The organism is Caulobacter sp. GW821-FHT09A05 (genome assembly GCF_059418465.1).
The window spans coordinates 1-56,539 of record NZ_JBWKPX010000026.1 but is presented as its reverse complement, the minus strand read 5'-3'; the positions used below and the strand labels follow the sequence as shown (position 1 = coordinate 56,539).

Below are 56,539 nucleotides of genomic sequence, written 5' to 3'. Positions count from 1 at the left end.
GCAGCCGGACATGGTGCTGGTCGGCGAGGCGGGGGACGGCGCCGAGGCCGTGGCGCGTCATCGCGAGCTGCGCCCCGACGTGACGCTGATGGACCTGCAGATGCCCGGCATGACGGGGCTGGAGGCCATCGAGGCCATCCGCGCCGAGGTCCCCACGGCCCGGATCGTGGTGCTGACCACCTATGCCGGCGACGTCCAGGCCCTGCGCGCCCTGAAGGCCGGCGCCACCGGCTATCTGCTCAAGAGCACCCTGCGCCGCGAACTGCTCGACACGATCCGCAACGTCCACGCCGGCCGCCGCCAGCTGCAGCCCGAAGTCGCCCACGAGATCGCCATCCACGCCGTCGACGAGGCCCTCAGCGAGCGCGAGATCCACGTGCTGCGCCTGGTGGCCGCGGGGCGCGCCAACAAGCAGATCGCCTGGGACCTGTCGCTGTCGGAGGATACGGTGAAGGCCCACCTCAAGAGCATCTTCGCCAAGCTCGACGTCGCCGATCGCACCCATGCGGTCACCGTGGCGGCCCGGCGCGGGGTCATCGAGATCTGATTTGAACTTAGCGGCCCGGCTCGGTCATGGCCGGCGGGTCGCTGGCGGGAAAGCTGTCCTCCAGCGCCTCGTCCAGCCGGGCGTCCCGCTCGGCGCGCAATCGCTCGTTAAGCGCCACGCTGGCTTCCATGCGCGCCAGCTGCTCGGGCGTCGCGGCCCCCTGGTGGCGCGCCTTCCACTCGGACTGCGGCATGCCATAGACCGCCTCGCGGGCCTGGTCCCGGCTCAGCGCGCCCTCCGAGGCCTCGCTCACCCAGTCGCCCAGGCAGTTGCGGCAGAAGCCGGCCACGCCCATCAGGTCGACGTTCTGGGCGTCGGTGCGCAGGCGCAGGTGCTCGACCAGCCTATGGAAGGCGGCGGCGGCGAGACGGTCGTCGATCGGCGTGGTCATGGTGCTGGCCCGAAATGTCATCCGCTCTCATTTGGCGGTTCGCGTCCGGATCGGCAACTCGCATCGACACGGCCCGGCCCCCCTGCGCCGGGGCTCCATAGCCCCTCAGGCGAAGATCTTGACGATCACCGCCAGGATTTCTTCCTTGGAGCGGACGTCCATCTTGCTGTGGATGTGCTTAATGTGGGTCCGCACGGTCAGGATCGAGATGGCCTTGCTGTCGGCGATCCGCTCGGCGCTCGCGCCCTCGATAATCAGTTGCAGGATCCGCGCCTCCATGGCGCTGAGACCGAACAGCCGCTCGAGCCGCGGGATATGGACCGGGGCCTCGAAATCCTTGAGCGTGATCACGACGGCCCGCTCGCCGTCCTCGTCGACCGGCCGCATGCGCAGCAGGAAGCGCCGGTCCTGCTCGGCCTCGATGAACTGGCAGATTTCCTCGCCCGCGAAGGCCTCGTCCAGCCGCTCGGTCAGGAACTGTTGGGTGCGACGGTCGACCCCGCCCAGCTTTCCCGCCCGGTCGACCAGGGGGCAGTCCCCGTGGAGCATCAGCGCCGCCGCCCTGGAACGCCAGAGCAGCAACCCTTGCGGGTCGACCACGATCCGGGCGACCTCGTCTTCGTCAAGACAGAACCTTATCGCCTCAAGATCGCGTAACGCGGCTAGCGAATGCGTGCCGTCCATGCCCTGCCCCTTCTCCCTGTCCGCCGGTCTTTGGCGCCGGCATCTAGCTGAACCCTTGTTTTCGGGTTCGTGCATTCCTTATCTAAACGCATATCGGGCAAGAATTTCCACAACCTAGGATTAATGAATACATAATAGCGTCGGTTTGACGCACGCTAAATGCACATGCCTCTTAACGCCCATATCCCTTAGAACATTTGCATTATTAAAGTCGCCATAACAAATGGACCCAGATCTGAATTCCCCATTCAGGCGAAACTACTACACATACCCAAGCTGGGGGATTTCACACAACTAGTTCTCTGCAATCGTCATCCAAGCATTAAGAACTTGTTAATTAAACAAGGGCTGGGCGATGGCAGACAAACGCACAATGGTTCCCCGGGCCCTGCGCTCGGAACGCAAGCCTCGAACGCTGGATTGGCTGATCGGCGGCGGCCTAGTCGTGCTGTCGGTGTTCGCCGCTGGCGCTGACCTGGCCCATGCGCAGGTCACGGCCTATGCCGGCGGGTCGCCCTCCAATATCGTGCTGTCCATCCCGGTCACCGCCTCGGTCGGCGGCCGCTGCGGCTTCGCCCCGGGCATGGCCCCCAGCGGCTCGACCGACGTGGGCGAAGTCAACAACGCCTTCTCGGCCGACTTTCCGTTCACGCTGGAATGCACCGTGCCGTTCCGGGCGGCGGTGATCTCGCAAAACGGCGGCCTGCTGGCCTCCAGCGTCGCGCCGCCGGCCGGCTACACCAACCTCGCGCCCTATCTGGTCGACCTCAACCTGGTCGGCGACCCCGGGGTCACCCCGGCCAGCGCCACCTGCGACACCGGCGACCTGAAGACCAGCTCCGGCGCGACCTGCGCCTTCAAGGGACCGGCCACCGCCAGCCAGGGGCTGCGCCTGGACGGCTCGTCCTACGACGTCTCCGGCTCGTACCTGCGGGTCCGCCGCGCCGCCTACGCCGGCGCGCAGATCCTGGCTGCGGCCAACACCTATGCGGATTCACTGACGGTGACGGTCAGCGTCTCGCCGTGACGCCCTTCCGGACCCGCTCCCCCAGCGGATCCGGTCGTCTTCCCGGGGGATTGGGGCGTCGCCCCGCAGAACGAAGCCGGTCCGCCGGCGCAACATTTGGGAGTGAAACGACATGAACAAGACGATCCTCATCGGCGCCGCCCTGCTGGGCCTCGCCGCCGCCCCGGCCGCCCTGGCCCAGACGGTCACCGGCACGGTCAATGTCACCGGCAGCGTCGCGGCCCGATGCGTCGTGATCACCGGCGGCAGCGGCTCCAGCTTCAGCGGCTCGATCCCGCTGGGCGAACTGGCCGGCACGGACGGCACGCTGTCCTCCACCCTGGCCGGCTCGACCAACGCCAGCCCCGGCGGCTCGACCCAGTTCCGGATCAACTGCAACAGCGCCGCGCCCAAGGTGACCCTGAGCTCGACCCGGCTGGCCCTGGACCCGACCGCCACCGCCCCCGCCGGCTACGCCAACGTCATCGACTACACCGCCGCGCTGGACGCCGCCCTGGCCAACGGCTCGACCCAGACGGTCAGCTACGTCACCGCCGCCGCCCTGCCCGCGGCCACGGTCCAGTCGCTGTCCGACAGCCTGGCCAACAGCGCCAACAACCTGACGGTCAAGGCCTACGCCCTGAACACCGCGTCGGGCGCGCTGCTGATGGCCGGCAACTATTCGAGCGTCATCTCCATCACCATCGAACCCGTCTGACCCACCGGGCGACAGGAGCACGATCATGCGACATCCGATCATCCTGTCCGTCGCCGCGGCGAGCCTCGTGCTCGCCTGCGGCGCGGGCGCGGCCCTGGCCCAGACGGCGACGGGCACGGTGCAGGTCAACGGCACGGTGGCCAACCGCTGCCTGTTCGTGACCGGCGACGTGGTGCTGGACCTGGGCGAACTGTCCCTGCTGGCCGGCGACAGCGCCGCCATCGGCAGGCTGGACGGCGCCAAGCTGACCAGTCGGACCGCCAACCTGAACGGCTGGTGCAACGGGGTGTCGGCCAGCATGGCCGTCGAAGCCCTGCCGATCCTCAACACCAGCTTCACCGACGCCGCCCCCACCGGCTTCGACCGTCGCGTCGACTACACGGCCACGGCCACGGCCTCGCCGGCCAGCGGAGCGGTCTCGGCCAGCGACAGCACCCTGGCCGCCGGCGGCGGCGCGGGCAGCACGACGGGCGTCTTCAGCAGCGACATCGTCGTCAGCTTCGCCGACCCGAGCACCCCGACCGGCGGCCGGCTGGTGGCGGGATCCTACACCGGCTCGGTGATCGTCACGCTGTCCCCCGCCACCTGAACCCGCGCCGCCAAGGAGGTCGCCATGATCCAGCATCGAACCATCGGACTCCCGGCGACCGCCCTGGCCCTCGCCGTGTCCCTGGCCGCCACCTCGGCCAGGGCGCAGGACCCGGCCCGGGGCAACGTCGGACTGGACGCCCAGGTCAGCCAGATCTGCGTGCTGGGCGAGCCGAACCCGGCGGGCCTGGCGCTGGGCCAGATCTCCGAGGCCTCGGGCACCCGGGTCGGGCGGCTGGCGGCGATCGCCGCCCAGACGATCCAGCTGCCGGGGACCTTCTGCAACTACGGCGGCGCGGCCCTGGCCATCAGCGCCTCGCCGCTGGCGGTGACCAGCGGCGCCGCCCAGGCCGGCTTCACCGGCGCGGTCGACTACACCTGCTCGATCAGCGCCTGGGGCGCGACGGCCGCCACGGTCCGCACCAGCGCGACCAACGCCGCCGGCGACGGCGCTCGCTCGACCAGCGCGGCGCCGAAGGCGACCGACCTGACCCTGGTGGTCTCGGACTTCGCCACCGCCACCGACGACCTGCTGCAGCCGGGCGCCTACCTGGCCCTGGTCACCATCACCCTCGGGCCCGACGCGGGCCTGACCGCGTCGGGGAGCTGAGCCATGCACCGCGCCCTGTCCTTCTTCATCGCGCCGCCGGCCTTCCTGGTCCTGGCCGTCGCGGCCCACGCCCAGACCGTCGGCCCCTCGGACTCCGCCGGACCGATCCAGATCACCGCCACCGTGCCCAACAACGTCTGCACGCTGGGCTCGCTCAGCGACGGCGACAACCTGTTCGACGTGGGCGTGCTGATCGACACCGCCACGGGCCTGCTGCGCCCCGACCTGTCGGCGCCGCCCAAGGTGCTGACCGGAACCCAGTGCAGCTCGCGCAGCCAGCTGACCATCGCCGCCACCCCGATGACCGCCCAGGCCTTCGTGACCACGCCGCCGTCCGGCTTCTCGCGCGGGGTCGACTATACGGCCACGGCCTCGGGCTGGACCCCCATCGACGCCCGCTATTCGACCGGGGCGACCGCCAACGCCGCCGCCGCGCAGATCCGCGAAACGGCGGGCGCCGCCGACATCACGATCAGCCTGTCGGGCTTCGCCACCGCCGGCGGACCGGCCCTGCGCCCGGTCGCCGACGACACCTACCAGGGCGCGGTCGTCGTCACCCTGGCCGCGGCCAGCTGAAGGAGGACGATCATGCGCGACAACCGATCCCTCGCCGCCGCCACCCTGGTCATGGCCTCGGCCGTCACCGTGCTGCTGGTCGGACAGCTGGCCAAGGCCCAGACCAACGACAACGTCCGCGACATGGTGGTGCGCGGCCGGGTCCCCAAGGTCTGCACCCTCGCCACGCCCACCTTGAGCTCGGGCAGCCTGGTCAATTTCAGGACCCTGAACGGCTCCAGCCTCGAGGTCGACGCCCTGACCGATCCAGTCACGCTGTCGACCCGCGCGGCCTCCGCCCAGGTGACCTTCGCCGCCGTGTGCAACTACGCCCACCAGATCGTGCTGGAGAGCCAGAACAACGGCCTGTGGCGCTCCGAGCTGGGCCTGACCCCGGCCCCGACGGGCTTCAGCGACGCGGTGCCCTACACCGCCACCCTGACCTGGGGGCCGGTCAGCAACACCGTCCAGGCCGACGCCAGCGCCCGCCAGATCCGCGACAGCGCCCAGGCGGTCGACCAGCCGGTCGTCGGCGACATCGTCCTGCGGCTGGATATCCAGCCCGGGGCCACGAACCTGCAGACCAATGCGCCGCTGGTGTCGGGCGTCTATCGCGACACCCTCAGGCTGACGGTGGAACCCCAATGAAAACCGCCCTCGTCCTCGCCCCGCTCGTCCTTGGCGCCGTGCTCGGCACGGCCGTCCCGGTCCAGGCCCAGACCGCCTCGGCCGGGGACCGGGCCAGCAATTCGCTGGACCTGTTCGGCGTCGCGCCCAGCGCCTGCGTGCTGTCGCCGCCTTCGAGCGCCGCCGGAACCAACGCCAGCTTCAGCGCCGAGGGCGCCCAGGGCGTGGTGCGCTTCACCCAGTTCATCGACCCGCAGACCGCCCAGCCGCGCGACGCCGTGATCAGCCTCGGCTTCCCGGTGGTCTGCAACTCGGCGCACCGCCTGGTGGTGCGCACCGACGGCGCCGGCCTGGCGCGCACGGCGGGGCCGGCGCCGGCCACCGGCTTCCGCGACAGCCTGGGCTTCCAGCTGTCGGCCGACTGGGCGGGCCTGACCGCCACCGGGCCCAGCACCTCTCTCACCCCCATCAGCCTGCAGACCGCGAACGGCGCGGCCGGACTGATGAACCTCACTGTCAACATCACCGGCGGGGGCGCGCCGATGGTCGCCGGCGACTACGCGGGAACGCTGGTCGTCGAAATCGAAGCCTCGAACTGAAACCCAGGAGCGGACCCCTAATGTTGCGTTCGAACACCTATCGCAGGCGTTGGCTGGGAGCGGTCACCGCCGCCAGCCTCGCGCTGACCGGCGTGGCCGGAACGGGGACGCCCTTGCTGGGCGGCGCCGCCCTGGCCATGACCGTCCAGCCGGTCGTCATCGACCTCAAGCCCACCGGGCGCGGCATGTCGCAGATCGTGACCGTGCAGAACACCTTCGCCAACCCGTTGCCGGTGGAGCTGCGCGCCGAGGAGCTGACCTTCGACGAAAAGGGCGCTCATCCGGGCGACACCCAGACCAACGACCTGCTGATCTTTCCGCCCCAGGCGGTGATCCAGCCCGGCGAAACCCAGTCGTTCCGGATCCAGTGGGTCGGCGACCCGGCCCTGGCCCAGAGCAAGCACTATTACGTCACCGTCGCCCAGATGCCGGTGAAGCTGCCCGAAGGTCAGTCGGCCATCCAGATCCTGTACAATTTCCAGGTCCTGGCCAGCGTGGCCCCCACCGGCGGCAAGCCGAAGCTGACGCTGTCGAAGTCGGAGATCGGCGCGGACGCCAACGGCAAGCCGATCCCGATCGTCTACGTCGCCGGCTCGTCCAACACCCACGGCTACCTGTCCCGCGGACGGCTGAAGATCACCGAGAAGGACGCCGCGGGAAAGGTCGTCTTCCAGCGAACCCTTCCCGGTCCCGAGATCCAGCAGACGATCGGCTTCGGCCTGATCGCCCCCGGTCAAACACGGCGGATCGCCGTTCCCATCGAACTGCCGCTGACGGCGGCAGCAGGAGGCTCCCTTGAGGCTCAATTCTCGTCCGATGAAGGGCGCTAGGACGCGCGCCCGGCGGCGCTGGCTGCTCGCCGGCTGCCTGGTCGCCGCCGCGACCCCGGTCGCGGCCGTGGCCGAACCGATCCCCTACCTCGCGATCGCGCAGGAACCCACCGGCGCGCCGTCGAACAGCGCGGCCACCTCGGCCGACGTCCTGCGCCGGCTGAACCCCACGGGCCGCGACGTGAACCTGACGGTGCCGTTGAAGGACGGCGACTTCTATCTCGGCGACATGCCGCTGACGATCTCGGCCGACGGCCAGTTGTCGATGCCGTCCGAACGGCTGCTGGGCCTGCTGGCCCCGCTGCTGGACGCCGCGTCGGTGGCGGCCCTGCGCTCGGCCTTCAACGGCCGCGCCCTGGTCGGACCGGAGGCGGTCACCCACGCCCAGCTGCAGATGACCTACGACCCCAAGGCCCTGGAGCTGCGGATCAACATCCCGCCGGAGCTGAAGGTCGTGCGCAGCCTGCAGGTCACCCCCATGGACCATGCGACCATGGGCAGCTTCACCCCGCCGGCCGGCGTCAGCGGCTACCTGAACATCCGCGGCTCGGTCGACTATGTGGAGCAGGGGATCGACAACGGGCTGGGCGACCCGACCTTCCTGCTCGACAGCGCCATTCGCCTGAGCGGCCTGGTGCTGGAGAACGAGGCGGTCTGGCAGCCGGGCGGGCGCAACGACTACCAGCGCCTGGGCACCCGCGTGGTCTATGACGACCTCAAGCACACCGCCCGCTGGACCTTCGGCGACCTGCAGGCGACCAGCCGCGGCTTCCAGTCGGCGCCGGACATCGCGGGGATCTCGATCTTCCGCTCCTACAGCGTGCTGGCGCCCCAGACGATCGCCCGGCCCCGCGGCCGGGAGAGCTTCACCCTGGCGCGCCCCTCGGACGTCAGCGTGATCCTCAACAACCAGCTGACCCGTCGGCTGCACCTGGATCCGGGCCGCTACAACGTGCGCGACTTCCCGTTCGCCCAGGGCTCCAACGACGTGCGCCTGGTGGTCGAGGACGACACCGGACGGCGCGAGACCCTGCAGTTCAACGTCTTCTTCGACCGCGCCCAGCTGGATCCGGGCCTGTCGGAGTTCGGCGCCTACGCCGGCGTCAAGGCGCCGCTGCTGGCCGACGGTCCCGACTACACCCAGAACTGGACCTTCAGCGGTTTCTACCGGCGGGGCATCACCGACCGGGTGACCCTGGGCGTCAACGGCCAGGGCGACGAGGACACCGTCATGGCCGGGTTCGAGGGCCTGTTCGGCCTGCCGGTGGGCACGCTGGGCGTCGACTTCGCCCTGTCGCACATCGACGGCTTCGGCTCGGGCTATGCGACGACGGTCACCCTGCAGCGGCTGTTCCAGTTCGCCGGCGGCCGCGCCGACTCCCTGAACCTGTCGTTCGAGAGCCGCAGCCGCGACTTCGGGCCGGTGGGGACCTTCATCCCCGACAACCGCTACGCCTACGAACTGGGGATCGGCTATTCGCACGCCTTCAGCGACGCGATCTACGCCAGTTTCGACGGCCGCTATTCGCATGGCCGCGACCAGTTCCCCGATTCCAGCTCCTACCGGGCCGGCATGGGGTACCGCCTGACCTCGAACCTCGCCCTGACCGCCAACCTGATGTACGACGACGTGCCCGGACGGCGCGAAACCACCGCCTTCATCTCGCTGTCCTGGCAGTTCTCGGACAATTCCAGCTTCAGGGCCGAATATGACGGCCGCGACGATCGCGCGCGGCTCGTCTACCAGACCCTGCACGGCCAGGGGGTGGGCTCGTACAACGGCTATGGCGAGGTCTCGCGCTCGCCGACCGACGCGGCGTTCAACGGCAGCTTCAACTACATCGCCAACCGCGCCGAGCTGGGCCTGTCGCACTTCACGGCGTTCGACGGCCCCGACAACGGCCGCACCTCGCTGCGGGTCGGGACCTCCCTGGGCTTCGCCGACGGCGCGGCCTCGATCGGCCGCCCGATCTACGACAGCTTCGCGATCGTCCAGGGCCACAAAAGCCTGAAGGGCGCCGACATCACGGTGAACCCGACGCCGTTCGGCTACACCGCCAACACCGGCGCCCTGGGCACCGCGCTGGAGACCAATCTCAGCGCCTATGCCGAACGGACCATCACGGTCGACGCGCCCAACGCGCCGGCGGGCTACGATCTCGGCTCGGGCTCGTTCCGGATGTTCCCGCCCTACCGGTCGGGCTACCGGCTGGTGGTGGGGTCGGACTATTCGATCACCGCGGTCGGCCGGCTGCTGGACGGCGACGGCCAGCCCCTGGCCCTGATCTCGGGTTCCGCCACGGAAGTGGCCAAGCCCGGCCAGCCGGCGGTCGTGCTGTTCACCAATCGCATCGGCCGCTTCGGCGCCTCGGGCCTGCGTCCGGGCCGCTGGCGGATCGAGATGGGGACCACGCCCCCCACCGTCTATTTCCTCGACGTCCCCGCCAGCGCGGAGGGTTTCGTCAAGGCCGGCGACCTCAAGCCCAGCGTCTCGGGAGGCTGACATGAAACGCGGCATCAGCATGCTGATCCTGGGGCTCGCCACCGGCGCCGCCTCGCTGACGGCCCACGCCGTCCAGGCCCAGTGCGTGATCTTCGACCCCGTGGTGCTGTCGGGCACGTTCGACCCGTTCAATCCCAGCGGCACGACGGTCCAGACCGTGACCATCACGGCCCGGCGCCCGTCGGCCGTGGGCGGCAAGAAGACGCAGGAGGTCAACTTCATCTACCTGCGCCGCCCGGACACGCCCGCCAGCCTGGCCATTGTCCAGACCTCGACCGGCGGCCAGATCCTGGAGAACCCGCCCGGCCACGTGCTCGACCCCAACAACGTCAATCCCAACGAGGTCGAGCTGAACTTCGGCGGCGTCGGCCAGCCCGACGTGAAGACCTTCGTCGTGACGATCACCGTGCCCAGCGGCGCGGACCTGGCGGCGGGGACCACCGACCTGTTCGTCGACCAGAAATATTACTGCAAGCGCACCGGCGGGGCGGCCGACGAGTCCGGCGTGATCCCCAATTCGCTGGACATCCGGATCAACGTGCTCAGCGCCCTGCAGGCCAGCTTCGTCGGCCCCGCTCTCGACTTCGGCGAGATCGGCGGCTTGACCACGGCCGCCCTGCCCGCGACCCCCAACTCGGTCAAGCAGCGGACGGGCAATGTGCGGGTGGCCAGTTCGGGGCCCTATTCGGTGGCCCTGACCTCGGCCAACCAGTTCCAGATGACCTATCCCGGCGGCAGCCTGGCCACGGCCAACCAGCGCATTCCCTACCAGCTGGATTTCCTGGGCCAGACCAGGACCACCGCCTCGCCGACCTTCAGCACGGTGACGTGCCAGCGGGCCGGCCTGAGCGGCCAGTACCTGGCCGTCACGCCCACCCTTCTGGAAGGCGGCGCGGGCAAGGTCCCCGCGCCCAACTACCAGGACATCCTGACCGTCACGGTGACCCCTCTCGCCGTGCCGCCAGCGACGACGCCCGTGGCTTGCATGTAGTCGTTCCCGCGGCGGCGATCGCCAACTGAACCCCGCCGGACCCGGTCCGGCGGGGTTCTTTCTGTCTGGACGACGGCCCGGAGCGCGACGTCAGAGGGCGGTGATGCGCAGCGACAGGTCGCCGACCTGGCCCGCGTCGGCGCCGGGATCCAGGCGCAACACGTGCGACCGCGAGGCCGCGGTCGCGGAATGGCTGATCAGGGTCTGGCCCGAGGCCGACAGCTGGATCTTCTGCCCGTCGACATAGACCGCGGCGCCGCTCAGGCCCTGGGCGTGCGACAGCCAGACGTCGTAGCCGGCGGCGCTGTTGCAGAACTCGGTCATCCTGCCCAGGTCGGTGGCCTGGTCGGCCGAGGCGCTGCTGGCCTGCAGGTCCACCCGGCAGATGACCGGTACATGGCCCTCGAGACGAAGCTCGTAGCTATTGGGCGCGGCGACCGCGCTGGAGGCGAGACCGAGGAAGGCCACGGCTGCCATAATCTTCGTGCGCATTGCAAACCCCGAGAGAGAAGATGATGGGAGGATCATCCGACGCGGAGGGTTAAGCAGCGCACCCTAAAGCATGGTAAACAGATTTCCTAATAAGGACGATAGATTGTCGCAACTAAATACTAGATAAGTAAAATGAAATAGGTAAATCGCAATAATACATACTTACTATATCCATGTCAGGAAATATCCCGGCCTGGCGAGAGCCGGAATCGCGCGGCGGCTCGGGAGGCGCCGGCGTATGACCGGCGTCGGATCGAGGTGGTGGGGGTGCTGAACCTCGATCCGACGCTCGGCGGGCGGAGCGCGCCGCTGGAGTTCACCGATGACGTTGCGGACCACATCGATGAGCCGGTCATATCGCTGCAGACTATACCGGGAGGGTTTTCATCTGGCGACCTAGTAACATTACCATCTATTCAACACCCACCAATAATGCAGCTTAGTTAATTTCGGAAATAAATCACAAAAATTTATCGATCACTCCAATACGTCGGCCGAGGAAAGCACCGAGACCAGCTCAGCTTGACGGTGGACGCCGACTTTGACCATGGCCGAAGCCATCTGAACCCGCAGAGTATTGATGCTGACGCCCCGCTCCGCGGCGATCTCGGCCGGTTCGCGGCCCTGGGCGACCCGGGAGACGATCTCGGCCTCGGCGGGCGAGAAATTAAACATCATCCGGGCCCGTTCGACCGCGTGGGGGGAGGAACGCCCCACCTCGCGCACGGTGATCAGGGCGCAGCGGAAGTTGCTGTCGTCGGCGGCGAACGGCTCGATCAGCAGGACCAGCGGCTTCTGGCTGCGCGAGCGGTGGATCAGCATGGCGCCCGGCCGCCCCAGGCGGACGGCCGCGGCGATCCGGCTGCGAAGCCCTTCGGCCTCGAAGTCGTTCTCGGCGTTCAGCAGGCCGCCCTTCTCGCCCAGCCCGTCGCCGTGCTGGACATAGCTCCAGGCCAGGTCGTTGGCGGCGTAGACGCAGCCCTCGCTGTCGGCGACGATCACGCCGAAGTTCACCAGGTTGAGGATGGCGTTAGCCACGTGCGCCTCGAAGACGCCGCGCTCAACTTCTGAATCCACGACCTCGATCATCTTGATCAATCCCATCTGCGGCACCCACGCTGTTTTTACGCGTTCGCGGCTTGCCGGGTCACTTTAAGTACTTCCAGGTGCAAATCGATAGTTGTGTAATTAAATTTGCATCTTTTCGTATATAAGTGCCCGATATGCTCTGATCGCTTCCAATCAGCATTGGATATTATTTCTTCACTGCAATCGTACCCTGGATTGGGTAGTTAAATATTGTAATACAGATCGAAATCACTTCGGTTCACGGGAGAAGTTCGCCTACTACAGTACATATACGCAAAAGCCGTATGTTCAGTTCAGATGGCCCAGATCGATATGGACCAGGTGCTGGGTGATGGTGAACAGCCCCGCGTTCCAGCCCGCATAGATCGCGCCGGCGGCGATGGCCACGCCGTAGGGCACGCCGGGGCGCAGCCGCGGCCAGCCGGCGGCCGTCAGCGCCGTCGCATAGGGGCGCGCGGTCAGGGCCAGCAGGGCCAGGGCGCCGCCCGCCACGGCGGTCGACACCAGCAGCAGCAGCATGTGGTCCAGCCCCGTGAACAGGGCGGCGGCGGCCAGCAGCTTGACGTCCCCCGCGCCCACCAGCCGGGCCGCGAACATGGGAAACCCGATCGCCAGGGCCAGGGCCATGGCGCCCAGGGACGCGACCCAGGACGCGACCGGCCATCCGAACGGCAGGCCGGCCAGGAAGAGGCCGGCGATGGCCAGCACGGACCAGTTCGGGATCCTGCGGCGCCAGGCGTCGTTGCCGGCCGCTATGAGCAGCAGAGCCGCGTAGGCGCCCGCCCAGACCAGGCGTCCATAGTCAGTTTCCATGGCCGGCCTCCCCGCTCGCCGCCGGCGCATCGGGCGCCGGCCGGTCCGGACGCTGGTCCTGGGCCTTGAGGCTCAAGGCCAGGCGACGGTTCTCGCCGGCCTTGGGATAGTAGGTCCTGCGCGCCTTGCTGGCCTGGTCGAGCAAGCCGACGGAGGCGTCATAGTCGCCCCGCAGCAGGGCCGCGAAGCCGGCGTTGTTGAGCAGGGCGGCGGGATCGTCGCCGCCCGACCCGCGCGACGAGGCCCGGACGTAGTCCCCCCGCAGCGCCAGGACCAGGCGCAGGTTGTTCCTGGCGGCGGCCAGGTCGGGCTTCTTCTCCAGCGCGGCGACCAGATCGGCCGAGGCCTCCGCCAGCCGACCCTGCAGCAGTCGCGAATAGCCCCGGTTGTTGAGCGCCTGGGCGTCGCGGCCGGACGCGTCCAGGGCGTGGGCATAGGCGTCCTCGGCCGCCGCCCAGTCATGACGGCGGTCGGACTCGCGGCCCAGGCCGTTCCAGGCGCGCCAGAGGCGGGGATCCGCGACCACGGCGGCCCGCAGCGCCTGCAGCGCGGCGTCCGAGCGTCCCAGGGCCGACAGGGCCAGCCCCTCGCCCTGCCGGGCGCGCGGGCTCGAGGGATCGCCGGCCGGAACCTGGGCGAAGGTCGCCAGGGCGGCCTGGGCGTCGCCCCGCGCCAGGCTGGTCTCGCCCAGCAGGGTCAGCAGGCGCGGATCCCGGCCGCCGGCGACCAGGGCCTGGCCCAGGAGGCTGGAGGCGTCGACGAGGCGGCCCTCGGCCAGGGCGGCCTCGACCGCCGCCGCCGTCGCCTCGCGGGTCGCCGGATCGACGACCGGCGCGACGGCGGGCAAGGCGGCCGGCTTGGCGCGCCCCCAGCCGCCGGCCGCGGCGCCGGGCGTGGCGGCCAGCAGCAGGACGCAACCGGCGGCGGCGGCGAACAGGGTCCGGGCCATCAGGGTCTCCTTGCCGAGATCGCGCCGCCACCCGCGGCGCCAGGGCCGGCCGGGAGACCCCCGGCCAGGAGCGGTCCGGTCTCGGGGACCACGCGTCCGCTCAGCCGGGCCGAATAGGCCATGTTGTGCGCGACGATCGACGAGGTGGGATCGGCCGCCAGCGCGCGGGCGTAGTAGCGGGCGCTGAGATCGAACCGCCCCAACTTGTCGTAGATCACCCCCTGGGCGTTGAGCACGCGCGCATCCGCCGGCGCGCGGACCGCCGCGACCTGCAGCACCTCCAGCGCCAGGGCGTAGTCGCGGACCCGGATGGCCTCGGCGGCCCGGGCGTACAACCGATTGACCACCGCGGCGGGGTCGGGCGGGACCAGGCCAGGGGCGGGGGCGGCTCGGACCTCGGCGACCTGAGGTCCCGGCCGGACCAGGTTCGCCACCCCGCGCCAGACCACGCAGCCACACAGGCCGGGGAGCAGGGCGCAACAGACAGTCGTCAACAGCAGGCGGCGCATGGTCAATGCCTCTTGAGGGCGGGAAGCAGGTTGTGGGCGACGTCCAGGCCGGCCGGCAGCAGCAGGGCCGTGACGATCACGGGGAGGATGCAGGCCACCAGCGGCAGGGTCAGCAGCACGGGGATGCGCATGGCCTTCTCCTCGCCGCGCAGGAACCGCCGCTCGCGCATTTCGGCCGAATAGGTGCGCAGGGTCTGGCCGATGCTGGCGCCCAGGCTGTCGGTCTGGATCATCAGGGCGGAAAAGGCGCGCAGGGCGTCGACATTGACCCGCTCGCTCATCCGCCGCAGGGCGTCGGGGCGGGACCGCCCCGCGCGCAGTTCCTGCGAGACGCGGCCGAACTCGAAGGCGATATCGCGATGCGAAGTGGTGATTTCCTGCGACACCCGCACGAAGGCCGCGTCGAAGCCCAGGCCCGCCTCGATGCAGACCACCATCAGGTCCAGGGCGTCGGGGAACTGGTTCTCCAGCCGCTCGCGCCGGCCGGCGGCGCGCAGGTCCACGAAGATCGCCGGCCCGACCAGGCCGACGCCGCACGCCACCAGGGTGGCCACGACCATCTGCAGCCCGGTGATCGGCGCCGAGGACAGCTTCTGCGAAACGAGCAGCAGAAGCGGCAGGCCCAGGGCCAGGCTCACGCGGATCAGGGCGTACCAGGCCGGCGCGGACGGCGCGGGAAAGCCGGCCTCGGCCAGGGTGCGGGCCAGGCGCGAGGGCTGGTCCTTCTTGGCCGCCGGCAGGCGGGCCTGCACCCAGAACAACAGGGGATTGGCCGACCGGACGGCCTTGAGCAGCCGCTCGTCCGGCCCGCCCCGAACCGCTGCCGGTCCGTCCTTCACCCGGCGGCGGATCAAGGCGCCTTGATCCAGGCGCCAGAGCAGGGCCAGCGCGCCGCTGACGACCGCCAGGAAGACCCCGACCTGCAGTCCAATGCTCAGCACGGCGTCCATGGCGTCCTCAATATCTGAAGGTGACGATCCGGCGGATCATCAGCTGGCCGACGCCGTAGAGCAGCGCGATGCCGGCGACGATCGGCCAGAAGGCGGGATCGGAAAACTTGCTGGTGTAGAATTCGGGGTGGAACAGGCTGACCGCCGAGACGCAGACCAGCGGCAGCAGGGACAGGATCAGGGCCGACATCCGTCCCTCGCTGGACAGGGAGCGGATGCGCTTGTTCAGCGAAGCCCGGCCGCGGATCACGGTGGCGAGGCCGGCCAGGATCTCGGCCAGGTTGCCGCCGGTCTCGGTCTGGATGGCGATGCTGACGGCGAAGAACGCGATGTCGGACGAACCCGTCCGGCGGGCCAGGCTGCGCAAGGCGTCCCGGAACTCGCCGCCATAGGTGGTCTCGTCCATCACCAGGCCGAACTCGCTGCCGATCGGATCGGGCATCTCCTGGGTCACCAGATTGACCGCCGAGATCACCGGATGGCCGGCCCGCAGCGCGCGGATCATGACGTCCAGCGCCAGGGGCAGCTGCTCCTCCAGCTTGGCCAGGCGCGAGGCGCGGCGACGCGCGATCCATAACGCCATGACCGCGAAGCACAGGCCCGTCGCGCCGAGACCGGCCATCAGGACCTGCGGAAAGGGCGAGGCGACCGGCGCGCCGCGCAGGAAGATCATCGCCAGCAGCCAGAGCGTGGCCGCCGCGCCGGCGGCCACGCCCAGCACCTGGACGGGTCCCATCGACAGTCCGGCCTGGCGGCAATAGAGCGCGGCCCGCGCGTGCAGGGCCGCGTAGGGCGTACGGCCGATCCAGCTGTCGCGCGGCTTGCGCACCAGGGTCTGGTAGACCTGTTCCTGCGACAGCCCGCCCGCCATCAGGGTCAGGCGGCGATTGACCCGCTGGGTCTTTTCGCGCGCGCCGAGGAAGAGGCCGATCAGGGTCTGGCCGGCCATGGCCACGGCCACGAAGGCCAGCACCAGCGTCATGGGAAAGAAGAAGCTGTCCATCACGTCACGCCGAGACCCGGCCCAGGGCGAACAGGTCGCAGGACAGGCTGATCCCCCGGGCGGCGAGCGCCTCCATGAAGCGGGGCCGCACGCCGGTGGCCTCGTACTGACCCAGCACCCGTCCGTCGCCGCCGCGCCCCACGCGACGGAAGCGGAAGATCTCCTGCATGCAGATGACGTCCTCCTCCATGCCCGAGATCTCGGCCACGGAGACGATGCGGCGCGTCCCGTCCTCCATGCGCTCGGCCTGGACCACGACGTGGATCGCCGAGGCGATCTGGCCGCGGATCGAGCGGGCGGGGATGTCCAGCCCGGCCATGCCGACCATCTGCTCGACACGCGACAGGGCGTCGCGCGGGGTGTTGGCGTGGACGGTGGTCATCGAGCCGTCGTGGCCGGTGTTCATCGCCTGCAGCATATCGAAGGCCTCGCCGGAGCGGACCTCGCCGACGATGATGCGGTCGGGGCGCATGCGCAGGGCGTTGCGGACCAGCTCGCGCTGCTGCACCTCGCCCTGCCCTTCGATATTGGCCGAGCGGGTTTCCAGGCGGCCGACGTGCGACTGCTGCAGCTGCAGCTCGGCGGAATCCTCGATGGTGATGATCCGCTCGTGGTCGTCCACATAGGCCGACAGGGCGTTGAGCAGGGTGGTCTTGCCCGAACCGGTGCCGCCGGAGATCAGCACGTTGCGACGCGCCTGGACCACCGCCTCGAGCACCAGCGCCATCTCCCGCGAGATGCTGCCCAGCTCGACCAGGCGGTCCATGGCCAGGGGCGTGCGGGCGAACTTGCGGATCGAGACCAGGGGTCCGTCCACCGCCAGCGGCGGGATGATGGCGTTGACCCGCGAGCCGTCGGCCAGGCGGGCGTCGACCATCGGCTGGCTCTCGTCGACCCGGCGGCCCACGGCGGCGACGATCTTGTTGATGATCCGCACCAGGTGGCGGGTGTCCTGGAAGCGGACATTGGTCCGCTGCAGGCGGCCGGCCCGCTCGACATAGACCACCTCGTGGGTATTGATCAGGATGTCGGTGATGGTGTCATCCTTGAGCAACGGCTCCAGCGGGCCCAGGCCCAGCAGCTCGTCGAGGATCTCCTCCACCAGCTGGTCGGTCTGGCTGGGGGTCAGCAGGCGCTTTTCCTCCACCAGCAGGTCGATCACCGCGCCGCGGATGTCCAGGCGCAGGGCGTCGCGCGGCGTGCGGTCCAGCAGGCTGAGATTGAGCAGGTCGATCAGCCGCTGGTGCAGCCGGACCTTCAGCCCCAGGGCGTCGTCGATCGGCGCGCCCTGCGGATAGGCGGCGGCCACGGCCGTGGCCTCGATATGTCGTGTTTCGTCACCCCAGAGCATGGCCTATCTCTCCATTCCGACGGCCGCCGCGACACGCGCCGGGGCCACCATGTCCGCCAGGCGGTTGATCGCCGCCTCGATCTTGCTGCCGCGCCGCACAGCGGCCAGGGACACGCCCTGGTCGATGGCCTGGTGCATCAGCCGGCGGTCCTCGGGGATGACCAGGTCGAAGGGCCGACCGATCGCCTGCTGGGCCGCCTTCAGCGACAGGCCGCCGGCGCCGTCGGGCTCGACCTGGTTGCAGATCAGCGTGACCGGCACGTCGTCCAGCCGCTGGGCGGACAGCATGTGCAGCTGCCGGCGGACCAGATGCACGTGCGGCACCGACAGCCGGGTGACCAGCAGGATGCGCTGCGACTGGCGCAGCAGGCGGTTGGTCCAGGCGGTCCAGACGGTCGGCGGATCGACCAGGGTGATCTCGAAGTCGCGGCGCAGGGCCGCCGTCAGCCCGTCGACCAGCGCCGGGTTCAGGCTCTCGACCGGCATCAGATCGCCGGGCGCGGCCAGCACGCTGACCCCGCTGCGATGCGCGGTCAGGGCCGAGGCGAAGGACATCTCCTCGATCGCCCCGCCCGCCGCCAGCACCTGGGCCACGGTGACCGGGTCGGGAATGTCGAGATAGAGGGCCGCCGCGCCCATCTGCAGGTCCAGGTCCGCCACGCAGACCCCGGCGGAAGCGGGATTGGCGGCCAGCCGCACGGCGGTCTGCACCGCCAGCGAGGTGGCGCCGACGCCCCCGCCGGCCTTGAGCAGGGTGATGATCTCGCCGCTGCGACGCTGGGCGCGACCGGTGTCGAGGCGGCAGAAGATCCGCTCCAGGGCGATGGCCAGGGCCGTGTCGGTGACCGGCGCCGGCAGCACGTCGGCCGCGCCCTGGTGGATCAGGCGGCGGGTCAGCTCCACGTCGGCGTCGCGCATCACCACCAGCACCTCGACCCGGCCGACACAGGCCGACAGCCGGGTGGCCAGGCGATCGATCGCGGCCGGATCGGCCGCGTCCAGGCCGACGATCAGCAGGTCGAAGGTCTGGGCGGCCCGCTCCGGCCAGGACGTGTCCAGCCCGCGGAACGTCACGGCCGGGAACATGGCCGACAGCATCGCCACGGGCGGATCGACGCCCAGCCCCGGCAGGCACAGCCCCACCCGCCACGCACATGGCCGCTGCGGCGGAGCCGGCTCCACCGCGGGGAGCTTGACCCGATTGAAGGGAAGCAGGCTCATGACAGGCTTTCTCCGCTGAGGGTCGAGGCCATGTTCGGCAGGGCGAAGGGTGTGACCCCCACGACCTGGAGGGCGGCGCTCTGGAAGGTCATGCCGGTGAGGCTGACCGTCACCAGGGGCTCCATGTCCGGGGCGAAGGGGTTCCCGACCTTGCCCAGGCCGACATGGCGATAGGTGATCACGACGTTGGCGGCGGTGATGTCGGGATCGTAGGACTGCATCTTGGCCAGCACCGCCGCGAAGGTCGTGGCGTCGAAGCCGCTGCCCGGGATCGTCGTGCCGGAGGTCTGGGTGCAGGACGAACTCGCCCCCGAGCAACTGAAAACCACGGGGGGGGTCGAAGGAACCGAACCGCCGCCAGCGATACCCTGGCTCAAACCGTCATAGCCGGCCATGGCGCTGGAGATCATCGGGCTGACGACCGCCAGGCGCACGCCTTCCCGGGTGGCGGCCTTGGCGGCGTTGATGGTCCAGGCCAGGCGCCCCATGTCGATGACGGCCAGCAGCATCGAGACGAACACCAGGCAGACCAGGCCGAACTCGACCGCCGCCGCGCCGCGTTCCTCGCGGGCCAGTCGACGAAGATGGCGGATCCGGATCATCACTCGGTCCACGCCTGCTGGGCGCTGACCGTGAAGCTGGTCAGCGACACCCCGGTGAGGGGACCAAAGGAGTCGATGTAGGGCGGCGAGGCGGTGACCTGGACGATCGGCACGCCGGTCATGTCCTCGTAGCGACCGCTGTAGGCCCCGCCGGTATTGCTGACGCAGGACACCGTGACCACGACGCTGGCGTTGCTGGTCCAGTTAGCGATCAGGGGCGATCCCGTGCCGTCGCCGACCCCGGTCCGGGCCACGTTCTGGACCTTGGTCGCATCGCCGGCGTTGGTGAGGCCCCCGCAGGTCATCGGCAGGCGGGCGGCGTAGCGGGCCGCGTCGCGCACCGCCGAGACGGCGATGTGGTAGTTCCAGAACAGCCGTCCCGCGCCGACGAAGGCGAAGCACAGCAGCGTCATGAACGGCAGGATCAGCGCGAACTCCACCGCCGCCGAGCCGCCGCAGCCGGCCAGCAGCCGGCGGAACAGGGGGATCGGGCGCCTAGTCATAGAGCCGCACCGAATAGAGCTTGGTCTCGGCCCCGACCGCCGAGACGTCGGTGGTGGCCCCGATGACCTCGCCATAGATCTTGTTGCTGACGGCCGGGGCGGTCAGGAACAGGTCGACAAAGGCGATGATGTGCACGGTCGAGCTGCCATGGACGTTGTCGGCGCGGCAGTTGGCGATCACCGCCGAGATCGTGCGGCGATCGGGCGCGACCTGGGCGCCGGTCTTGTTGCACTGGGGCGCGGCGTAGTCGTGCGAACCGCTGCTGGCCGTCTGGCCGTCGGAGAAGGCGCCGGCCGGCTTGGCGATCGAGCTGTTCAGCATCGCCAGCTCCCACTTGTAGACCTGGTAGCGGGTCGGGCTGGTCCCGCCGGCGGCGGGCGCGGGGCCGTAGGCCGCCCAGCCGGTCCCGCTCGATCCGGCGGGGACCTGGGGCGTGTAGGTCGTCGGATTGATGCCCGAATGGTTGGTGGCGAAATACTGGGCCGCGTTCCACACGCCGCTGCCCAGCACGCCGGTCTGGCCGCAATCGAGCGGGAAGCCCGTGCCGCTGGCGAGGGCCGCGGCGCTGGCGCAGGAATTGCTCGGCGCGGAGACCGAGGGCGAGCAGGCGCTGTTTCCGGCCCCCGTCTTGGCGCCGATCATGGTGTTCATGGCCGGCAGGAACAGCGGGTCGTTCTTGTTGCCCCCCGCCGACGACTGGTAGATGTCGAAGCGCACATTGAACCAGTCGTCGGCCGAGGCGATGTTGCCGGGCTGGGTCTGGGCCGTCGCGCCGAAGCACTCGGTCAGCGGCGGGCTGCGGCCCATGGCGTTCTTGACGTCGGCCGCGCCGGATCCCACCGACAGGAAGCCGAAATTGCCGGGACCCCAGGCCCCGTTGCCGCCGGGCGGCGGGGTCAGCAGGACGCTCTTGCCGATATAGGCGTCGCCGTCGAAGGTCAGGCTGGTGGCCTCGTTGGGATTGCACAGCAGCAGCGGCGGCACCTTGCAGATCGCCGTGCCGTAGCCCGCCACCGCCCGGGCCGTGGCGTTGAAGCCGCCGACGCCGCTCATCGCCCCGAACACCAGGCCCAGGGACCGGGGCGTCAGGCTGATGCGGATGAAGCTGGCGTTGGCGTCGCTGGTCGCGGCGACGTCGGGGTCGTGGGCGCTGAGGAAGGCGATGTCGCCGGCGCTGATCGCGACATTGCTCTCGAAGGCGTCGGCCAGCGCCCCGCGGTTGCTGACCAGGCTGCCCATGGCCGCGGTCTGGGCGCGGCCCATGGCCCCGCTGCTTCCGTCCAGTTGGCTGGCGCCGGCCAGGGCGGCCGCGTCGACCGCGCTTTCCAGTTCGGCCCGCAGCGCGTAGGCGCGGCTGACGTCGTAGGCCAGGCCCCCGATCGTCACCAGGCCGATCAGGGCGACCCCCGTGAGGGCCGCCACCGCGCCGGACTGGTCGTCAAGGAAACGTCGTGCAAGGGAGCGTCGAGCAAGGGAAAGGGACATGTCAGTTGGCGGAGCCTGGGCCCTTCGCCCCTCCCTTGGACTCGATGCTGGACGTGGCCGCCTGGGCGGGCTGGACGACCTGGTTCTTGCCGTAGCGGCTGGCGGCCAGGGCGGCGCGAACGCCGTCGTCCCCCGGTTGCCGGACCCGGTCGTAGCGGGCCTCCGGATCGGCGATCTGGGCGGCCAGATTGGCCCGCACGGTCGCTCCGAAGCCGGGCGAGAGGTCGCGTCGCGCATCGGCGCAACCGGCCAGGGCGACGACGGCGGCCAGGGCCGCCAGGGGGATCACTCTAGTGCAGGACATGGCCATAAGGTCCATCGACCCCTCCCTTGCCGGCGGCGCCGGTCAGCAGCACGCGGTCCTCGGGCGACAGAGCGCCCTGGCTCGCCTGGCCGCGGCCCAGCAGGAAAAGTTCAGTGTCGGACGGCGGGGTGAAGCCGTCCGCCGGGGTCGCCGTCCGTCCGCGGGTCGGCTTGACCAGGTGCGGGGTGACGACGATCACCAGTTCGGTCTGGTTGCGCTGGTAGCTCGTCGAGCGGAACAGCGCGCCCAGGATCGGCAGGTCGCCCAGCATCGGGAACTGACGCACCTGGTTCTGGTAGTCGTCGCGGATCAGGCCCGCGATCGTGAACGACTCCGCGTCGCGCAGCTCGACCGTGGTCTTGGCGCGGCGGACCTTGATGCCCGGGATGCGCAGGCCGTTGCTGACGAACGAGCTGTTGGGGTCGATGCTGGAGACCTCGGGATTGACCACCAGGTTGATCATGCCGTCCTGCAGCACAGTCGGGGTGAAGGCCAGTCCGATGCCGAACTGCTTGAACTCGACGGTGATCGTCGTCAGCCCGCCGCTCTGGTTCTGGGCCACGGGAACCGGGAACTCGCCGCCGGCCAGGAAGCTGGCCGTGTCGCCCGACATCGCCGTCAGGTTCGGCTCGGCCAGGGTCTTGACCAGGCCCTTGGTCTCCAGGGCGTCGAACAGGACGTTCAGGTCCACGTCGCCGGCGCGTAGGGGGAACTTCAGCAGGCCGAAGCTGTCGAGCACGCTGCTGATCACGCCGGTGTCGCCCGTGCCGATCTGGAAGTTGTGGTAGCCGGGCGCGGTCGGGTCGGCGGTGGCGACGTTCAGGCGCAGGGCCTTGGCCGTGGACCGCTCCATCTCGACGATGCGCACCGACAGGGTGACCTGCTGGGAGCCCTGCACCGACATCATGTTGACCACCTGGCCGGGCGCGAAGCTTTCGGCCAGGGCGGCGGCGCGGCCGGCGGCGGCCCCGCTGCTGATGGGCCCCGACAGCACGACCGACTGGTTGCTGGCCCCGACCACCAGGCCGTCCTCGCCGGGCATGGTGTCGTGCAGCCTCTGGCGCAGGCTGTCGACGTCGGCCGAGATCACCACGTTGGCGGCGGCCACCAGCTGGCGGCCCGGGCCGTAGGCGGTGAGCGTGGCCGAGCCCAGCTTCTTGCCCACTATATAGACCGAGGTGCGGGTCAGCGGCAGGACGTCGGCGGTCTCCGGGTTGGAGATCATCAGGTCGACATAGGGGGTGGGCAGCTCCAGCACCTGGGCCTTGCCGACCGGCACCGTGACCTCGACCTTGCGCAGGGCCGACGCCGACAGGGCGGCGGGTTGGGCCTGGGCCGAAGGCGGGATCGCCAGGGTGGAGGTGACGGCGAGCAGGGCGACGGCGGCGGCGACCCCGCGCAGCAGCACGATCTTGCGGTTCATCGACGAAGGTCCGATGGGGCGCGGCAGGGGCCGGCGCGGACAAAAGGGAAAGGGCGGGAGCGTGAGCGGAACCAGGGTCATGACCCCACCTCGTAGCCGGTGGTGACGACCCCCCGCGTGACCCGGACCTCGGTGGTGCGAGGCGCAGTGGGCACGGCGGCGCGAACGACGGGAGCCCTGACCCGGATGCTGGCCCGGACAGGAGCGGCCGCGGCGGCTCGTGGCGCGCCGCCTCGCGACAGGTCGGCCAGGGTGGTGAACTGGCGCGCCAACGGCGCTTGGTCCGAGATCTGCCGCAGGACCAGCGAGACCGCGCCGACCGCCTGGGCCAGGGTGATGGCCTGGGCCTGGTCGGGGGTGACCTCCACCGTGATGGCCTTGACCACCACCGGCTTGTCGGCCGACTGGTTGTCGGACTGGTCGACGCCGACGACGCGGACGTTCTCGGCCAGCACCTGGGTCAGGCTGGTTTCGGGCTGGTTGTTGTCCTGGCTGCGGGTCAGCAGCACGTCGACCCGATCGCCCGGCAGCACGAAGCCGCCGACGCCGGCCACGTCGTTGGCGCGCAGCGACACCGCCCGCATGCCTTCGGTCAGGGAACCGGACAGATTGGCTCGCCCGCCCGGACCCGAGATCCGGTCGGCCAGGATCGGTTCGTTGGCGGCGATGTCCTTGAGCACGATGCGCGCGCCGCCCTGGGCGGCCGCGGCGGCGGCCACGGTGGCGAAGGCGCCCGGCGGCACGGAATCGGCCGGATAACGGACCACCTTCAGGACGGCCGGCTGCAGCTTGAAGCCGCGCGTCAGCGGCTGGGCGGCGACCACGACGGGCGCCGAGGCGCTTTCGCGCACGGTTGGTCCGGCCTCTCGCGCGGCGACCATATAGACCCGCGCGGCCAACACCGCGCCCAGGCCGAGCGCCACGGCGCCCGCCAGGGAGATAACGGTTTTCGTTTGCATTGGGGGCAACCCCTCCCCAGGACGGCGACAGGCTTTCGCAAGCCCGTCGTCCGGAACCGGCGGCGCGGCGCTAAGGCCGCGCCGCCGAAGATCGGCGACTGGCTGTCAGCAGGTGGCGGCCGACGGATTGGCCACGCAATTGGCCGCGTCGGTGATCGCCACACCGATGTTGGTGCCCAGCAGGACGGCGGCCACCGCGATGGCGCTGCCGATGATCGCCAGGATCAAGGCGTACTCGGCCGCGGCCGCGCCTTCTTCTTCCCGGATAAAGTCATGCAGAATATTCATTTGACCCATCTCTCCTCTAGACCTACCCCGCGCCGCTTTTGTCGACCGAGATTAAAAGAAAGGGAAAACCCCTCTCGCAGTCATTAAAGGTCTTAAAGGATCGTTAAGTAAATACATCGAGGTTAGTAACAAGAATTACGTATCAATATGCAGGGCGCCTAGATAGTTTATATAATGGATTTTGAAATCAATATTACTAAATCCCCTAAACGACGAACTTATCAACTCCGGCGCACCCGAAAACTACTTTTGATAGACAATAGAAATAGGCACGTCAGGATTGAGTTTCAGATCGCCCGCGACGACACGCGGCGATCGAGCGCCATTCGGCGGCCAGGGATGCGCGCCTGGGTTCGCCATTTCGCGTCCGGGCCCGCTGCGGACCCGAGCTGAAGCCTCCTGCCGGACGACGTCGCGCCGGGCCGGGCTGTCATCCTTTGTCACAAACGCGATGCAGAGCCGAAAGGCGGCCTCGCCACTCTCGGACCCTGGCAAGGCGGCTCCCCGATGGAGCGGCCCCTGTTCGGGAGAACAAGGATGAGCAAGACCCGTACGGCTCTGTTGACCCTGACCGCCGTCGCCGGCCTGGCCGTCGGCGGCGCGGCGAGCGCCGAGACGACGCCCCTGCCGGCCCGGCAGACCGCCCTCGGGGCCGACCACTTCCACGCCCGCGCCCAGGTCATCGACGACCCGCTGGACGTCGAGACCGTGATCAGTTCCGAGCGCGGCTTCCAGACCGGCAAGGGCCTGTTCCGCGCGCCGGCCAACGACAACCACCTGCGCGCCGTCATCGACAAGCGCTCGGGGGCCACGCGCTTCGAGGTCCGCCAGGTCCTCACCTACATGGGTCCGGTCCGGGGCTATGGCGAAGTGGCCTACGAGACCGGCCAATGGCCCGTCCGCGCGCCGGTGACCAGGATCAAGGACAACGCCGGCTACTGCTTCGTGTTCGAGGCGCCCGAGCTGTGCCGCGAGGAGGTCGCCTTCGAGATCACCGAAAGCGAACTGCGCCGCGCCGCCGCCGCGCCGGGCGCCTGGAGCTTCAAGTTCAAGTCCGACGGCGGCGACGAGCACCGCACCGCCATCACCCATGCCGAGATCGAGGGCTTGCTGAAAGCCGTCGACGCCTACCGCCGCGCCCTGCCCGCCATCCAGGCGAAGGCCGAGACCGCGGCGGGCGGCTGAACCGCCCCCTCCCCCTGTTTTCCGGAGTTTGTTCCCGTATGAAAGTTCTCGCGTCCCTCGGCCTCGCGGCCGCTTGCCTGATGGCGTCTCCGGCCCTCGCCGGTCCGGCCGGCACCGGCCTGACCTTCACCGAGGAGGTGGCCAAGAAGGCCCTCCAGAAGCGCGCCGCCGGCGTCCAGGCCCCATCCAACCACCTCGCCCCGAAGGCCGGCGAGCCGTCGAAACCAGAGGCCGCCGCCAAGCAGGACGGCGCGACCGCGGACGCCCGTCGCGCCAGCTAGACCCGTCTCTCGAACAGCCGTCGAACGCCTGAAAGGGCTCAGGCTCCCCCTCGCGCGCTCCCCTGCCCACAAAGCGCGCGAGGGCCGCCGCCTCGCCGGGCGCCTCCGCCGACACGTTGGGCTCTCGGCTCGATGTGGGACGGAAATCGTCGGTTCCGGCCTTGTCCGCGCGGTCGCCGCGCCTAAGTACCCCGAGCATATGGATTATTCAGGCCACGGAACGATCGCCTTGCCGCGCGAGATGGCGACAGCGCCGTTGGCGCCGACCATTCTGATCGTCGAGGACGACCCCGCCCTGCGCACGCTTCTGATGCGGCTGCTCCGCGAGGAGGGTTTCCAGCCGCTCAGCGCCGGCCACGGGGCCGAGATGGCGCGGGTTCTCGAGACCAACACCGTCGACCTCATCCTGCTGGACGTCATGCTGCCCGGCAGCAACGGCTTCGACCTGTGCCGGGCCATCCGGCGCGAGAGCGAAGTGCCGATCGTCATGCTCAGCGCCCGCGACGACGAGACCGATCGCCTGATCGGCCTGGAACTCGGCGCCGACGACTATATCGGCAAGCCCTTCAGCAAGAAGGAGCTGATCGCCCGCATCCGCGCCATCCTGCGCCGGGCCCAGGGCGTGTCGCAGTCCAGCCAGCCGCGCGGCCACCAGCAGATGACCTTCGCCGGCTGGAGCCTGGATCCCGGGCGCCGCGAGCTGCTGTCGCCCGACGGGGCCTTCGTCGACCTGTCGGGGGCCGAGTTCGACCTGCTGCTGGCCTTCGTCAGTTCGCCCCAGCGGGTGATCGGCCGCGAGCGCCTGCTGGAAATGTCGCGCGCCCGCTTCTCGGACGCCTCGGACCGCAGCATCGACGTGCTGGTCAGCCGGCTTCGCCGGAAACTGGCCGTCACCGGCCAGGCCGAGGCCTTGCTGCGGACGGTGCGCGGCGTCGGCTACCTGTTCACGGCGGCGGTGGAGCGCCGATGAAGCCGTTGCGGCTGTGGCCGCAGCGCCTGGGCGGCCAGGTCACCCTGGTCCTGATGCTGGCCGTCGCCCTGGAGTTCATCGGCAGCTCGATCCTGTTCGAGAACAGCCGCATCTATCCCAATCGCGACAACCAGGTCCGGCGCGCCGCCGAGCAGCTGGTCACCGCCGAGAACATCCTGGAAAACACGCCGGTCGCGGAACGCTCCAAGCGCGCGGCGGCCCTGTCCAACCGCGTCAGCCGGCTCGTCTGGTCGTCCCAGTCCAGCCTGGTCGATCGTGAGCGCTCGGCCGAGCACAAGCTCAAGGACCAGTTCCGCGACGCCGAGCCCAGCCTGCGCGGCCGGGACCTGCACCTGAACGCGGAGCTTGACCACGCCCTGCCCCGCGACACCCACCTGAAGGTGGCGCTCAGGCTGCGCGACGGCACCTGGCTGACCCTGAAGACCAAGATCCGCGCCGCGCCCTGGGCGGTGCTGCTGAGCAGCGTCGGCTCGGCCTTCATCCTGGGCCTGGGCGTCATCGCCGCCGCCGCCCTGGTGCTGCGCAACCTCAGCCGTCCGTTGCGGGCCCTGGCCGAGGCCGCCGACAAGGTGGGCCAGGACGCCCATGTGCGGATCGGCGAAAGCGGGGCCGGCGACCTGAAGCTGGTGGCCAAGGCCTTCAACGCCATGCAGGATCGCATCGCCGGCCTGCTGCGGGCCCGCACCGAGGCCCTGGCCGCCGTCGGCCACGACCTGCGCACGCCGCTGGCCCGCCTGCGCCTGCGGGCCGGCTTCGTGACCGATCCCGAGGCGCGCGAGGCGCTGGAGGCCGATGTCGACGAGATGACGGCCATGCTCGACTCGCTGCTGGCCTATCTGGGCGGCCAGGAGGACCCCGAGCCGCCGCGCCGCACCGACCTGGCCGCCATCGCCATGACGGTGGTCGACGACGCCGTCGATCTTGGACGCCCCGCCGCCTATGCCGGCCTCGACCATGTGCCGGTCCAGGCCCGGCCGGTGTCGCTGAAGCGCGCGGTCAGCAACATCGTCGAGAACGCCCTGCACTACGGCGGCGAGGCCAGCCTGACCCTGTCCCGCGAGGGCGCCACGGCGGTGCTGGCGGTCGAGGACGCCGGCCCAGGCATCCCCGAGGCCGACCTCGCCGAGGTGCTACAGCCCTTCCATCGCCTGGACATCGCGCGGGCCCGCAACACCGCGGGCCTGGGCCTGGGCCTGACCATCGTCCAGCAGATCCTGCAGCGCGAAGGCGGGACGCTGGTCCTGAGGAACCGGCCCGAAGGCGGTCTCCGCGTCGAGCTGCGCCTGCCCGCGCTGTAGCGCGAGACATCCTTTGTCACAAAGCCGCTGCATCGCAGCAAAACCCGAAAACCACCTTCGTTCGGCGTCAGGCGATCCTCGCCATGACGCCCGCCGCGGCGCTTGCATCCCCCTTTTACTCGCGTCGCGGCGGTCAATCGACGGAGGTCCCTTGGAACCGTTTCTCGAACGCGCCGCCCTGTTCCGCGGCCAGGTCTTTCCCGCCCAGAGCGCCCTTTACGAACGCCTGGCCAGCCACGGCCAGAGCCCCAAGGCCCTGATGATCTCGTGCGCCGACTCGCGCGTCGTGCCCGAACTGATCACCCAGGCCAGCCCCGGCGACCTGTTCGTCTGCCGCAACGCCGGCAACATCGTGCCGCCGTTCTCCCAGGCCAATGGCGGCGTGTCGTCAGCGGTGGAGTACGCCGTCGTCGCCCTGGGCGTACGTGACATCGTCGTCTGCGGCCATTCGGACTGCGGGGCCATGAAGGCCTTCTCGCACCCCGAGGCGCTGGAGAAGATGCCCAATGTCGCCGCCTGGCTGCGCCACGCCCATGCGGCCCACAGCGTGGTCTGCTCGTGCTATCAGAACCTCGACGAGCACGGCCGGACGCGGGCCCTCTCGCTCGAGAACGTCGTCGTCCAGATCAACCACCTGCGCACCCACCCCTCGGTGGCCTCGGCCATCGCCAAGGGCGAGCTGACCCTGCACGGCTGGTTCTTCGAGATCGAGACCGGCCAGATCCAGGCCTATAACGGCGACACCGGCCAGTTCGAGCAGGTCTATGAAGGCGCCCCGCTGCCGGTCGCCCAGCGCCCGTCCCGCCGCATGGTCGCCGCCGACCACCTGGGCATCGCCGCCGAATGACCCAGGCCGCCATCACCTCCCCCAAGGAATCGCCGGGCGGCAAGCTCGGACTCCCGGCGATCCTGTCACGTGACTTCACCGCCTCGATCGTCGTCTTCCTGGTGGCCATGCCGCTGTGCATGGGCATCGCCGTCGCCTCCGGGGTCCCGGCCGAGCGCGGCCTGGTCACCGGGATCATCGGCGGGATCATCGTCGGCGCCCTGGCCGGCTCGCCCCTCCAGGTCAGCGGTCCCGCCGCCGGCCTGGCCGTCATCGTCTTCGAGATCGTCTCCAAGCACGGCCTTTCGATGCTGGGTCCGCTCCTGCTGGTGGCCGGCCTGATCCAGCTGGTCGCCGGCGCCTTGAAGCTGGGCCAATGGTTCCGGGCCATCTCCCCGGCCGTCGTCCACGGGATGCTGGCCGGCATCGGGGTGCTGATCGTCGCGGGCCAGTTCCACGTGCTGTTCGCCGACAAGCCCAAGGCCCACGGGCTGGAGAACCTGGCCGCCATCCCCGCCGCCCTGGGCGGCGTCTCCTTCTCCAGCCTCGGCGCGGTCGAGGCGGCCCTGGTGGTCGGTCTCGTCACCATCGGCTCGATCGTGGCGTGGGAGAAGTTCCGCCCCGCCAAGTTGAAGCTGGTTCCCGGCGCCTTGCTCGGCGTCCTGGCCGGGACGCTGGTCGCCGTGGGCTTCGGGCTCGACGTGCAGAAGATCGCCGTGCCGGAATCGATCGCCGCGGCCATCGCCCTGCCCGGCGCGGGCGACTTCGCCCGGATGGCCGACCCGATGCTGCTGCTGACCGCCCTCGCCGTGGCGTTCATCGCCTCGGCCGAGACCCTGCTGTCGGCGGCCGCCGTCGACCGTATGCACGACGGTCCGCGCACCAAGTACGACAAGGAGCTGTTCGCCCAGGGGGTCGGCAACATGCTCTGCGGCGCGGTCGGCGCCTTGCCGATGACCGGCGTGATCGTGCGCAGCTCGGCCAACGTCCAGGCCGGGGCCGTCTCGCGGCTGTCGACCATGCTGCACGGGGCCTGGATCCTGGCCTTCGTCGCCCTGCTGCCCTGGCTGCTGCGCCAGGTGCCCAGCGCCGCCCTGGCCGGGGTGCTGGTCGTCACCGGCTGGAAGCTGGTCAGCCTGGACCACGTCCGCCACCTGTTCGCCCGCTACGGCCTGTTGCCGGCGATGATCTGGGCGGCGACCTTCGTGATGGTGGTGGCCACCGACCTCCTGACCGGCGTGCTGGTCGGCATGGCCCTGACGCTGCTGGAACTGGTCCCCAACCTGCGGAAGATGCGCCTCCGTGTCGCCCAGCATGCGCTGAGCGAGACCGAGAGCGAAATCCGCCTGGAAGGCGCGGCGACCTTCGTCCAGCTGCCCAAGATCGCCAAGGTCCTGGACGCCGCGCCGAATGGCGGCCTTGTCCGTCTCGACACCCGGGCCCTCACCTGCCTGGACCACACCTGCGCCGAAGCCCTTGGCGATTGGCTGAAGGGCAAGGCCAGGGCCGGGGTGAAGGTCGAACTGCCCAGCCCCTGCGCGTTCGGCGACCGGCTCCGCGCCGCCGTCGCGCACTGATCCACGCCGCGCTCGGCCCAGGGACGCTTTCCGTCCCTGGGCCGCCTTTTCAAGAGATCCCGATGACCAAGGCCCAGGAACGCGCCGCCGAGATCGCCGCCCAGGTCCTCTGCGCCTATCTCAGCCGCAACGCCGTCCCGCCCGACGACCTGCCAAGCCTCGCGGCCCGCACCTACACGGCCCTCGAGGCGGTGCTGGCCTCCGCGCGCGGCGGAGCGCCGGTCATGCCGCCGACCCCGGAGGAGATCGCCGCCAGCGTCACCCGCGACGCCATTGTCAGCTTCGAGAACGGTCGACGCTATCGCTCGCTGCGCCGCCATCTGAAGCAGCAAGGCCTGACCGACGACCAGTATCGCGCCAAATGGGGGCTGCCGGACGACTATCCGCTGGTGGCGCGGAGCTTCTCGGATCTTCGCTCGAACGCCGCCCGCAGCCGGCGGCTTGGCGGCATGGCGGTCGCCACCGAATAGCGGGCGGGAAACCCGCCGCGCGTCCCGGCCGATGATCCGGCCCTACAGCAACTGCCCGCCCGAAATGTCGAAGGTCGTGCCGTTCGCCCACCCCATCTCGTCGGACAGGATCGCGGCGACCGCGCCGCCGATGTCGTCCGGCAGGCTGACGCGGCCCGGTGCGATGCCTTGCGCCAACCAGGCGTTCACGGTCTCGTTGTCGCGCACCGCGCCACCGCCGAAGTCGGTCGCGATGGCCCCGGGCGCGATCGCGTTCACGCGGATACGGCGCGCGCCAAGCTCGACCGCCATGAACCGGGTCAGCGCCTCGACCGCGGCCTTCGTCGCCGCATAGAGGCTGTAGCCGGGCAGCGTGAAGCGGTCGGCTACGAGAGCGCCTCGCAATTCAGTCGCGAATATCTGCGGCAGTTCGGCGCGCCGCCAGCGCGGGATGTCCGTCAGATCAGGCGGGCGATCGGCGGTCCGGCCATGGGCTGAGGCGGCGGCGGGCGCTCCTAGGCGCTGCGAACCACGCGTCCGCGCGTTCTTTCGAGCTTGGCCAGCAACCGATTGTAGGTCGATTGCCGTATCGGCCTTCCATCACGCAGGGATCGCCAGGTCGTTTCGCTCACGCCCAGCACCTCCTGCAGCCAGACCTTGGTCACGGCCGGCAGCGCACTGCGAAGGACCAGGACCTTCTCCTGATCGACGAGCACCATGTTCATGCAAACAGCTCCAAGAAATGCGCCGGTAGGCGTGGCCGCGGCGATCGGCGCCGCCCGCGAGAACTCCGAGCTTCAGGGACGCGCGCGCCAAGCCCGAACGACCCGAGCGACCACCGACGCCACGAAGAGGCCTGACCAGTTGGCGCAGAATGTCGCGCGCGCGGCATGAGTCCCCTGGTTTCCCTTGGCCTCCACGATGAAGGCCTCGCTACTCGCCGCTTCCGTGACGACGACGGAGAGCTTTGTAACTCCGTACGAAAACGTTTTCTATAACAATCGAAATTGGTCAGGCCTCTTTTTTGCGAACCGATGCCTGGAGCTTGCGAAACGCGGGATTCAGCGAGGGGGCGGGGCGGCCGACTGACGGGAAACCAGGCGATAGTCGAGCTTGCGTTCGTGGATCCGCGCGCGGAACCTCTTGTCGCCAAAGCCGGCGATCAGCATGTCCACCGCCGCCTCGGCCATCTCCGCGATGGGCTGGTGAACCGTCGTCAGCGGCGGCCAGGAGGTTTGCGCCGCCAGTGAATTGTCGAAACCGACGACCGAGATACGCTCCGGCACGCCGACCCCGTGCTTGGCCAATGCGGCGAGCGCGCCGATCGCCATCTCGTCGTTGCCGGCGAAGATGGCCGTCGGCGGCGCGTCCAGGGCCAGAAGCGTTTCGACCGCGCGGAAGCCCGACATGCCGAAGAAGTCGCCGCGGACGATCCAGTCGTCGGGAACCACGACGCCGCATTCCCGCATGGCGGCGAGGTAGCCCTCGCGTCGGCGCACGGCGGCGCGGTGGCCCGCGGGGCCGCCGATGAAGGCGATGCGGCGATGACCCATGTCCCAGAGCCGCAGGGTCTGCTCCCGGGCGGCCTCCTGGTCGTCGATCCAGACATAGGGCGAACGTTCCAGATCGCTGTTGGGCGCCAGGCGGATGTAGGGGACGCCCGCATCCTCGACGGCGGCCAGGAGACGAGGATCGTCACAGAGCGGCGGGGTCAGGACCAGGCCGTCGAAAGCGGCGTCCCGCAGGATTTCCCCCAGGGCTTCGGGCGTGATGACGCCTTGCGGGGTCTCGATCTGCTCGACGACGAGATGGTAACCGGCGCGGCGACAGGCGTTCATGGCGCCGAGCTGGACCTCTCCGACATAGTGGTAGCCGCCCAGGCGCAGAAACATGACGCCGATCAGGTAGCTGCGCCGCCCCGACAGCGCGCGCGCGGAGACGTTGGGCCGGTAGCCCAGGCGATCCACGATTTCGAGGACCCGGGCGCGGACCTCGGGCCCCGCCCCCTCCCCCCGATTGAGGACACGGGAGACCGTCGCGATCGACACGCCCGCTTCGCGCGCGATGTCGATGATCGTGACGCCCTTGTCCTTGCTTTTCCCCATCGCCCGACGTCTAGCAGGAATTGCCGCCAGGACGAGTCCCGGCCTGGCCCGCCGCACGCCCGCGACGACAAAAAAGGCGACGCGCCGTTCAGGCGCGTCGCCGGTCGCCGAGGCGACGAGGAGCCCAGGACAAGGGGGGAGAAATCCTGGGCGGAGGCGGGCGGGATCGGCCGCGCGAAGACCGGGCTAGAAGCCCATCCGCGCGCGGATGCCGACATAGCGCTTGGAGTTTCGCGGCAGCAGCTGCGCGACCGCCCCGGCGTTGGACGAGCCGGTGTAGCCGAGCGAGCTGGCGTAGTGCTGGTCGAACAGGTTGTTGACGAACAGCGCCACGCGGTAGTTGGCCTCGTCGCGGCCCGCCACGCCGATGCTGGCGTTGACCACGCCATAGGCCTTCTGGCGCGAGATCGGCGTGCCCAGGAGGTCGAGCATGACCGCGCTCTGATGGGTGTACTCGGCGGTCACGAAACCGTCGAAGGGCAGGCTCGGCAGCGCGACGTCATAGACGCCCGCCAGCGAGTACTTGAACTTCGGCGAGTTGGCCAAGGACTTGCCGGACAGGTCCTGGAAGTTGCTGCCCCCGACCGGACGGCACCCTTGGGCCAGGGTCTGGTTGGTGTAGCACGGCGCGTTGGCGAACTCGCGGATCGTCGCGTCGGTATAGGCGGCCGAGGCGTCGATGCGCAGGGCGCGAACCGGCTTGGCCGAGACCTCGACCTCGACGCCCTTGCTCCGCAGCGAGCCGACGTTGCTCAGCTGCGGCACGATGGTGCCGTCCGGCTGGGTGACGCCGCCCTGGGCCTGGAAGTCGGTGAAGTCGGTCAGGAAGCCGGTGACGTTGAGCTGGACGCGACTTTCCAGGATCCGGCTCTTCAGGCCCAGTTCGTAGGCCTTGCTGGTCTCGGGACGCACCGGCTTGGCCGCGCGCCCCGGATTGAAGCCCGTGCTGATGTCGAAGCCCTGTCCCTTGTAGCCGGTCGACAACGAGGCGTAGGCCATGACGTTGTCCGCCAGGTCCCGGCGCAGCGCCACCTTGTAGGTGACGTGGTCGTCCTTGGCCTTGCCCGAGCAGACCGACAGGCATGAGGCGTTGTTGGCCGGCGGGGTGGCGGTCGGCGTGCGGTTCAGGAAGGTCGCCTCGATGACCTCGTGATTGAAGCGCAGGCCGCCGTCGACGTGGGTCTTCTCGCCGACGTGGTAGGTCATCTGGGTGAAGGCGGCCATGGTCCTGGTGCCCGCCGTCGCCGCCCAGCTGGTCGCGGCGTTGGGACCGCGCGAGAACGAGCGGTCGGAATCGCCGTCGGCGTAGAACAGGGCGAACAGGTAGTCGAGCTTGCGCGCGCCGCTGGAGACCAGCCGCAGTTCCTGGGTGAAGTTCGTCGAGTGGAACGGGCCGCCGGCCGTGGAGCCGTTGGGCAGGATGCTCGTCGGGTCGGCCGTGTTCAGCAGCGTCGGCGTGCCCAGCGTGTCCAGGTCCTCCAGGAAGCGGAAGCGCCAGTCCTGGTAGCTGGTGATCGACACCAGGTTGGCGCCGCCAAGGTCCAGGCTGGCGCGGCCGTTCAGCATGGTCTGCTTGCTGGTGTTCTTCGGCTCGGTGTCCAGCCGGATCCTGTAGTTGCCGTCGCCCGGCGTGAGCCCGACGGCGGACAGGGCCAGCGGCGCGCCGAAGGCGCTGGCGCCCGGATTGATGCTGCGGAAGGTGCGAACCTGGCCGTCGGTCCGGGTGTTGGTGTGCGAGGCCGTCAGGGCGATGTTGAGATTGTCGGTCGGATCCAGCTCAAGACGCCCGCGGACGCCGTAGGAGCGGTCGCCGTTCAGCTTGTGCCCGGTGTTGAGGTTGCGGACATAGCCGTCGCGATCGCCGTAGAAGGCGTTGAGGCGAAAGCCCGCCTTGTCCGAGATCGGGCCCGAGATCATCCCTTCGACGCGCTTTTCGCCGTCGCTGGTCAGGGTTCCACCGACCGAGCCCGTCAGGGTCTTGGTCGGCTTCTGGGTGACGATGTTGATGACGCCGGCGGCGGCGTTCTTGCCGAACAGCGTGCCCTGCGGACCGCGGAGAACTTCCAGGCGGGCGATGTCGTTGAGGCCGGAGAAGGCCTGGGCCTGCTGCAGCAGCGCGACGTCGTCGACCACGACCGCGACGCTGGGCTCGATGCCGATGCTGAACGAGAACGTGCCGATCCCGCGCAGGTTGATGCTGTTGCCGGTGGCGTTGGTGTTTTCCGTGACCGTCAGGCTGGGCGAGACGCGGACCACATCGGTGACCTGGACGACGTTGCGCGCTTCCAGTTGCTCGCTGCTGACGGCGCTGACGGCGGCCGGCACGTCCTGCAGGTTCTGTTCGCGCTTTTGCGCGGTGACGACGATCTCGTCGAGCGCCACGGCCTGATTGGCCGGCTCCGGCGCGGTCTGGGCCCAAGCCTGGCCGGAAGCCGCGATCATGGCGGCGCTCGCCATCCAAAGAAGACGCCTGTTCATTTCCCCTCCTGTATCTTTTTTCGCGAGCGGTCTGTCCGGTCACGCTTGATCTGCCTGACCAATTCTTGGGGCTGGGACTTTAGCGTCAACCTCTTTTTGCCTGACAACTCGCCCGATCCGGACCACAATCAGCTGACGGCCGTTCCAGCGACGGCCTTGGCGAGCGCACGCAACACTGACGATGACCGGGAGATACGGAATGACGGCTCGCGCAAAGGGGAGCGCCGAAAGGGCGAGCCCCGCGGACGACGGCGGCGCGAGCGGGGACCGCATCTACCAGAGATTGGCCCGCCACGTTTTCGACGACCTGATCGCGGGACGCTACGAGATCGGCAGCCGCCTGCCCGCCGAGCGCGAGCTCTGCGCCGAGTACGGCGCCAGCCGCCCCGCGGTGCGCGAGGCGCTGATCGCGCTCGAGGTCCAGGGCTACATCGATATTCGCGTGGGATCGGGCGCCTATGTTCGGCGCCTGCCCGGCCGCGAAGACCACCCGGGCTTCGCGATCACGGCCTTCGAACTGACCGAGACGCGCCTGGCGTTCGAAGGCGAGGCCGCCGCCCTGGCCGCCAATCACATCACCGACGACGAGATCGCCCGGCTGGAAAGGCTGCTGGAAGACATGACGGCCGAAAACCTCCGCGCCAAGGTGACGGAGGACGCCGACCGGGCGTTCCACATGACCATCGCCCAGGCCACCCGCAACGCCGGGATCGTGCTGACGATCGAAGAGCTGTGGCGCCTGCGCTCGACATCGCCGGCCTGCGCCCTGCTTCACAACAAGGCCCGCAGCGCCAAGATCCGCCCCGTCGTCGCCGAACACCGCCGGATCGTCGAAGCGCTCAAGGCCCGGGACCCGCAAGCGGCGAGAGCCGCCATGCGCGCCCACCTCGCCGCCGTGATGGATCACCTGCTCTTCACCACCGAGGAGCTGGCGCTGGAGGAAGCGCGCAAGACCGCGGCCGGCGTGCGCGCGCGCTTCTCCACCATCGCCGAATAATCTGACTGACCAATTTTTTGAAATTGATCTGGCAGATTTAACCTAAGGCGCTAAGCTCGCCCCAACGCCTCCATCAGGTGGCGACCAGGGAGGGCTTGCCGATGAGACGACTGCTACTGGCCACGGCGATGGCGATCCTCGTCGCGCCGGCGATCGTCCGGGCCGAGTCGCCGGCCGCCCCGGTGCGCGCGGAGACCGCCCTGGCCGAGAACTGGCGCTTTCGCCAGGACGACGCGCTGAGCGGCGTCGAAAGCCCGAGCTTCGACGACCACGACTGGCGACGCGTCGCCGTGCCCCACACCTGGAACCGGGTGGGCCTCTACCTGCCCGGTCCGGTCGAGCGCACGCACACCGCCGAGACCATCAACAAGGCCCAGGGCGTAGGCTGGTACCGGCTGACGTTTTCCGCACCGAGGCTGGAGGGCCGGCGCGCCTACCTGCAGTTCGACGCGGCCAGTCGCGCCGCCAAGGTCTGGCTGAACGGCGTCTATCTGGGCGAACACCAGGGCGGCTTCTCGCGCTTCCGCCTCGACGCCACGGACGCCCTGCGCGGCGAGGGCCAGAACCTGCTGGTCGTGCGCACCGACAACAGCAAGCCCGCGCCCGGCTCCTCTACGGCCGACAACCTGCCCCTGACCGGCGACTTCTTCGTGCATGGCGGCCTCTACCGCCCCGTCAGCCTGGTTCTCACCAACGCCGCCCATTTCGACATGCTCGATTTCGGCGGCGCGGGCGTCTATGCGACCACCACCGCGCTATCGCCGGGCAAGGCCAGGATCCAGGTTCGCGCCAAACTCCGAAACGACATGGCCGCGGCGTTAGCCGCCCGCGTGGTGACCAGGCTCCATGACGCCACGGGCCGCGTGGCCGCCCAGGCCAGCGCCCCCGCGGCCCTCCCCGCCAAGGGCGCCCGCGAGGCGACCCTCACCCTGTCGCTGGCCGATCCGCATCTCTGGAACGGCGTGGCCGATCCGTACCTCTACCGACTGGAGACCGATCTGGTCGCCGCGAACGGCAAGGTGCTCGACCGGGTGACGACGCCCTTCGGCGTGCGCCAGATGGCGTTCGACCCCGACCGGGGCTTTCTGCTGAACGGGAAGCCCTATCGTCTGCACGGCGTCGGCTATCACCAGGACCGCGAGGGCAAGGGCTGGGCGATCAGCCCCGCCGACGTCGAGGACGACATGGCGATCCTGCGCGAAATGGGCGCCAACACCATCCGCCTGACCCACTACCAGCACGGCCAGGTCATCCACGACCTGGCGGACAAGTATGGCTTCGTGCTCTGGGACGAAATCCCGCTGGTCTCGGCCTGGACGCTCGGCGGCGCGCTCGAGCCGACCCCGGCCCTGGTCGAGAACGCGCGGCAGCAGCTCAAGGAACTGATCCGGCAGAACTACAATCACGCCTCGGTCGCCACCTGGGGCGTCGCCAACGAGGTCGATTTCGGCAACTCGTTCCCCGCCTTCCTGACCGGCTACAAGGACGGCAAGGCGCCGGATCCGATGCCGCTGCTGAAGTCGCTGAACGCCCTGGCCCACCAGGAAGACCCCGGGCGCCCCACGGCGCTGGCGACGTGCTGCGAAGGCCGGGTCTTCGCCGCCGGCGTCGATGTGCCGACCACCGCCGAGGCCGCCGACCTGGGCGGCGCCAACCGCTATTTCGGCTGGTATTTCGGCGCGCCCGACGACCTGGGCCCGCACCTGGACGCCCTGCGCGCCAAGCGCCCGCGCCAGCCCCTGTCGGTGACGGAATACGGCGCTGGCGGCGCGGTGACCCTCCACACCGACGACGTCCTGGGCGGCCCGATCGACTCCCGGGGCCGCACCCAGCCCGAGGAGTACGAGAGCCATATTCACGAGACCGCCTGGGCGGCCCTGTCGCGGCGTCCCTACCTGTGGGGCACGTGGCTGTGGAACGCCTTCGACTTCGCCACCACGATCCGTCACGAGGGCGACGCCGACGACATCAACACCAAGGGCCTGGTCACCTATGACCGCAGGATCCGCAAGGACGCCTGGTACTTCTACAAGGCCAACTGGGCGACGACGCCGACGGTGCACATCAATGGCCGGCGCTATGTCGACCGCGCCTATCCGGTCACCGACGTGCGGGTGTATTCGAACGGCGCGACGACCGAACTGACGCTGAACGGCCGCTCGCTGGGATCGCGCGGCGACTGCCCGCAACGGATCTGCGTCTGGCCGGCCGTGCGCCTGGCGCCGGGCGAAAACGTCCTGGTCGCCCGCGCCCGGTTCGGCGATCGGCCCGTCGAGGACCGCATCACCTGGAAGCGCCCGGCCGACGCAGCCGCGCCGTTCCGCATCGACGCCGGCGCCATCGTCGGCGCGGGCAAGGCCACGACCTTCGGCTCCGACGCCTTCTTCAAGGGCGGCGAGGCCCAGTCGGCCAATACCCCGGCCGACTACGGACGTCCCGCCGTACGGGCCCAGATCAGCGGAACCGACGAGATCGACGTGGCCGCCAGCTATCGCCAGGGCCGCTTCGCCTACGCGATCCCGGCCGCGCCGGGCCGCTACCGCGTGAGCCTGACCTTCGTCGAGCCCAAGCTGGCCAGCGGCGAGCGGCGCTTCGACGTCGTCGCCAGCGGCGCGCGGACGCTGGCGGACCTCGATGTTTCGGCCCAGGCCGGCGGTCCGCTGAAGGCGCTGAGCAAGACGTTCGAGGCCAGCGCCAGCGACCAGGGCCTGACGCTGGAATTCGTCCCCACCAAGGGCGAGGCGATCGTCTCGGCGATCGAGGTCACTCCCCTCCCCGCCGCCGAGCCATAGGCAGCCAAGACGTGTTGGGGGCGGGCACCATGCCCCCCCGGATCCGGCGTCGCCGGCATATCCACCCCGCCAGGGCCGCCAGGCGCCATCACGGCCCTGGCGCCGGGCGACGGCGCCTCCAAGCCGTACCCGGCCGCGGCGTCCGCCAAGGGACCTCACGCTCGAAGTTCCCGCTGGGTCATCCCGGTTGTCCCGGGCGGCGCCTGAGGTATGACCTTTGGATCCTGGAGGCGGTGGCGCATCCCTCCCCGCGACAAGGCCGGCGAGCGATATCCCCCGACATTCAATGCGGCGCGACCGGTTGAGCGAGACGTCGCGGTCGCCAAATTGCCTGACAACTTGCCAAGCCTCACCGGGTTACACTTATAGATCGACCGCAACGCCGCTGGTGTGGTCGCCCGCGTAGACCTCGAAGCGGTTGGCGATCCCGTAGCGATCGCGGACCGGCAGGGTGCGATAGTGCGTGTCGATATAGGCGACCAGATCCCTGGCGATGCAGGTCTCGAAATCACCCGCCGCTCGGGAACTCGAATACATCGAGCCGTTAGGGACGGTCTTGCTGTCGGGCAGCACGACGAAGACGTCGCGGTCGGCGCTCTCGCCTTCCAGATTGCCCGCGATGGCGATCGAATGGACCTTGATCTTCTGGACCACGGCCGACTTCGCGCCGGCCACGGGCGGCGGCGCGGGGGTCGCCACCTGGGCGCGGGCGCCGACCGGCGCGGCGCCACGGCCTGGCTTGGGTCGGGACGCCCGGGAGCCCCTTCGAACGCCGCCGGGCCGACCGGTCGAGAAAAGAGGCGCCCGGGGGAAGGAGGGAGGGCGGTCTTAGACCCAGCGGTCGCAAGCAACCTTAGGAAAATCTGTACGACAGATTTCCGAGATTAACATGGCGAGGGTTACAAAAAGGACGGCCCGACGAAGGCAGCCAATTTCGAGGGCGATTTCCTACCCCCCCGCTCCACCGAAGCGAACGCGGCGCCCCTGCAGGACGTCGTATCGCTGTCGGCCTTGCTTAAGAAGATTGGCGAGGCTGGACATAGGCGCGATGGCATCGACGTGCTCAGCCATCCTTCTCAGGAAATCGCCGCTCTAGTCGCCGAATGGGTTGAGTTGGCGGCTGATCTTTTGGCCGAACCCCTCGCTCATCTTAGCTGCGTGATAGACCCCGAGGCGCTATTGATCGGGGGGCGCCTGCCCAATTGGATCATAGACGATCTGGTCGAGGCGCTCAGTCGCGGTCTGAGTCAAACCACCACACTGTCGGCTCCGACGCGCGTATTACGAGCCGCTACCGCGAACGACGGCCCCGCGATCGGGGCGGCCATCCTGCCGTTCATCGATCAGTTTCTGCCGTCCAGGGCCACGCTGATGACCACAGGTGAAAGTTGGAGCCGCTAGACGCAACGGCGCCTTTTCGGCTTCCGCCTGGGTGGCTCGATCCCGAGAGAGCCTGATTCTGTCGGTTCGTTGCGGTAGGTTTTGGAGAACGCCCGCTATGGGCCACGGCCGTTCAATGATGGGTCGCTTCTGCCAAGGAGCCCAGCCAATCACGAACGCCCCTTTCACGAAATTCCAGCATGCAGGGCGCCAAGCCTCACCCCGCCGCTGAGCGGCAGTTCTTGTCGATGAACTGCTGATGACCGGGGAGGCCATTCACTCGATCCTGGATGCTGGTGCGAACCTTGGCCAACCGCAGCTTCAGCTCGTCCTCCGACAGCAGGTCCGCCACCGGGTGGTGATCGATGGGCGTCAGGCCCTGGCCCACCAGCACCGCGAACCAGCTTTGTTCCTTGAACAGTTCATGGTGCACAACCATCGCCTCCCCGCGCGTGCGGAAAATCTCCAGCCGCGTCGCCAGGCTGTCGGGGATGCTCATCGATTTGCAGTAGCGCCAGAAGGGCGTGTCCTCGCGCTCGGTGATCTTGTAGTGGGCGATCAGGAAGTCACGGATATTGACGTAGTCGGCTTCCATCTCCGCGTTGTAGCGGTCGGTGATCAGCGGGTTGAAACCGCCCTTGGGAAACATCGCCAGCAGCTTGGAGATGCCCACCTGCACCAGGTGGATGCTGGTGCTTTCCAGGGGCTCCATGAAGCCGCTCGCCAGGCCCAGGGCGACGCAGTTGCCGATCCACGACTTGCGGCGGCGGCCCGTGACGAAACGCAGGATGCGCGGCTCGGCCAGGGGCGCGCCGTCCAGCCGGGTCATCAACAGCCGGGCGGCCTCGTCCTCGCTGATGAACCGATCGCAGAACACGTAGCCGTTGCCGGTGCGGTGCTGCAGCGGGATGCGCCACTGCCAGCCCGCTTCGCGGGCGGTGGCGCGGGTGTAGGGGACGGGGTCCTCGACCTTGGCGCAGGGCACGGCGGCGGCGCGATTGACCGGCAGCCAGTGGCTCCAGTCCTCGTAGCCGGCCTTCAGCGTCTCCTCGATCAGCAAGCCCCGAAAGCCCGAGCAGTCGATGAACAGGTCGCCGCGGATCGTCTGGCCATCCTTCAGGAGCAGGCTCTCGATCAGGCCGCTCTGGCCGTTCCGCTCGACCTTGACGACCTGCCCTTCGGTCCGGCGGGCTCCGCGCTTCTCGGCGTAGCGGCGCAGATAGGCGGCATAGAGGCTGGCGTCGAACTGGAAGGCGTAGTTGATGTTGGGCAGGCCAGGGGAGCGGCCGTCGCCGGTGCGCCCGAACTTTCCCTGGCGGGCGGCCTCGGTCTCGGCGTTGAAGCGGCCATGGTCGGTTCCACCGCCCGCCTGCATCCAGCGCAGCCAGTAGTGGTTGAAGTTGATCCCGTCCATGTCCACGCCGAACTGGCCGAACGGGTGGAAGTAGCTGTGACCCTCGCGGCGCCAGCCGGCGAACTCGATGCCCAGCTTGAACGTGGCGTTGGTCTCGCGGACAAATTCGTTTTCGTCGATGCCGAGCACGCTGTTGAACATCGTGATCATCGGGATCGTGGCCTCGCCGACCCCCACCGTCCCGATCAGTTCGGATTCGACCAGGGTGATCGTATAGGCCTGGGTTCCCATCACCTTGGACAGGGCGGCCGCGGCCATCCAGCCCGCCGTGCCGCCGCCGACGATGACGATGTCTCGAATACGTACGGGCGGCGTCGGGAGGCTAGACATCGGGCGACCTTCAGAACGAGGCGGATGAGGGCGGGGGCGCGAACAGTTCCAACTGGGCCTCGATGGACGGCATCTCGCGCACCTCCGCGGCGATGAAGCCCAGCATGCGCTGGAAGCTCTGGATCTGCTCCTCCCTCGGCATGGCGTCGGCCTGGGGGTCGTGGCCTCGGGGGATCAGGCCGTGGCCGATCAGGATCGAGATCCAGTTCTCCTCCTGGAACGTCTCGTCCTCGTAGAGCGCCACCGCGCCCCGGGCGGAGAACAGGTCCAGCTTGTAGGCCAGGCCCGGCGGCGGCTCGGCGGCCCGCGCCCCGTCCCAGAACGATTCGTCGAGGCGCTCGTTGAGCCGGTAGTGGGCGATCTGGAAGTCGCGCAGGTTCCGGGCGTGGGACAGCACGGCCTCGTTGTAGGGATGGGCCTCGAGCAGGTTGTCGGCGTCCACCGGGAAAAGGGTGATCAGGTGCGAGATCCCCAGGTGGATCATGTGCAACGGCGCGGCGTCCAGCGGCTCCAGGCAAGCGGCGGCCTCTCCGATGGCGACGCAGTTGCCGGTCCAGGGCGCGGCCCGGCAGCCGGCGGCGAACGGGCTGACCACCGCGTCGCCCAACGCCATGCCGGCCAGCACCGAGGCGGTCCGCGCCATCTCCTCGTCGGAGATGCGCCGCGAGTCGTAGGCCGCGACAACCGGCGTGCGGTCCTGCAGCGGGAACATCCCCATCCAGCCGGCGCCGAAGGCCGAGATCCGGCTCATCGCCGGCAGCGGCTTCAGGCGCGGGCCCGAGGCGGCCAGGACCCGGTCGCAGGGAAACCAGGACGACCAGGATTCGAATGGGACCTCCAGCGCCTGGCCGGCCAGCACCGCGTCGGGGCCCGAGGCGTCGACGAACAGGTCCGCGGCGACGCTCGCCCCGCCGTTCAGGGTGACCGAGGCGACGCCGGCGGGGGAGCGCGCCACGCGATCCAGCGTTCCGGCCACGCGCTGCGCCCCGGCCGCCATCGCCTTGTGGCGCAGCAGCCGGACGTAGGACTGCGCGTCCAGGTGATAGCCGTTGCGCGCCTTGGAGAAGCTGTCGGTGGCGTCGTTGTGGACGATGAACCTGCCGTGCTTGGCGGCCGCGGCGCCCAGCGAGAAGTCCTCCAGCGCCACGTTCAACCCTTCGGCGCGGGCTTTCAGCCAGTAGTGAAGGAAAGGGACCTGGCGCAGGGCCGCGCCCTGACTGTCATAGGCGTGGACGAACGGCGGGCGCGAACGCGACCAGTTGGCGAATTGCTGACCCAGGGCGTAGACGCCTGAACAGGCGGCCAGCACCTCGGACTCGTCGAGACCCAGCAGCCGGTGGAGCCCCTCCAGGGCCGGCAGGGCGATCACCGCGTCGACGGCCCGCAGGGCGGAGGGCAGTTCGACGACCGTGACGCTGACGCCTTGGCGGCCGAAAGCGCGCTGCAGGGCCAGGGCGGTCAACCAGGCGGAGACGTCGCGGCCGACCACGGCGACGCTGCGGATCGGCCGGCTCACGACGCGACGCCTTCCCGCAGGCGGACCGCGGCGGGCGAGGCGCAATAGTCGTCCACGAAGGCGGCATGATCGCTCATGCTCCGGGCGGCCAGCGCGACGCTGTCGCGCAGCGCGTCCATCTCGGCGACGATCCGCTCATAGGGCAGGTTGTCGACCAGCGGGTCGTAGTGGACCGGGCGCAAGCCCTGGCCGACAAACACCGACAGCCAGCTGGGCGGGGCGAACAGCCCCTGGCCGTACTTGTGGATGTGGCCCCGGTGCTGGAACAACCTCATCCGCCGACGCAGCGACTCCGGTACGTCCATCTCGCGGCAATAGGTCCAGAGGGGCGCGTCGTCACGGGTATTGGCGTGGTAGTGCAGGATCAGGAAATCGCGCACCCGCTCGTACTCCACGTCGACCAGCCGGTTGAACTCCTCGACCAGCGCCGGGTCTATGGTCCTGGCGGGCATCAGCTTGAGCAGGTTGGTGATGGCGACCTGGATCAGGTAGATGCTGGTGCTCTCCAGCGGCTCCAGGAAGCCGCTGGCCAGGCCCACGGCGACGCAGTTGCGATGCCAGGACTTCTCCCGCCGGCCGGCCTGGAAGCGCAGCGGCCGTGGATCGTCCAGCGCCGCCCCGTCCAGGTTGGCGAGCAAGGTCGCCGCCGCCTCGTCGTCGCTGATGAAGCGGCTGGAATAGACGTAGCCGTTGCCGGTGCGATGCTGCAGCGGGATGCGCCATTGCCAGCCGGCCTCGCGGGCGGTGGAGCGGGTGTAGGGCGTCAGCGGGCCGGTGCGCTCGCAAGGCACGGCCAGGGCCCGGTCGCAGGGCAGCCACGGCGTCCAGTCCTCGTAGCCCACCTCCAGCGCCTTGCCCATCAGCAGCGACCGGAAGCCCGAACAGTCGATGAACAGGTCGCCCTCGATCACCTCGCCCGAGTTCAGGGTGATCGCGGCGATATGACCGTCCTGGGCGCGCAAGGTGACGTCCACGACCCTGCCCTCGGTGCGACGCAGGCCCCGGGCTTCCGAGAACTCCCGCAGGAAGCCCGCATAGAGGTTGGCGTCGAAATGATAGGCGTAGGCGAAGGTCGAGTTGATCCCGCCTTCGTCGGTGGTGGGGAAGTCGAAGCGGTTGAGGCGGCTTGCGACGATCGGCAGGCAGAAGTCCTCGATATCGTCGGTGCGGCCGCCTTGGCGGGCCTTGGTCCAGTACTGATAGAACGGCACGCCGCCCATCGGCTTGCCGTGCACGCCGAAGGGATGGATGTAGGACGAGCCCTTGAAGCCCCAGTCCACGAACTCGATGCCGAGTTTGAACGTGGCGTTGGTCTTGCGCATGAAGTCGGCTTCGATGACGCCGATATATTCGTTGAATTCCTTGATCTGCGGCAGGGTGGCTTCGCCCACGCCGACGATGCCGATCTCGTCGGACTCCACCAGCCGGACCTCGCAGACGCCAGGGCGGACCGCGCCGACCAGGGCCGCCGCGCACATCCAGCCGGCCGTCCCGCCACCGACGATCACCACCCTCAGAGGTGCTGGCATCAAGAAAACTCCGATCCTCGCCGCCGCCGCTCGGACGCCGGAGGATTTCCGATTCGAGAGCCCACCGACCGACGCGGGCGGATGATCGAGCGCGCGATCGGCATTGTCAAAAAAATCGGGGCGCCGGTTCCGACGCCCCGAGGGGAGGGAATGCGCCGCGATCGCTCGCGGCGCACCCAGTGCCAAGGCTAGTATTTCAGGCGCACGCCCATCTGGATGCGACGGTCGTTCTTGAACCAGGCGTTGGGCGTGAGCTTCCCGCCCTTGTCGTAGTCGGTGACCTGCTGACGAAGCACCGTCTCCGTGGCCAGCAGGTTGCTGCCCTGGAGGCTGATCTCGGCGTTGTCGTTCACCTTGTAGCGGATCGAGGCGTCCAGGAAGCCGGCCGCGTCCTGCCAGACCGGGAAGGCCACGCAGCAGTCCACCGCCGTCACCAGGTACTCGGAGCGCCAGTTGTAGGCGGCGCGCGCCGCCCACGGACCCTTCTCGTACATCAGGACCACGTTGTAGGCGTGCTCCGACAGGCCTTCCAGCGAATCGACCTTGATGCTGTCGGCGACCGCCTGCAGCCCCCCGCCGCCGGTGCCGCCGCCGCCGTCGCCGGAGACGGGGGTGATGTTGGTGTTCACGATGCCCTTGTTCTTCACATAGGTGTAGTTGGCCTGGATCCCCAGACCGTTGAACGGCGCGGGCAGGAAGTCGAAATAGCGCTGGTAGGCCAGTTCGACGCCCTGGATCTTGGCGCCCTTGCCGTTGACCGGTTCATTCACCTCGACGGTGCGGGTCACGCCGTTGCTGGTGAAGGTCTCGTTGAACGTCCCGAATTGAATGTAGTCATGGAACTGTTTGTGGAAGACGGCGACCGACAACGAGCCGACGTCGGCGAAGTAATGCTCCAGCGACAGATCATACTGATCGGCCGTGATCGGCTTCAGGCGCGGATTCTGCGAGCTGGCCGTGTAGCGCGGCGCGACCCCGGTGATGACTCCGGCCGAATTGCGCTGCCAGCGCGGATCGCCGGGATTGTCGACGCTGGGCAGGTTGATGCTGATCGACCGGTAGTTCTTCAGGTTGCCCATGTCGGGGCGGGCCATCGAACGTGAGGCGGCGAAGCGCAGCAGCCATTTGTCGTTGATGTCGAACTTGAAGTTGAAGCTCGGCAACCAGTTTTCGTGCTTGGTCGAGATCGTGCTCGGGGTCGTGGCTCCCGAGTTGAACGCCCGATCCTCGGCCGAAATATAGCAGCCGATGGTCTGGGTGATCTCGGGGGTCGGCTGTCCGGGCTGGGGCGCGCCCCGCGGTTCGCAGACCAGCTGGCTGGCGTTCAGGGTCACGGGGAAGGCCGTCGATCCCTTGCTTTCCACCGTCGTCTCGACATAGCGGACGCCGAGGTTGCCCGAATAGGTGTGGCCAAACAGCGTGCCGCCGCGGCCGCCGAACTTCAGCATGGCGTAGGCGGCCTTGCTCTCCTCGGAGACGTTGAGGATTTCGGACGGCAGGAAGCAGTTGGTCTCCGCCGCGCGGCGTCCCTTGCCCGAGCACAGCGCGTTCCAGTCGCCCACGCCGGTCGAGGCCGAACCCAGCGCCTGCTGCATGCCGGCGTGGTCCTTCAGCTTGTCCATGTTGAAGAACACGAACTCCTGGGGCGTCAGCAGGCCGCCGCCGAAGAAGTCGTTGCTGAACCGGCGGGTGTCGCTGAGGCCGCGCTGATAGCCGGTGAAGGTGCCGCCCGCGCCGTTCGGCGCCGGAGCATAGCTGTCGATGTTGTACCAGGCGGCGTTGTTGCTCCAGGTGTTGGCGATGTTGCCCCAGTTGTAGCTGCCCCAGCGCACGGTCTGGTCGCGGTCGGCGTAGCGCACGCCCACCTTGATCGAATCCAGCCAGTCCGACTCGAACAGGTACTGGACGTCGAGCCGCGTCGCGAACTCGTCGCCCTCGGACTTCTCGATATGGTCCTGGACGTAGTTGTAGCGATAAGCGTTCGGGTTCAGCAGCCCGCCGGGCGCCAGGTTGATGTTGGTGCCGGGCAGCAGGGTCAGCTTGGGGTGGTCGCCGGTGGCGTCCAGGCCGATATTGGCGAACGATTGCTGGCCCACGCCGATGTCGTAGTTGTCGACGGTGGCTTCGACCTTCTGGACGTCGAAGTTGAAGCGCCACTTTTCAGTGGGGTTCCATTTCAGGTTGAAGCCGAGATCCTCGGTGATGTTGGTGCCGACATTGTATCGGGTGTCGGTCGTGAAGTCGCCGCCGCGCCGGGCCGGCGTACAACCGTTCCAGCCGTAGCAGGCCTCGACCATCTGCTGACCCGAACTGTTCCGGGCGACCTGCGCCGATCCGGCGTTGTCCGCGCCCCACCAGCCGATATCCGAGGTCATCACCCCGCTCTGGAAGTTGCCCTGGTCGTCGAAGGTGAAGTCCGGGGTGCCGGGGGCGGGCTGCGGAATCAGCAGGCTGCCCGGGGTCACGTGGAACGAGGTGGGCAAGGCGAACAGGCTGAACGGGCTGGCCCCGATCACATATTCTTCCCACTCGTTCTTGTACTTGGATCGGTTGTACTGGAGCGTGGCCAGGAACTTGTGGTCATGGTCCTGCCACTGGGCCGCGAAGGCCGCGCCGTTGCGGGTGCGGTCATAGGTATTGTCGCGATAGGCGACGCTGGAGGGAATGTATTTCAGGCCCTTACCCGAATAGATTCCCTCGTCGAAGATGGCGGTCCGACCGTACTGGATGCCTTCGGAATTGGTGATCACCTGGGAATAGGCGTAGTTGGCCATCAGGCCGAACTCGCCGATCTTGGTGTCCCAGCGGTCGCTCCAGATGCCCGAGACGCTCGGCGTGACGCGGTCGGCCAGGTCGCCGTAGGTGGCGTCGACCGACAGGGCGAACAGCCGCCCCTTGGAGTCGAACGGCGTGCGAGTGCGCAGATTGATCGTACCGGCGATGCCGCCCTCGATCAGTTCGGCGGTCTGGTTCTTGTAGGCGTCGACGCCCGCCATCAGCTCGGGCGAGATGTCGCCCCAGCCCAGACCGCGCGACGAGTTGGCCGTGAAGCTGTCGCGGCCGTTGAACTCCGACCGCACCTGCGGCAGGCCGCGGACGATGACGCCCGAGGGTTCGGCAGAGAAGTGGGCGGTGTCGGCGGTGGCGGCGAAGCGGTTGACGGTGATGCCGGCCACGCGCTGCAGGGCCTCGGCCACCGACTTGTCGGGGAAGGCGCCGATGTCGCTGGCGGTGATCGAGTCGACGACGGTATCGGCGTCGCGCTTGAGCTGTTGCGCCGATTTCAGCGCCTGGCGGACGCCGGTGACGACCACTTCGGTGACCGTGGTGTCATCCGCGACCGTGGCCTGGGCTTCCTGGCCCGGCGCGGCGGCCTGGGCGAAGGCGACGGTCGGCGCCAGGCCGAACGTGACCGCTCCCAGCGCCAGGGCGGAGGCGCCGTAGCGCATCGCCTGTCGCGCGGACGCGCGCTTGAACCTTGTTTTCTTCATTCCCTCTCTCCTCCCACAGAGACCATTTTTCAACGCCAGGGCGCGGTCATTCTTCATCGCGACCTATGATGGTCGCTTTTTCAATCTGAAAGGGCTGGCGTCGCGATGGCCGACGAAGTCGGATCGATCCGTTGTTCCCGCCCCAGGATCACGCGTTTGCCCGCGCGATTTTCGATAACCCCTCAAGCCCCGCCGTTCGGACAGCGCTGTCTCAACACGCTTACCTACGTACGCTGTCCCGACAGCTACGTTACGACATCGTAATGGAAGCGCAATGGGAATTAAATAAAACAAATTGCAGAAAGCGTTGTCAGGCCCTGAAAGGCCAGGCCCGCCGGATGGTCTGCGTCCTTTGGCCGCGCTATCGTCGGCGCGATCAACCCAGAGACCGAAGTCCTGATGACCATCCCCACACAGATCCCCGAATTGGACAACGTCACGCCGGAGCGCTTCCGGGACGAGGTCGTGCCGGCCGCGCGGCCGGTGGTCATGCGCGGCCTGGTGGGCGACTGGCCGGTGGTGGCCGCCGGGCGGACCTCGCCCGCGGCCATCTGCGACTACCTGCGCCGGTTCGACCAGGGCCAACAGATCAAGACCGTCTCGGGGCCGCCGCGGATCAATGGCCGGTTCTTCTATAATGACGACCTGAGCGGCTTCAATTTTCAGCAGCAGCCGGCGCGGGTATCGACCGTGCTGGACTTCCTGCTGGACCATCTGGACGACGAACGTCCGCCGGCTCTCGCCGCCCAGTCGATCACCTCGCGCGACAACCTGCCTGGGTTCTCGGCCGAGAACCGTCTGGGGCTCGTGGCCGACACGGTCGATCCGCGACTGTGGATCGGCAACGCCGTCACCGTTGCGACCCACTACGATCCAGCCGAGAACATCGCGTGCGTGGTGGCGGGCCGGCGGGAGTTCACGCTGTTCCCGCCGGAGCAGATCAGCAACCTCTATGTCGGCCCCATGGAGATGACGCCCGCCGGGGCGACCATCAGCCTGGTGGCGCTGGACGAGACCGACCCCGAACTCCACCCGCGGTTCGCCGCCGCCCGCGCCGCGTCCATGACCGCCGAGCTCGAGCCCGGCGACGCGATCTACATCCCCTATCTCTGGTGGCACCACGTCCGTTCGCTGGAGCCGATCAATGTACTGGTCAACTACTGGTGGACGCCGCCCTCGGCGGTCTATGGCGCGCCGCGCGACGCGATGATGCACGCGATCCTGGCGATCAAGGCGCTTCCGCCCGCCCATCGCCAGGCGTGGCAGGCGGTATTCTCTCATTATGTCTTCCAGGCCCAGGGCGACCCCGGCGAGCATCTGCCGCCCAAGAGCCGAGGGGTGCTTGGTCCGATCGGTCCGGAGCAGGCGCGCAGTCTCCGCGCAAGCCTCGCTCGAGCGCTCTCGCGTCCCTGAAAGGGCCGCCAAACAGGGCCGATGTCGACGCCGTCATTGCCGCCGACCCCGGTAGCGAGATCAAGCCTGGGCTACGCCCAGATTCCGTGGACTTCCTATCGCTTGCGGCCGACCTCATGCTCGCCGCGCGGCTTCCCTTGGACACAAGAGGCGAAGGATGGCCGACCAACCGTCCGCGTGATCAGCGCCGAAGAGAGTTTGCAAGACCCGCCGACTGGCCTTCGGACAAACCCCAAGGCCTCTCCATGGACGAGGCCGCCCCCGTCTGCGCGCCGTTCGTCGCCGCCTGGTCGGCAATCGTCACGGTCGGCCGGCTCGCGGCCGCGGAGACCCTGCTGGTGACCGGCGTCCTGAACGCGGTCGGCCAGGCGGCGACCAGTCTGCGATTCTGGAAGTTCGCGATTCTAAACCGAAATGGCGCGCCCGGAACGATTCGAACGTCCGACCCTCAGATTCGTAGCCCTGCTACAAGCATAGCGATATCAGAGACTTGTTTGGCGACACCTGTAACCAAACAACATAGGGCCAGCACCCGCCCCCACGAGTTACGGTCCGCTTTCAGTAGCCGTATATTGTGAGAGCGCCTTCTTGCCGGACCTGGTCATGGATCCATTCGGCCAACCTCAGCAGAAACGGCACGACAGCTTTCTTGCCTTCAAATCCGTTCAGCTGATCGAGAAACATGCCAGCGTCCGTTTCGACGCCACTATCCAAATCTACGGAATGGACCCACGCGATATCTGAACCGGCCAATTTGCCGCCGGCCTCGAGTCTCTCCGCCATAAGCGTGAGCTCGCCGATCACCTCACGCCAAATGTCCGCGCTGAATTCGGCGATGCCCCATCGAGTGTCGGGGTGATAGCCGGGTGCAGCGCGCACCAAGATTGGCTCTACTAACGAATAGGCCTCATCGGTGAGATAGACGCTTGGGGCCATGGCTCCCCTTGAAGCTGGACCAGCCCCGATCTGGATAGTCATCCCGCCGCGAGAGCCGGCCCCGAAGTCCAGATCAAACGCTTCCAAACGATCACCCCGACAATGCGACGCCAGTGGACAGCCTAGGGCAAGCATCACATCGCCTCTACCGGAAGATGCTGCGCAAAATGAGCCTCAGACTACATCAAACTGGCTATGCGATTGATTGTGCAGCGAAATCTTATGCCCAGCGACTGACATTCGGCGGATCAACGAAGCTGGTTACAGCTGTTACAGCCGCCAGCGAAGCGCGCGGCGTAACCGACCCCTCGCGAACCATTTGAAATGATTAGGAGAAATGGCGCGCCCGGAACGATTCGAACGTCCGACCCTCAGATTCGTAGTCTGATGCTCTATCCAGCTGAGCTACGGGCGCGCACTGCCTTTCGGCGAGGCGGGGGAGATAGCCCGGACGCCCCGGGGACGCAAGCGCCTTTTGATGCAGATCGCGCGAAGTTTGTGGAGGACGGCCTCCAGGCCTTGACCCGCAAGGCTCCGCTCCCTTCTTGGGAGGAACGACCTTGGTCGCGCGGGATCGCAACGGCGCGCTCCTCGTTTCCGTGACCGGGGTCTTCGAGAAAGTTCGTCATGCGTCTGATCGCCCCTCTGCTCGCCATCCTGATCGCCGGCTGCGCGCCCCTTTCGACGGAGGCCGCGCCGCCCGTCCAGGCCCCGGCGGCGGCGGCCGCCTACACGCCCCGCGGCATGGTGGCGGCGGCCAACCCGCTGGCGGTGGAGGCCGGCCTGCGGGTGCTGCGCGACGGCGGCACGGCGGTGGACGCGGCGGTGGCGGTGCAGGCGGTGCTGGGCCTGGTCGAGCCGCAGAGCTCGGGCCTGGGCGGCGGCGCGTTCATGGTGTTCTACGACGCCAGGACCGGCAAGGTGACCGCCTATGACGGTCGCGAGAAGGCGCCCCAGGCGGCGACGCCGCAGCTGTTCATGGGTCCGGACGGCAAGCCGCTGAACTTCGTGACCGCCGTGCTGTCGGGCCGCTCGACCGGCGTGCCCGGCGCGGTGGGCATGCTGGCCCAGGCCCAGAAGGAGCATGGCAGGGCCGCCTGGAGCACGCTGTTCAAGGACGCCGAGCGCCTGGCCGACGGCGGCTTCACGGTCAGCCCGCGCCTGGCCGGCATGATCAACAGCCCGCGCGTGCCGCAGAACGCCGCGCCGGACGTGATCGCCTATTTCACCAAGCCGGACGGCCGGCGCTACCAGGCCGGCGACACCCTGAAGAACCCGGCCTACGCCGCCACCCTGCGCGACCTGGCCAGCAAGGGTCCTGGCGCCCTCTACGAGGGCCCGCTGGCCCAGAAGATCGTCGACCGGCTGCGCCAGGGCGACCTGGCCTCCAGCATGACCCTGGCGGACCTCAAGGCCTACAGGCCGCGCTCGGCCGACGCCCTGTGCCGGCCGTGGAAGGTCTACACCGTCTGCGTGCCCAACCCGTCGTCGAGCGGCGTGTCGGTGATCCAGGCGCTGCAGATGCTGGAGCACACCGACATCGCCAAACGCGGGCCGACCGACCCCGTGGCCTGGACCCTGCTGGCCCAGGCCGAGCGGGTGATGTACGCCGACCGCGACCGCTATGTCGGCGATCCGTCGTTCGTGAAGGTGCCGGTCGAGGGCCTGCTGGACCCGGCCTACGTGGCCGAGCGCGCCAAACTGATCGGCGACACCGCCGGCCCGGCCCCCAGCTTCGGCCTGCCCAAGGGCGCGCCGGCCGTCGGCCCCGACAAGACCCAGGAGCCGGCCGGGACGACCCACATGGTCATCGTCGACCCAATGGGCAACGTGGTGTCGATGACCACCACGGTCGAGAGCGTGTTCGGCTCGGGCCGCATGGTCGGCGGGTTCTTCCTCAACAACCAGCTGACCGACTTCAACTTCGACCCGCACGACGGCGACGGCGCGCCGGGCGCCAACGCCGTGGCCGGGGGCAAGCGGCCGCGCTCGTCGATGGTCCCGATCGTGGTGCTGGACAAGGACGGCAAGTTCCTGGCCGCCGTGGGCTCGCCCGGCGGCTCGGCGATCCTGTCCTACAATCTCAAGGCCATGGTCGGGGTGTTCGACTGGGGCCTGACCATGCAGCAGGCGATCAGCCTGCCCAACCTGGTGGCGCGCGGCGACAGCTTCTCGGCCGACGTCGAGAAGTTCGGGCCGGAGATGACCGCGGCCCTGCAGGCGCGGGGCGTGGCGATCCGGACCGGCCAGAACGAGACCTCGGGCCTGCACGGCGTGATCGTGCGCCCGGGCGGCGTGCTGGAAGGCGGAGCCGATCCCCGGCGCGAGGGCGTGGCCAAGGGGCTGTAGCGAGGCGGCGGCGGCGCGGGCGCCAGGGTCCGGTTTCAGACGTGGAGCTGATTCCCGGCCCCGACCTAATCGAGCGTGAGGCCGGGCCAGCTCACAGCGGCGTACCAGCCACGGCTCCAGCGTGCTCCTGGACTCCGTCCTCTCAAACCAGCATCGACTGCTGGGCGAAGATGCCCGCCATCGCGCCGTGCGATGACGCCAGGGTGACCGATGGCGGCGTGATGGGGTTGGCGAGGTCGCCGGCGGCGTAGACGCCGGGCATGCTGGTTTCGCGGCGCTCGTCGACCTTGAGGATGACGCCGAGGGGCGTATCGACCGTGGCGAGGCCCAACGCTTCATGCAGGCTCGCGGACGGCTTGTTGCGCGGATGGGCGAACAGGATGTCGACCGCGACATTGGCGCCGGTGTCGAGATTGATGGTGGCGTTATGGTCCCCGTGACGGGCGATCTCGATGATCCGGCCATCGACGACAGGCGTGTTGCGGCGCGCCAGATCGGCGCGGACATCGGGCGGAATGTCGTGACCATCGGCGAAGACCGTCAACCTGTCGGTCCAATCGTGGAACAGCCTGACCTGATTCATCGACTGTGGCCCGGACCAGACGAGGCCCCAATGCTGGCCGGCGACTTCAAAGCCGTCGCAATAGGGACAGGGCACGATGGATTTGCCCCAGCTTTCGGCGAACCCCGGAATGTCGGGCATCTGATCGACAACGCCATAGCTCAGGATCAGGCGGCGCGCCCCAAGGCTTTCGCCATCGCCTGTGAGGACGGAGAAATCGTCGATGGCGCCGGAGACGCCGTCGGCGCGGGCATTGACCAGCTTGACCGTGGGATAGCGCGCCAGCTGCCGCCGCGCCTCGGCCAGGATGTCCAGCGGCGGCTTGTGATCGTGACCGAGCAGGCCATGCGAGTGGCCGGCGAAGCGGTTGCGCTGCAGGCCGGTGTCGAGAACCGTGACCTTGCGGCGGGCGCGGCCCAGCTGCAGGGCGGCGGCGAGACCGGCGAAGCTGCCGCCGATGATGATGACGTCATCCATGGTGATGAACCTATCCATTGGCTTGCACATTTGCGATACTGCGTGGTACCGTAATGCAGGAATTAGGATACCGTCAAGTACTGGAATGCTCGTGACCGAAAACAGCCAGGCCCGGCGCGGCCGGCCCGCCAACGAGGCCCTTGGCCAAACGATCGTCGACGCCGCGTACGACCTCCTTGTGGAATTGGGTTTTCAGGCGACGACCTTGGACAAGGTCGCCCAGCGGGCGAAGATATCCAAGCTCAGCATCTATCGGCGCTTCGAGAACAAGGAGGCGCTGTTCGGCGCGGCCATCGCGGCCCACTGCCGTCAGTTTGCCCCACTGGCTCTTGTTGAAGGTGTCGATGGCTCGGCCGAGGATCAGCTCATGGCGGTGGGATCATCCCTGCTTCGCACGCTGCTGAGCCCGGACGTCCGCGGTGTCGAAGCCATGATCATGGCCGACAAGACCAATCAAAAGTCGTTGGGCAAGCTCCACTACGAGGCCGGCCCCGCCTATGTCATCGCCCAGATCGAGGCCCTGTTGCGTCGGTTGCACGCGAAGGCGGTTCTGAACGTGCCCGATCCGCTCCAGTCCGCCCGCCTGTTCGCCGCGCTCTTCAAGGGATCCGATCTGCTGATGATCGCACGCTTCGATGAAGCCAGAGCAGGGGACGACGACGAAATCGAATCCTATTGCCGGTCGGCCGTCGCCCTGTTCATCGCCGCGCACGGCGGCGACAACCACGCGGGCGGATAGCCCCCAAGCTGACGTTTCGCACGCCCGCCTTCGGCGGAGCCGAAGGTCCTAATCGCAAACTGCCGGACCCGACCCCAGTCGGACTCTTCGAGCGCGGTGCGTCCTTCGAGGCCCGCCAGAAGGCCCTCCATCCTCGGCGGATAGAGAACGAAGTCCGGCAATTTCAACGCCCTGAACTTTTTCGACCTGAACTTGTCAGCACCCCCTCGAACCGCCCTTATCCTGGTTGCACCTGAAAGCATGGGAAGGGCGTCCGGCCGGCGACCAGACGGCTTTTGGGGGTGGTCGAGCGGGAAGCGCTCGCCGGTGGTCTTTAAGTGACGCCTTCGCGGCGGTCTGGTCGGGTTCCTTGCGACACAGGACGAAGCCCAGGCGGCGAAGGATCGGCGGACGCGGCAGGCGCGGGCTGAAATCGCCCGCGCGGTCCAGGGAACGCCAAGTCCCTGCCCGTCGGGGGCCTCCATCGGAGCGGGTTAAGAATCCGCGACCCGAAGGCTTCCGGATAACGGCCGCGCGGAGCGCCTGCACTTCGTCGAAACGGTATTCAAAACTGCAAATCCTCCGGGCGAAGCCCGGGCGCTTCGCACCCTTCCCCATCCGCTCAGCGGGCGTCCGCGTGAGGCGGCGAAACCGTGCGTCCCCTGAAGTGGGGCGGTCGAATAGGGATTGTCATCCCGGACGAGCGCGTAGCGCGAAGATCCGGGACCGGGGCGTGAACTCAGCGCTTGCGGCGGTCCCGGGTCTCCGCTTCGCTACTGTTCAGTTCGGGGACATGGCGGACACCTGTTCGGGGACATGACTGACAGGTTTGGGGTCGGTCAAGTCGATGGTGG

At 68.7% G+C, this 56,539-nt stretch carries 52 protein-coding genes, 1 tRNA gene and 1 pseudogene (1 of these 54 cut by a window edge); 24 read left to right on the top strand and 30 right to left on the bottom strand.

All coding sequences use genetic code 11. From position 1 onward, the window contains the following. Positions 1–547, top strand: partial view of a response regulator transcription factor gene (locus AC07NX_RS20380; protein WP_035071842.1) — the 3' portion only. It extends 92 nt beyond the left edge of the window; 547 of the gene's 639 nt are visible here — the last part of the coding sequence; its start codon lies beyond the left edge, outside the window; its stop codon occupies positions 545–547. Between the two features lie 85 nt (positions 548–632). Here the strand turns inward: AC07NX_RS20380 and AC07NX_RS20375 are convergent. Both AC07NX_RS20375 and AC07NX_RS20370 read right to left on the bottom strand, forming a co-directional pair. Next, positions 633–938 (bottom strand): annotated as a pseudogene (locus AC07NX_RS20375) (DUF1244 domain-containing protein); the annotation flags it as partial. A gap of 105 nt (positions 939–1,043) precedes the next feature. Continuing rightward, positions 1,044–1,622 (bottom strand): helix-turn-helix transcriptional regulator, encoded by a 579-nt coding sequence (locus AC07NX_RS20370; RefSeq protein WP_494644291.1) that lies wholly within the window; start codon positions 1,620–1,622, stop codon positions 1,044–1,046. Positions 1,623–1,977: 355 nt separating this feature from the next. On the opposite strand from AC07NX_RS20370, the gene AC07NX_RS20365 reads away from it, so the two are divergent. From AC07NX_RS20365 to AC07NX_RS20320, 10 genes are all read left to right on the top strand, one after another. Beyond that, positions 1,978–2,649, top strand: a complete 672-nt coding sequence (locus AC07NX_RS20365; protein ID WP_494644290.1) for a hypothetical protein — start codon at positions 1,978–1,980, stop codon at positions 2,647–2,649. A gap of 112 nt (positions 2,650–2,761) precedes the next feature. Continuing rightward, positions 2,762–3,346, top strand: a complete 585-nt coding sequence (locus tag AC07NX_RS20360) for a hypothetical protein (protein ID WP_494644289.1) — start codon at positions 2,762–2,764, stop codon at positions 3,344–3,346. Between the two features lie 25 nt (positions 3,347–3,371). Further along, positions 3,372–3,935, top strand: a complete 564-nt coding sequence (locus AC07NX_RS20355; RefSeq protein ID WP_494644288.1) for a hypothetical protein — start codon at positions 3,372–3,374, stop codon at positions 3,933–3,935. 24 nt (positions 3,936–3,959) lie between these two features. Then, positions 3,960–4,544 carry a hypothetical protein gene (locus tag AC07NX_RS20350; RefSeq protein ID WP_494644287.1) on the top strand — a complete coding sequence of 195 codons (585 nt, stop codon included), beginning with the start codon at positions 3,960–3,962 and terminating at the stop codon, positions 4,542–4,544. Positions 4,545–4,547: 3 nt separating this feature from the next. Then, the gene (locus AC07NX_RS20345) at positions 4,548–5,120 is read left to right on the top strand and encodes a hypothetical protein (protein ID WP_494644286.1); all 573 of its coding nucleotides are present in this window, start codon (positions 4,548–4,550) and stop codon (positions 5,118–5,120) included. A 12-nt stretch (positions 5,121–5,132) separates the two neighbouring features. Then, positions 5,133–5,747: a hypothetical protein gene (locus tag AC07NX_RS20340; protein WP_494644284.1), complete on the top strand. Its 615-nt coding sequence runs from the start codon at positions 5,133–5,135 to the stop codon at positions 5,745–5,747. Continuing rightward, positions 5,744–6,325, top strand: a complete 582-nt coding sequence (locus AC07NX_RS20335) for a hypothetical protein (RefSeq protein ID WP_494644283.1) — start codon at positions 5,744–5,746, stop codon at positions 6,323–6,325. Before AC07NX_RS20340 ends, AC07NX_RS20335 begins: the two co-directional genes overlap by 4 nt. 20 nt (positions 6,326–6,345) lie before the next feature. Beyond that, complete coding sequence (locus AC07NX_RS20330) at positions 6,346–7,155, top strand: fimbria/pilus periplasmic chaperone (protein WP_494644282.1); 810 nt, start codon at positions 6,346–6,348, stop codon at positions 7,153–7,155. Then, positions 7,121–9,658, top strand: coding sequence for a fimbria/pilus outer membrane usher protein (locus tag AC07NX_RS20325; RefSeq protein WP_494644281.1), 2,538 nt, complete (start codon positions 7,121–7,123; stop codon positions 9,656–9,658). Before AC07NX_RS20330 ends, AC07NX_RS20325 begins: the two co-directional genes overlap by 35 nt. A 1-nt stretch (position 9,659) precedes the next feature. Next, positions 9,660–10,649, top strand: coding sequence for a hypothetical protein (locus tag AC07NX_RS20320; RefSeq protein WP_494644280.1), 990 nt, complete (start codon positions 9,660–9,662; stop codon positions 10,647–10,649). A 90-nt stretch (positions 10,650–10,739) separates the two neighbouring features. Here AC07NX_RS20320 and AC07NX_RS20315 read toward each other — a convergent pair whose 3' ends face one another. The 16 genes from AC07NX_RS20315 to AC07NX_RS20240 all read right to left on the bottom strand — a co-directional run bounded on the left by AC07NX_RS20315 (position 10,740) and on the right by AC07NX_RS20240 (position 24,591). Further along, complete coding sequence (locus tag AC07NX_RS20315; RefSeq protein ID WP_494644279.1) at positions 10,740–11,141, bottom strand: hypothetical protein; 402 nt, start codon at positions 11,139–11,141, stop codon at positions 10,740–10,742. Positions 11,142–11,618: 477 nt separating this feature from the next. Beyond that, positions 11,619–12,218: a helix-turn-helix transcriptional regulator gene (locus AC07NX_RS20310; RefSeq protein WP_494644278.1), complete on the bottom strand. Its 600-nt coding sequence runs from the start codon at positions 12,216–12,218 to the stop codon at positions 11,619–11,621. Between the two features lie 300 nt (positions 12,219–12,518). Beyond that, the gene (locus AC07NX_RS20305) at positions 12,519–13,043 is read right to left on the bottom strand and encodes an A24 family peptidase (RefSeq protein ID WP_494644277.1); all 525 of its coding nucleotides are present in this window, start codon (positions 13,041–13,043) and stop codon (positions 12,519–12,521) included. Next, positions 13,033–13,992, bottom strand: a complete 960-nt coding sequence (locus AC07NX_RS20300; RefSeq protein ID WP_494644275.1) for a tetratricopeptide repeat protein — start codon at positions 13,990–13,992, stop codon at positions 13,033–13,035. The genes AC07NX_RS20305 and AC07NX_RS20300 overlap by 11 nt, the downstream gene beginning before the upstream one ends. After that, entirely contained in the window at positions 13,992–14,501 is a 510-nt protein-coding gene (locus AC07NX_RS20295) for a tetratricopeptide repeat protein (RefSeq protein ID WP_494644274.1), read from the bottom strand. Before AC07NX_RS20295 ends, AC07NX_RS20300 begins: the two co-directional genes overlap by 1 nt. Positions 14,502–14,503: 2 nt before the next feature. Beyond that, positions 14,504–15,451, bottom strand: coding sequence for a type II secretion system F family protein (locus AC07NX_RS20290; protein WP_494644273.1), 948 nt, complete (start codon positions 15,449–15,451; stop codon positions 14,504–14,506). A 7-nt stretch (positions 15,452–15,458) separates the two neighbouring features. Continuing rightward, positions 15,459–16,454, bottom strand: coding sequence for a type II secretion system F family protein (locus AC07NX_RS20285; protein ID WP_494644272.1), 996 nt, complete (start codon positions 16,452–16,454; stop codon positions 15,459–15,461). Between the two features lie 4 nt (positions 16,455–16,458). Further along, positions 16,459–17,805: a TadA family conjugal transfer-associated ATPase gene (locus AC07NX_RS20280; protein WP_494644271.1), complete on the bottom strand. Its 1,347-nt coding sequence runs from the start codon at positions 17,803–17,805 to the stop codon at positions 16,459–16,461. 3 nt (positions 17,806–17,808) lie between these two features. Next, positions 17,809–19,026, bottom strand: coding sequence for a CpaE/TadZ family protein (locus tag AC07NX_RS20275; RefSeq protein WP_494644270.1), 1,218 nt, complete (start codon positions 19,024–19,026; stop codon positions 17,809–17,811). Next, on the bottom strand, positions 19,023–19,628 hold the full coding sequence (locus AC07NX_RS20270) for a TadE/TadG family type IV pilus assembly protein (RefSeq protein ID WP_494644269.1): 606 nt from the start codon (positions 19,626–19,628) through the stop codon (positions 19,023–19,025). Before AC07NX_RS20270 ends, AC07NX_RS20275 begins: the two co-directional genes overlap by 4 nt. Continuing rightward, positions 19,628–20,131: a TadE/TadG family type IV pilus assembly protein gene (locus tag AC07NX_RS20265; protein WP_494644268.1), complete on the bottom strand. Its 504-nt coding sequence runs from the start codon at positions 20,129–20,131 to the stop codon at positions 19,628–19,630. Before AC07NX_RS20265 ends, AC07NX_RS20270 begins: the two co-directional genes overlap by 1 nt. Continuing rightward, positions 20,124–21,554: a pilus assembly protein TadG-related protein gene (locus tag AC07NX_RS20260; protein WP_494644267.1), complete on the bottom strand. Its 1,431-nt coding sequence runs from the start codon at positions 21,552–21,554 to the stop codon at positions 20,124–20,126. Before AC07NX_RS20260 ends, AC07NX_RS20265 begins: the two co-directional genes overlap by 8 nt. Positions 21,555–21,618: 64 nt before the next feature. Then, the gene (locus AC07NX_RS20255; protein ID WP_494644266.1) at positions 21,619–21,921 is read right to left on the bottom strand and encodes a hypothetical protein; all 303 of its coding nucleotides are present in this window, start codon (positions 21,919–21,921) and stop codon (positions 21,619–21,621) included. Further along, complete coding sequence (locus AC07NX_RS20250; RefSeq protein ID WP_494644264.1) at positions 21,908–23,344, bottom strand: type II and III secretion system protein family protein; 1,437 nt, start codon at positions 23,342–23,344, stop codon at positions 21,908–21,910. Before AC07NX_RS20250 ends, AC07NX_RS20255 begins: the two co-directional genes overlap by 14 nt. Positions 23,345–23,421: 77 nt before the next feature. Beyond that, positions 23,422–24,303, bottom strand: coding sequence for a Flp pilus assembly protein CpaB (cpaB, locus tag AC07NX_RS20245; RefSeq protein ID WP_494644263.1), 882 nt, complete (start codon positions 24,301–24,303; stop codon positions 23,422–23,424). Positions 24,304–24,408: 105 nt separating this feature from the next. Further along, positions 24,409–24,591 carry a Flp family type IVb pilin gene (locus AC07NX_RS20240; protein ID WP_089927730.1) on the bottom strand — a complete coding sequence of 61 codons (183 nt, stop codon included), beginning with the start codon at positions 24,589–24,591 and terminating at the stop codon, positions 24,409–24,411. 537 nt (positions 24,592–25,128) lie between these two features. On the opposite strand from AC07NX_RS20240, the gene AC07NX_RS20235 reads away from it, so the two are divergent. From AC07NX_RS20235 to AC07NX_RS20205, 7 genes are all read left to right on the top strand, one after another. Continuing rightward, positions 25,129–25,776, top strand: a complete 648-nt coding sequence (locus AC07NX_RS20235; protein WP_494644262.1) for a hypothetical protein — start codon at positions 25,129–25,131, stop codon at positions 25,774–25,776. 80 nt (positions 25,777–25,856) lie between these two features. Further along, positions 25,857–26,057 carry a hypothetical protein gene (locus AC07NX_RS20230; protein ID WP_494644260.1) on the top strand — a complete coding sequence of 67 codons (201 nt, stop codon included), beginning with the start codon at positions 25,857–25,859 and terminating at the stop codon, positions 26,055–26,057. 256 nt (positions 26,058–26,313) lie between these two features. Next, positions 26,314–27,027: a response regulator gene (locus AC07NX_RS20225; protein WP_494644259.1), complete on the top strand. Its 714-nt coding sequence runs from the start codon at positions 26,314–26,316 to the stop codon at positions 27,025–27,027. Further along, entirely contained in the window at positions 27,024–28,346 is a 1,323-nt protein-coding gene (locus tag AC07NX_RS20220) for an ATP-binding protein (protein ID WP_494644257.1), read from the top strand. The genes AC07NX_RS20225 and AC07NX_RS20220 overlap by 4 nt, the downstream gene beginning before the upstream one ends. A 151-nt stretch (positions 28,347–28,497) precedes the next feature. Further along, positions 28,498–29,193, top strand: a complete 696-nt coding sequence (locus AC07NX_RS20215; RefSeq protein WP_494644255.1) for a carbonic anhydrase — start codon at positions 28,498–28,500, stop codon at positions 29,191–29,193. Continuing rightward, positions 29,190–30,749, top strand: coding sequence for a SulP family inorganic anion transporter (locus AC07NX_RS20210; protein ID WP_494644253.1), 1,560 nt, complete (start codon positions 29,190–29,192; stop codon positions 30,747–30,749). Before AC07NX_RS20215 ends, AC07NX_RS20210 begins: the two co-directional genes overlap by 4 nt. A 62-nt stretch (positions 30,750–30,811) precedes the next feature. Then, entirely contained in the window at positions 30,812–31,219 is a 408-nt protein-coding gene (locus AC07NX_RS20205) for a Ros/MucR family transcriptional regulator (protein ID WP_494644252.1), read from the top strand. 42 nt (positions 31,220–31,261) lie between these two features. Here AC07NX_RS20205 and AC07NX_RS20200 read toward each other — a convergent pair whose 3' ends face one another. From AC07NX_RS20200 to AC07NX_RS20185, 4 genes are all read right to left on the bottom strand, one after another. Further along, on the bottom strand, positions 31,262–31,603 hold the full coding sequence (locus AC07NX_RS20200) for an SDR family NAD(P)-dependent oxidoreductase (RefSeq protein WP_494644250.1): 342 nt from the start codon (positions 31,601–31,603) through the stop codon (positions 31,262–31,264). A 110-nt stretch (positions 31,604–31,713) separates the two neighbouring features. Then, the gene (locus AC07NX_RS20195) at positions 31,714–31,923 is read right to left on the bottom strand and encodes a hypothetical protein (protein WP_494644248.1); all 210 of its coding nucleotides are present in this window, start codon (positions 31,921–31,923) and stop codon (positions 31,714–31,716) included. Positions 31,924–32,259: 336 nt separating this feature from the next. Next, entirely contained in the window at positions 32,260–33,303 is a 1,044-nt protein-coding gene (locus AC07NX_RS20190) for a LacI family DNA-binding transcriptional regulator (protein WP_494644247.1), read from the bottom strand. Between the two features lie 186 nt (positions 33,304–33,489). Then, positions 33,490–35,745 carry a TonB-dependent receptor gene (locus AC07NX_RS20185; protein WP_494644245.1) on the bottom strand — a complete coding sequence of 752 codons (2,256 nt, stop codon included), beginning with the start codon at positions 35,743–35,745 and terminating at the stop codon, positions 33,490–33,492. A 235-nt stretch (positions 35,746–35,980) separates the two neighbouring features. On the opposite strand from AC07NX_RS20185, the gene AC07NX_RS20180 reads away from it, so the two are divergent. Together AC07NX_RS20180 and AC07NX_RS20175 are read left to right on the top strand one after the other, a co-directional pair. After that, positions 35,981–36,778: a FadR/GntR family transcriptional regulator gene (locus AC07NX_RS20180; RefSeq protein WP_494644244.1), complete on the top strand. Its 798-nt coding sequence runs from the start codon at positions 35,981–35,983 to the stop codon at positions 36,776–36,778. A 101-nt stretch (positions 36,779–36,879) separates the two neighbouring features. Beyond that, positions 36,880–39,570 (top strand): glycoside hydrolase family 2 TIM barrel-domain containing protein, encoded by a 2,691-nt coding sequence (locus AC07NX_RS20175; RefSeq protein WP_494644243.1) that lies wholly within the window; start codon positions 36,880–36,882, stop codon positions 39,568–39,570. Between the two features lie 363 nt (positions 39,571–39,933). Here AC07NX_RS20175 and AC07NX_RS20170 read toward each other — a convergent pair whose 3' ends face one another. Next, positions 39,934–40,269 (bottom strand): hypothetical protein, encoded by a 336-nt coding sequence (locus tag AC07NX_RS20170; RefSeq protein WP_494644241.1) that lies wholly within the window; start codon positions 40,267–40,269, stop codon positions 39,934–39,936. Between the two features lie 312 nt (positions 40,270–40,581). On the opposite strand from AC07NX_RS20170, the gene AC07NX_RS20165 reads away from it, so the two are divergent. Beyond that, complete coding sequence (locus AC07NX_RS20165; protein ID WP_494644239.1) at positions 40,582–40,971, top strand: hypothetical protein; 390 nt, start codon at positions 40,582–40,584, stop codon at positions 40,969–40,971. A gap of 196 nt (positions 40,972–41,167) precedes the next feature. Here AC07NX_RS20165 and AC07NX_RS20160 read toward each other — a convergent pair whose 3' ends face one another. The 4 genes from AC07NX_RS20160 to AC07NX_RS20145 form a co-directional block, all read right to left on the bottom strand. After that, the gene (locus AC07NX_RS20160) at positions 41,168–42,694 is read right to left on the bottom strand and encodes a tryptophan halogenase family protein (protein ID WP_494644238.1); all 1,527 of its coding nucleotides are present in this window, start codon (positions 42,692–42,694) and stop codon (positions 41,168–41,170) included. 10 nt (positions 42,695–42,704) lie between these two features. Continuing rightward, positions 42,705–44,210 (bottom strand): tryptophan halogenase family protein, encoded by a 1,506-nt coding sequence (locus tag AC07NX_RS20155; protein WP_494644236.1) that lies wholly within the window; start codon positions 44,208–44,210, stop codon positions 42,705–42,707. Beyond that, positions 44,207–45,739 (bottom strand): tryptophan halogenase family protein, encoded by a 1,533-nt coding sequence (locus AC07NX_RS20150; RefSeq protein WP_494644235.1) that lies wholly within the window; start codon positions 45,737–45,739, stop codon positions 44,207–44,209. The genes AC07NX_RS20155 and AC07NX_RS20150 overlap by 4 nt, the downstream gene beginning before the upstream one ends. Before the next feature lie 188 nt (positions 45,740–45,927). Next, positions 45,928–49,230: a TonB-dependent receptor gene (locus tag AC07NX_RS20145; protein ID WP_494644234.1), complete on the bottom strand. Its 3,303-nt coding sequence runs from the start codon at positions 49,228–49,230 to the stop codon at positions 45,928–45,930. Between the two features lie 399 nt (positions 49,231–49,629). Between AC07NX_RS20145 and AC07NX_RS20140 the strand changes: the two genes are divergently transcribed. Further along, the gene (locus AC07NX_RS20140) at positions 49,630–50,643 is read left to right on the top strand and encodes a cupin-like domain-containing protein (protein ID WP_494644232.1); all 1,014 of its coding nucleotides are present in this window, start codon (positions 49,630–49,632) and stop codon (positions 50,641–50,643) included. A 558-nt stretch (positions 50,644–51,201) separates the two neighbouring features. On the opposite strand, the gene AC07NX_RS20135 is transcribed toward AC07NX_RS20140, so the two are convergent. Both AC07NX_RS20135 and AC07NX_RS20130 read right to left on the bottom strand, forming a co-directional pair. After that, positions 51,202–51,579 carry a hypothetical protein gene (locus AC07NX_RS20135; protein WP_494644230.1) on the bottom strand — a complete coding sequence of 126 codons (378 nt, stop codon included), beginning with the start codon at positions 51,577–51,579 and terminating at the stop codon, positions 51,202–51,204. Positions 51,580–51,917: 338 nt separating this feature from the next. Further along, positions 51,918–51,994 (bottom strand) — tRNA-Arg (locus AC07NX_RS20130). A 212-nt stretch (positions 51,995–52,206) separates the two neighbouring features. Between AC07NX_RS20130 and ggt the strand changes: the two genes are divergently transcribed. Continuing rightward, complete coding sequence (gene ggt / locus AC07NX_RS20125) at positions 52,207–53,928, top strand: gamma-glutamyltransferase (protein ID WP_494644229.1); 1,722 nt, start codon at positions 52,207–52,209, stop codon at positions 53,926–53,928. Positions 53,929–54,070: 142 nt separating this feature from the next. Here the strand turns inward: ggt and AC07NX_RS20120 are convergent, their stop codons facing one another. Further along, positions 54,071–54,967 carry an NAD(P)/FAD-dependent oxidoreductase gene (locus tag AC07NX_RS20120; protein WP_494644227.1) on the bottom strand — a complete coding sequence of 299 codons (897 nt, stop codon included), beginning with the start codon at positions 54,965–54,967 and terminating at the stop codon, positions 54,071–54,073. An 85-nt stretch (positions 54,968–55,052) separates the two neighbouring features. On the opposite strand from AC07NX_RS20120, the gene AC07NX_RS20115 reads away from it, so the two are divergent. Beyond that, entirely contained in the window at positions 55,053–55,706 is a 654-nt protein-coding gene (locus AC07NX_RS20115) for a TetR/AcrR family transcriptional regulator (RefSeq protein ID WP_494644226.1), read from the top strand. Positions 55,707–56,539 lie beyond the last annotated feature (833 nt).

Coding starts and splice junctions, on each gene's coding strand:
- AC07NX_RS20370 (WP_494644291.1), bottom strand. CDS start 1,622: ATGGACGGCACGCATTCGCTAGCCGCGTTACGCGATCTTGAGGCGATA.
- AC07NX_RS20365 (WP_494644290.1), top strand. CDS start 1,978: ATGGCAGACAAACGCACAATGGTTCCCCGGGCCCTGCGCTCGGAACGC.
- AC07NX_RS20360 (WP_494644289.1), top strand. CDS start 2,762: ATGAACAAGACGATCCTCATCGGCGCCGCCCTGCTGGGCCTCGCCGCC.
- AC07NX_RS20355 (WP_494644288.1), top strand. CDS start 3,372: ATGCGACATCCGATCATCCTGTCCGTCGCCGCGGCGAGCCTCGTGCTC.
- AC07NX_RS20350 (WP_494644287.1), top strand. CDS start 3,960: ATGATCCAGCATCGAACCATCGGACTCCCGGCGACCGCCCTGGCCCTC.
- AC07NX_RS20345 (WP_494644286.1), top strand. CDS start 4,548: ATGCACCGCGCCCTGTCCTTCTTCATCGCGCCGCCGGCCTTCCTGGTC.
- AC07NX_RS20340 (WP_494644284.1), top strand. CDS start 5,133: ATGCGCGACAACCGATCCCTCGCCGCCGCCACCCTGGTCATGGCCTCG.
- AC07NX_RS20335 (WP_494644283.1), top strand. CDS start 5,744: ATGAAAACCGCCCTCGTCCTCGCCCCGCTCGTCCTTGGCGCCGTGCTC.
- AC07NX_RS20330 (WP_494644282.1), top strand. CDS start 6,346: ATGTTGCGTTCGAACACCTATCGCAGGCGTTGGCTGGGAGCGGTCACC.
- AC07NX_RS20320 (WP_494644280.1), top strand. CDS start 9,660: ATGAAACGCGGCATCAGCATGCTGATCCTGGGGCTCGCCACCGGCGCC.
- AC07NX_RS20315 (WP_494644279.1), bottom strand. CDS start 11,141: ATGCGCACGAAGATTATGGCAGCCGTGGCCTTCCTCGGTCTCGCCTCC.
- AC07NX_RS20305 (WP_494644277.1), bottom strand. CDS start 13,043: ATGGAAACTGACTATGGACGCCTGGTCTGGGCGGGCGCCTACGCGGCT.
- AC07NX_RS20300 (WP_494644275.1), bottom strand. CDS start 13,992: ATGGCCCGGACCCTGTTCGCCGCCGCCGCCGGTTGCGTCCTGCTGCTG.
- AC07NX_RS20295 (WP_494644274.1), bottom strand. CDS start 14,501: ATGCGCCGCCTGCTGTTGACGACTGTCTGTTGCGCCCTGCTCCCCGGC.
- AC07NX_RS20290 (WP_494644273.1), bottom strand. CDS start 15,451: ATGGACGCCGTGCTGAGCATTGGACTGCAGGTCGGGGTCTTCCTGGCG.
- AC07NX_RS20285 (WP_494644272.1), bottom strand. CDS start 16,454: ATGGACAGCTTCTTCTTTCCCATGACGCTGGTGCTGGCCTTCGTGGCC.
- AC07NX_RS20280 (WP_494644271.1), bottom strand. CDS start 17,805: ATGCTCTGGGGTGACGAAACACGACATATCGAGGCCACGGCCGTGGCC.
- AC07NX_RS20275 (WP_494644270.1), bottom strand. CDS start 19,026: ATGAGCCTGCTTCCCTTCAATCGGGTCAAGCTCCCCGCGGTGGAGCCG.
- AC07NX_RS20270 (WP_494644269.1), bottom strand. CDS start 19,628: ATGATCCGGATCCGCCATCTTCGTCGACTGGCCCGCGAGGAACGCGGC.
- AC07NX_RS20265 (WP_494644268.1), bottom strand. CDS start 20,131: ATGACTAGGCGCCCGATCCCCCTGTTCCGCCGGCTGCTGGCCGGCTGC.
- AC07NX_RS20255 (WP_494644266.1), bottom strand. CDS start 21,921: ATGTCCTGCACTAGAGTGATCCCCCTGGCGGCCCTGGCCGCCGTCGTC.
- AC07NX_RS20250 (WP_494644264.1), bottom strand. CDS start 23,344: ATGAACCGCAAGATCGTGCTGCTGCGCGGGGTCGCCGCCGCCGTCGCC.
- cpaB (WP_494644263.1), bottom strand. CDS start 24,303: ATGCAAACGAAAACCGTTATCTCCCTGGCGGGCGCCGTGGCGCTCGGC.
- AC07NX_RS20240 (WP_089927730.1), bottom strand. CDS start 24,591: ATGAATATTCTGCATGACTTTATCCGGGAAGAAGAAGGCGCGGCCGCG.
- AC07NX_RS20235 (WP_494644262.1), top strand. CDS start 25,129: ATGAGCAAGACCCGTACGGCTCTGTTGACCCTGACCGCCGTCGCCGGC.
- AC07NX_RS20230 (WP_494644260.1), top strand. CDS start 25,857: ATGGCGTCTCCGGCCCTCGCCGGTCCGGCCGGCACCGGCCTGACCTTC.
- AC07NX_RS20220 (WP_494644257.1), top strand. CDS start 27,024: ATGAAGCCGTTGCGGCTGTGGCCGCAGCGCCTGGGCGGCCAGGTCACC.
- AC07NX_RS20210 (WP_494644253.1), top strand. CDS start 29,190: ATGACCCAGGCCGCCATCACCTCCCCCAAGGAATCGCCGGGCGGCAAG.
- AC07NX_RS20205 (WP_494644252.1), top strand. CDS start 30,812: ATGACCAAGGCCCAGGAACGCGCCGCCGAGATCGCCGCCCAGGTCCTC.
- AC07NX_RS20195 (WP_494644248.1), bottom strand. CDS start 31,923: ATGAACATGGTGCTCGTCGATCAGGAGAAGGTCCTGGTCCTTCGCAGT.
- AC07NX_RS20190 (WP_494644247.1), bottom strand. CDS start 33,303: ATGGGGAAAAGCAAGGACAAGGGCGTCACGATCATCGACATCGCGCGC.
- AC07NX_RS20185 (WP_494644245.1), bottom strand. CDS start 35,745: ATGATCGCGGCTTCCGGCCAGGCTTGGGCCCAGACCGCGCCGGAGCCG.
- AC07NX_RS20180 (WP_494644244.1), top strand. CDS start 35,981: ATGACGGCTCGCGCAAAGGGGAGCGCCGAAAGGGCGAGCCCCGCGGAC.
- AC07NX_RS20175 (WP_494644243.1), top strand. CDS start 36,880: ATGAGACGACTGCTACTGGCCACGGCGATGGCGATCCTCGTCGCGCCG.
- AC07NX_RS20160 (WP_494644238.1), bottom strand. CDS start 42,694: ATGTCTAGCCTCCCGACGCCGCCCGTACGTATTCGAGACATCGTCATC.
- AC07NX_RS20150 (WP_494644235.1), bottom strand. CDS start 45,739: ATGCCAGCACCTCTGAGGGTGGTGATCGTCGGTGGCGGGACGGCCGGC.
- AC07NX_RS20145 (WP_494644234.1), bottom strand. CDS start 49,230: ATGAAGAAAACAAGGTTCAAGCGCGCGTCCGCGCGACAGGCGATGCGC.
- AC07NX_RS20140 (WP_494644232.1), top strand. CDS start 49,630: ATGACCATCCCCACACAGATCCCCGAATTGGACAACGTCACGCCGGAG.
- AC07NX_RS20135 (WP_494644230.1), bottom strand. CDS start 51,579: ATGGCCCCAAGCGTCTATCTCACCGATGAGGCCTATTCGTTAGTAGAG.
- ggt (WP_494644229.1), top strand. CDS start 52,207: ATGCGTCTGATCGCCCCTCTGCTCGCCATCCTGATCGCCGGCTGCGCG.
- AC07NX_RS20120 (WP_494644227.1), bottom strand. CDS start 54,967: ATGGATGACGTCATCATCATCGGCGGCAGCTTCGCCGGTCTCGCCGCC.
- AC07NX_RS20115 (WP_494644226.1), top strand. CDS start 55,053: ATGCTCGTGACCGAAAACAGCCAGGCCCGGCGCGGCCGGCCCGCCAAC.